This is a genomic window from Marilutibacter chinensis (assembly GCF_021725675.1).
GTDB lineage: Bacteria > Pseudomonadota > Gammaproteobacteria > Xanthomonadales > Xanthomonadaceae > Marilutibacter > Marilutibacter chinensis.
The window spans coordinates 1,082,416-1,139,581 of the sequence record NZ_JAKJPO010000001.1; the positions used below are offsets into that span (position 1 = coordinate 1,082,416).

The 57,166-nt window shown below is 67.4% G+C and carries 50 protein-coding genes, 1 pseudogene and 1 riboswitch (1 of these 52 cut by a window edge); of the genes and pseudogenes, 18 read left to right on the forward strand and 33 right to left on the reverse strand.

The window, feature by feature from the left end:
* The first annotated feature begins 76 nt into the window (after nt 1-76).
* The 6 genes from L3V18_RS04820 to L3V18_RS04845 all read left to right on the forward strand — a co-directional run bounded on the left by L3V18_RS04820 (nt 77) and on the right by L3V18_RS04845 (nt 5,248).
* Nucleotides 77-679, forward strand: a complete 603-nt coding sequence (locus tag L3V18_RS04820) for a GNAT family N-acetyltransferase (RefSeq protein ID WP_237053462.1) — start codon at nt 77-79, stop codon at nt 677-679.
* A complete protein-coding gene (gene minC / locus L3V18_RS04825; protein WP_237053464.1) occupies nt 676-1,449 on the forward strand; it encodes a septum site-determining protein MinC in 774 nt (257 codons plus the stop codon). Before L3V18_RS04820 ends, minC begins: the two co-directional genes overlap by 4 nt.
* Before the next feature lie 25 nt (nt 1,450-1,474).
* The gene (minD, locus tag L3V18_RS04830; RefSeq protein ID WP_237053466.1) at nt 1,475-2,284 is read left to right on the forward strand and encodes a septum site-determining protein MinD; all 810 of its coding nucleotides are present in this window, start codon (nt 1,475-1,477) and stop codon (nt 2,282-2,284) included.
* Nucleotides 2,285-2,286: 2 nt separating this feature from the next.
* Nucleotides 2,287-2,547, forward strand: a complete 261-nt coding sequence (gene minE / locus L3V18_RS04835) for a cell division topological specificity factor MinE (RefSeq protein WP_237053468.1) — start codon at nt 2,287-2,289, stop codon at nt 2,545-2,547.
* An 85-nt stretch (nt 2,548-2,632) separates the two neighbouring features.
* Nucleotides 2,633-3,148 carry a hypothetical protein gene (locus tag L3V18_RS04840; protein WP_237053469.1) on the forward strand — a complete coding sequence of 172 codons (516 nt, stop codon included), beginning with the start codon at nt 2,633-2,635 and terminating at the stop codon, nt 3,146-3,148.
* A gap of 81 nt (nt 3,149-3,229) precedes the next feature.
* Nucleotides 3,230-5,248: a M2 family metallopeptidase gene (locus tag L3V18_RS04845; RefSeq protein ID WP_237053471.1), complete on the forward strand. Its 2,019-nt coding sequence runs from the start codon at nt 3,230-3,232 to the stop codon at nt 5,246-5,248.
* 736 nt (nt 5,249-5,984) lie between these two features.
* On the opposite strand, the gene L3V18_RS04850 is transcribed toward L3V18_RS04845, so the two are convergent.
* Nucleotides 5,985-8,351: a Tex family protein gene (locus L3V18_RS04850; protein WP_237053472.1), complete on the reverse strand. Its 2,367-nt coding sequence runs from the start codon at nt 8,349-8,351 to the stop codon at nt 5,985-5,987.
* A gap of 250 nt (nt 8,352-8,601) precedes the next feature.
* On the opposite strand from L3V18_RS04850, the gene L3V18_RS04855 reads away from it, so the two are divergent.
* The 3 genes from L3V18_RS04855 (at nt 8,602) to gcvP (ending at nt 13,610) form a co-directional block, all read left to right on the forward strand.
* A complete protein-coding gene (locus L3V18_RS04855; protein ID WP_237053475.1) occupies nt 8,602-9,057 on the forward strand; it encodes a VOC family protein in 456 nt (151 codons plus the stop codon).
* On the forward strand, nt 9,057-10,322 hold the full coding sequence (locus L3V18_RS04860; protein WP_343226305.1) for a multidrug effflux MFS transporter: 1,266 nt from the start codon (nt 9,057-9,059) through the stop codon (nt 10,320-10,322). Before L3V18_RS04855 ends, L3V18_RS04860 begins: the two co-directional genes overlap by 1 nt.
* Nucleotides 10,323-10,503: 181 nt before the next feature.
* Nucleotides 10,504-10,659: riboswitch (glycine riboswitch) on the forward strand.
* Nucleotides 10,660-10,709: 50 nt separating this feature from the next.
* Nucleotides 10,710-13,610, forward strand: coding sequence for an aminomethyl-transferring glycine dehydrogenase (gene gcvP, locus L3V18_RS04865; protein WP_237053476.1), 2,901 nt, complete (start codon nt 10,710-10,712; stop codon nt 13,608-13,610).
* Nucleotides 13,611-13,846: 236 nt separating this feature from the next.
* Here the strand turns inward: gcvP and L3V18_RS04870 are convergent, their stop codons facing one another.
* The 3 genes from L3V18_RS04870 to L3V18_RS04880 are packed head-to-tail and all read right to left on the reverse strand — an operon-like array spanning nt 13,847 to nt 17,056.
* Nucleotides 13,847-14,830 (reverse strand): ABC transporter ATP-binding protein, encoded by a 984-nt coding sequence (locus L3V18_RS04870; RefSeq protein WP_237053477.1) that lies wholly within the window; start codon nt 14,828-14,830, stop codon nt 13,847-13,849.
* Nucleotide 14,831: 1 nt separating this feature from the next.
* Nucleotides 14,832-15,893: a FecCD family ABC transporter permease gene (locus L3V18_RS04875; RefSeq protein WP_237053478.1), complete on the reverse strand. Its 1,062-nt coding sequence runs from the start codon at nt 15,891-15,893 to the stop codon at nt 14,832-14,834.
* 8 nt (nt 15,894-15,901) lie between these two features.
* Nucleotides 15,902-17,056 carry an ABC transporter substrate-binding protein gene (locus tag L3V18_RS04880; protein WP_237053479.1) on the reverse strand — a complete coding sequence of 385 codons (1,155 nt, stop codon included), beginning with the start codon at nt 17,054-17,056 and terminating at the stop codon, nt 15,902-15,904.
* Between the two features lie 144 nt (nt 17,057-17,200).
* Here L3V18_RS04880 and L3V18_RS04885 point away from each other — a divergent pair, with 144 nt between their 5' ends.
* Entirely contained in the window at nt 17,201-19,282 is a 2,082-nt protein-coding gene (locus L3V18_RS04885) for a TonB-dependent siderophore receptor (RefSeq protein WP_237053480.1), read from the forward strand.
* Between the two features lie 80 nt (nt 19,283-19,362).
* On the opposite strand, the gene azu is transcribed toward L3V18_RS04885, so the two are convergent.
* The 10 genes from azu to L3V18_RS04935 form a co-directional block, all read right to left on the reverse strand.
* Nucleotides 19,363-19,818, reverse strand: coding sequence for an azurin (gene azu / locus L3V18_RS04890; RefSeq protein ID WP_237053481.1), 456 nt, complete (start codon nt 19,816-19,818; stop codon nt 19,363-19,365).
* A gap of 66 nt (nt 19,819-19,884) precedes the next feature.
* Nucleotides 19,885-20,469, reverse strand: a complete 585-nt coding sequence (locus L3V18_RS04895) for an SCO family protein (protein WP_237053482.1) — start codon at nt 20,467-20,469, stop codon at nt 19,885-19,887.
* Nucleotides 20,466-21,224 (reverse strand): formylglycine-generating enzyme family protein, encoded by a 759-nt coding sequence (locus L3V18_RS04900; RefSeq protein ID WP_237053483.1) that lies wholly within the window; start codon nt 21,222-21,224, stop codon nt 20,466-20,468. Before L3V18_RS04900 ends, L3V18_RS04895 begins: the two co-directional genes overlap by 4 nt.
* Before the next feature lie 24 nt (nt 21,225-21,248).
* Nucleotides 21,249-22,319: a copper-containing nitrite reductase gene (gene nirK / locus L3V18_RS04905; RefSeq protein WP_237053484.1), complete on the reverse strand. Its 1,071-nt coding sequence runs from the start codon at nt 22,317-22,319 to the stop codon at nt 21,249-21,251.
* Nucleotides 22,320-22,426: 107 nt separating this feature from the next.
* Complete coding sequence (locus L3V18_RS04910; protein WP_237053488.1) at nt 22,427-22,828, reverse strand: SirB2 family protein; 402 nt, start codon at nt 22,826-22,828, stop codon at nt 22,427-22,429.
* A gap of 18 nt (nt 22,829-22,846) precedes the next feature.
* Entirely contained in the window at nt 22,847-24,076 is a 1,230-nt protein-coding gene (locus tag L3V18_RS04915; RefSeq protein WP_237053491.1) for an NnrS family protein, read from the reverse strand.
* Between the two features lie 485 nt (nt 24,077-24,561).
* Entirely contained in the window at nt 24,562-26,835 is a 2,274-nt protein-coding gene (locus tag L3V18_RS04920; RefSeq protein WP_237053493.1) for a nitric-oxide reductase large subunit, read from the reverse strand.
* Nucleotides 26,836-26,979: 144 nt separating this feature from the next.
* Nucleotides 26,980-27,735, reverse strand: a complete 756-nt coding sequence (locus tag L3V18_RS04925; protein ID WP_237053496.1) for a helix-turn-helix domain-containing protein — start codon at nt 27,733-27,735, stop codon at nt 26,980-26,982.
* A gap of 16 nt (nt 27,736-27,751) precedes the next feature.
* On the reverse strand, nt 27,752-29,152 hold the full coding sequence (hemN, locus tag L3V18_RS04930) for an oxygen-independent coproporphyrinogen III oxidase (protein WP_237053497.1): 1,401 nt from the start codon (nt 29,150-29,152) through the stop codon (nt 27,752-27,754).
* A 155-nt stretch (nt 29,153-29,307) separates the two neighbouring features.
* Nucleotides 29,308-30,738 (reverse strand): MFS transporter, encoded by a 1,431-nt coding sequence (locus L3V18_RS04935; RefSeq protein WP_237053498.1) that lies wholly within the window; start codon nt 30,736-30,738, stop codon nt 29,308-29,310.
* A 367-nt stretch (nt 30,739-31,105) separates the two neighbouring features.
* On the opposite strand from L3V18_RS04935, the gene ku reads away from it, so the two are divergent.
* Nucleotides 31,106-32,074 (forward strand): non-homologous end joining protein Ku, encoded by a 969-nt coding sequence (ku, locus tag L3V18_RS04940; protein ID WP_237053501.1) that lies wholly within the window; start codon nt 31,106-31,108, stop codon nt 32,072-32,074.
* Between the two features lie 3 nt (nt 32,075-32,077).
* Complete coding sequence (ligD, locus tag L3V18_RS04945) at nt 32,078-34,627, forward strand: DNA ligase D (RefSeq protein ID WP_237053502.1); 2,550 nt, start codon at nt 32,078-32,080, stop codon at nt 34,625-34,627.
* 26 nt (nt 34,628-34,653) lie between these two features.
* Here the strand turns inward: ligD and L3V18_RS04950 are convergent, their stop codons facing one another.
* Nucleotides 34,654-34,926, reverse strand: coding sequence for a hypothetical protein (locus L3V18_RS04950; protein WP_237053504.1), 273 nt, complete (start codon nt 34,924-34,926; stop codon nt 34,654-34,656).
* 371 nt (nt 34,927-35,297) lie between these two features.
* Here L3V18_RS04950 and chaB point away from each other — a divergent pair, with 371 nt between their 5' ends.
* Together chaB and L3V18_RS04960 are read left to right on the forward strand one after the other, a co-directional pair.
* A complete protein-coding gene (chaB, locus tag L3V18_RS04955; RefSeq protein WP_237053505.1) occupies nt 35,298-35,525 on the forward strand; it encodes a putative cation transport regulator ChaB in 228 nt (75 codons plus the stop codon).
* A 47-nt stretch (nt 35,526-35,572) separates the two neighbouring features.
* Nucleotides 35,573-35,989, forward strand: a complete 417-nt coding sequence (locus L3V18_RS04960) for a CBS domain-containing protein (RefSeq protein WP_237053506.1) — start codon at nt 35,573-35,575, stop codon at nt 35,987-35,989.
* A gap of 110 nt (nt 35,990-36,099) precedes the next feature.
* Here L3V18_RS04960 and L3V18_RS04965 read toward each other — a convergent pair.
* Nucleotides 36,100-36,363, reverse strand: a pseudogene (locus L3V18_RS04965) (SDR family oxidoreductase); the annotation flags it as partial.
* Between the two features lie 228 nt (nt 36,364-36,591).
* Here L3V18_RS04965 and L3V18_RS19400 point away from each other — a divergent pair.
* Both L3V18_RS19400 and L3V18_RS04970 read left to right on the forward strand, forming a co-directional pair.
* Nucleotides 36,592-36,810, forward strand: a complete 219-nt coding sequence (locus L3V18_RS19400; protein WP_425493471.1) for a tetratricopeptide repeat protein — start codon at nt 36,592-36,594, stop codon at nt 36,808-36,810.
* Nucleotides 36,811-37,560: 750 nt separating this feature from the next.
* Nucleotides 37,561-38,010, forward strand: coding sequence for a fasciclin domain-containing protein (locus L3V18_RS04970; RefSeq protein WP_237053507.1), 450 nt, complete (start codon nt 37,561-37,563; stop codon nt 38,008-38,010).
* Nucleotides 38,011-38,187: 177 nt separating this feature from the next.
* Here the strand turns inward: L3V18_RS04970 and L3V18_RS04975 are convergent, their stop codons facing one another.
* The 13 genes from L3V18_RS04975 to rlmE form a co-directional block, all read right to left on the reverse strand.
* Nucleotides 38,188-39,480 (reverse strand): adenylosuccinate synthase, encoded by a 1,293-nt coding sequence (locus tag L3V18_RS04975; RefSeq protein ID WP_237053509.1) that lies wholly within the window; start codon nt 39,478-39,480, stop codon nt 38,188-38,190.
* Nucleotides 39,481-39,719: 239 nt separating this feature from the next.
* Nucleotides 39,720-39,914 (reverse strand): DUF2065 domain-containing protein, encoded by a 195-nt coding sequence (locus L3V18_RS04980; protein WP_237053511.1) that lies wholly within the window; start codon nt 39,912-39,914, stop codon nt 39,720-39,722.
* A 1-nt stretch (nt 39,915) separates the two neighbouring features.
* Nucleotides 39,916-40,779 carry a protease modulator HflC gene (gene hflC, locus L3V18_RS04985; RefSeq protein ID WP_237053512.1) on the reverse strand — a complete coding sequence of 288 codons (864 nt, stop codon included), beginning with the start codon at nt 40,777-40,779 and terminating at the stop codon, nt 39,916-39,918.
* Nucleotides 40,776-41,876 (reverse strand): FtsH protease activity modulator HflK, encoded by a 1,101-nt coding sequence (gene hflK / locus L3V18_RS04990; RefSeq protein ID WP_237053513.1) that lies wholly within the window; start codon nt 41,874-41,876, stop codon nt 40,776-40,778. The genes hflC and hflK overlap by 4 nt, the downstream gene beginning before the upstream one ends.
* A gap of 183 nt (nt 41,877-42,059) precedes the next feature.
* Complete coding sequence (hflX, locus tag L3V18_RS04995; RefSeq protein ID WP_237053514.1) at nt 42,060-43,454, reverse strand: ribosome rescue GTPase HflX; 1,395 nt, start codon at nt 43,452-43,454, stop codon at nt 42,060-42,062.
* Nucleotides 43,455-43,656: 202 nt separating this feature from the next.
* Nucleotides 43,657-43,950, reverse strand: a complete 294-nt coding sequence (hfq, locus tag L3V18_RS05000) for an RNA chaperone Hfq (RefSeq protein ID WP_237053515.1) — start codon at nt 43,948-43,950, stop codon at nt 43,657-43,659.
* Between the two features lie 221 nt (nt 43,951-44,171).
* The gene (gene miaA / locus L3V18_RS05005) at nt 44,172-45,125 is read right to left on the reverse strand and encodes a tRNA (adenosine(37)-N6)-dimethylallyltransferase MiaA (RefSeq protein ID WP_237053516.1); all 954 of its coding nucleotides are present in this window, start codon (nt 45,123-45,125) and stop codon (nt 44,172-44,174) included.
* Nucleotides 45,126-45,483: 358 nt separating this feature from the next.
* Entirely contained in the window at nt 45,484-46,986 is a 1,503-nt protein-coding gene (gene putP, locus L3V18_RS05010) for a sodium/proline symporter PutP (protein ID WP_237053517.1), read from the reverse strand.
* A gap of 80 nt (nt 46,987-47,066) precedes the next feature.
* Entirely contained in the window at nt 47,067-47,339 is a 273-nt protein-coding gene (locus tag L3V18_RS05015) for a hypothetical protein (protein WP_237053519.1), read from the reverse strand.
* A 175-nt stretch (nt 47,340-47,514) separates the two neighbouring features.
* Nucleotides 47,515-48,579 (reverse strand): trypsin-like serine peptidase, encoded by a 1,065-nt coding sequence (locus tag L3V18_RS05020; protein WP_237053522.1) that lies wholly within the window; start codon nt 48,577-48,579, stop codon nt 47,515-47,517.
* 497 nt (nt 48,580-49,076) lie between these two features.
* On the reverse strand, nt 49,077-49,979 hold the full coding sequence (gene folP / locus L3V18_RS05025) for a dihydropteroate synthase (RefSeq protein WP_237053523.1): 903 nt from the start codon (nt 49,977-49,979) through the stop codon (nt 49,077-49,079).
* Between the two features lie 300 nt (nt 49,980-50,279).
* Nucleotides 50,280-52,184 carry an ATP-dependent zinc metalloprotease FtsH gene (gene ftsH, locus L3V18_RS05030; protein WP_237053528.1) on the reverse strand — a complete coding sequence of 635 codons (1,905 nt, stop codon included), beginning with the start codon at nt 52,182-52,184 and terminating at the stop codon, nt 50,280-50,282.
* A 122-nt stretch (nt 52,185-52,306) separates the two neighbouring features.
* Nucleotides 52,307-52,969, reverse strand: coding sequence for a 23S rRNA (uridine(2552)-2'-O)-methyltransferase RlmE (gene rlmE, locus L3V18_RS05035; RefSeq protein WP_237053530.1), 663 nt, complete (start codon nt 52,967-52,969; stop codon nt 52,307-52,309).
* A gap of 85 nt (nt 52,970-53,054) precedes the next feature.
* Here rlmE and yhbY point away from each other — a divergent pair, with 85 nt between their 5' ends.
* Both yhbY and L3V18_RS05045 read left to right on the forward strand, forming a co-directional pair.
* The gene (gene yhbY / locus L3V18_RS05040) at nt 53,055-53,360 is read left to right on the forward strand and encodes a ribosome assembly RNA-binding protein YhbY (RefSeq protein ID WP_237053533.1); all 306 of its coding nucleotides are present in this window, start codon (nt 53,055-53,057) and stop codon (nt 53,358-53,360) included.
* A gap of 211 nt (nt 53,361-53,571) precedes the next feature.
* On the forward strand, nt 53,572-53,946 hold the full coding sequence (locus tag L3V18_RS05045; protein WP_237053534.1) for an Mth938-like domain-containing protein: 375 nt from the start codon (nt 53,572-53,574) through the stop codon (nt 53,944-53,946).
* 210 nt (nt 53,947-54,156) lie between these two features.
* Here L3V18_RS05045 and L3V18_RS05050 read toward each other — a convergent pair whose 3' ends face one another.
* From L3V18_RS05050 to surE, 4 genes are all read right to left on the reverse strand, one after another.
* Nucleotides 54,157-54,951 carry a peptidoglycan DD-metalloendopeptidase family protein gene (locus L3V18_RS05050; RefSeq protein WP_425493460.1) on the reverse strand — a complete coding sequence of 265 codons (795 nt, stop codon included), beginning with the start codon at nt 54,949-54,951 and terminating at the stop codon, nt 54,157-54,159.
* Nucleotides 54,952-55,033: 82 nt separating this feature from the next.
* Nucleotides 55,034-55,618, reverse strand: coding sequence for a YqaA family protein (locus tag L3V18_RS05055; RefSeq protein ID WP_237053535.1), 585 nt, complete (start codon nt 55,616-55,618; stop codon nt 55,034-55,036).
* 114 nt (nt 55,619-55,732) lie between these two features.
* On the reverse strand, nt 55,733-56,410 hold the full coding sequence (locus L3V18_RS05060; protein ID WP_237053536.1) for a protein-L-isoaspartate(D-aspartate) O-methyltransferase: 678 nt from the start codon (nt 56,408-56,410) through the stop codon (nt 55,733-55,735).
* A protein-coding gene (surE, locus tag L3V18_RS05065; RefSeq protein ID WP_237053538.1) for a 5'/3'-nucleotidase SurE crosses the window boundary here: on the reverse strand, nt 56,407-57,166 show its 3' portion. The gene runs 32 nt beyond the window's last position; only the last 760 of its 792 coding nucleotides appear in the window; the start codon falls outside the window, past its right edge; its stop codon occupies nt 56,407-56,409. The genes L3V18_RS05060 and surE overlap by 4 nt, the downstream gene beginning before the upstream one ends.

Consider the following 57,166-nt stretch of genomic DNA (forward strand, 5'->3'; position numbering starts at 1 on the left):
CCCGGACCCCGCAGCCATGCGATAATCCGCGATGCTGGCGCCGCACGCGTCGGCCCGAAACATCATGGAGTCAGGAATGTCGATCGTCGTCCGCGACGTGCGCGAGCACGAGCTGGATTCCGTCCTTGCCCTCAACAACGCCGCCGGACCCGCCATCCTGCCGCTCGATGCGGCCCGGGTGCGTCACTTCTACGATACCGCCGAGTACTTCCGCGTCGCCCTGCGCGACGACATGCTCGCCGGCTTCCTGATCGGCGTCGGCAGCGGCTCGGACCACGACAGCAGCAACTTCCGCTGGTTCCGCGAGCGCCACGCGGACTTCTTCTACATCGACCGCATCGTGGTCGCCAGCCGGCGCCGCGGCGGCGGCGTCGGCCGCGCGCTCTATGCCGACGCGCAGAGCTACGCCGAGCTGCGCTATCCGCAGATGGCCTGCGAGGTGTTCCTCGAGGGCGGCCACGACCCGGCGCTGCTGTTCCACGGCAGCTTCGGCTTCCGCGAGGTCGGCCAGCACGTGATGCCCGAGGTTGGCATCCGCACCGCGATGCTGATGAAGGCGCTGTGCAGCTACCCCTGGGTTCGCGAGACCTACGGTGACGACCTGCCCGACGAGGACTGGGTCCGCGCGCGCCGGACGGTCGCCACCACGCCGCGCCTGACCGGAACCACCGGCCGATGAGCGCGGCGGCAATGGACTATGAACAGGCAGGCGAACTGAAGATAGGTCAGGTCGGTATCGCCAACCTCCGCGTCCGCACACTCGACGTGACGCGCCTGATCGACGAGATGCGCCAGCGCGTCCAGCGCGCGCCCCGGCTGTTCGCCCGGGCGGCAGTGGTCATCGATTTCGGCGGCTTGCCGGAAGTCCCCGACGAGGCCACCGCCCGCGCCCTGCTCGACGGGCTGCGCGACGCCGGCGTGCTGCCGGTCGCCCTCGCCTACGGGACCACCGCGACCGAGCGCCTGTCCGAGGCGTTGGGACTGCCCCTGCTGGCCAAGTTCCGCGCCCAGTACGAGCGCAGCGACGCGGCCGCTCCGGCGCCGGTCGCGGCCCAGGAAGCGCCCCGTCCGGCCCCCGCGGCTGCTAGCGCCCCGGCATCCGCCGCCGGGCCCGGACCCAGCCCCGGCCTGATCCAGGCCGCGCCGGTCCGTTCCGGCCAGCAGATCTACGCCGACAACCGCGACCTGACCGTGCTGACCTCGGTCGGCGCCGGCGCGGAGGTGATCGCCGACGGTTCGGTCCATATCTACGGCCCGCTGCGCGGTCGCGCGCTCGCCGGCGCCCAGGGCAACGAAAAAGCCCGTATCTTCTGCCGAGAGTTCCACGCGGAGCTGGTGGCCGTGGCCGGGCACTATCGCGTGCTCGAAGACATCCCTTCCGACCTGCGCGGCAAAGCCGTGCAGATCTGGCTGGAAGACCAACAACTAAAAATCGCGGCACTGGACTGATGCCGCACCATCGGAGGACTTGAACTTGGCCGAAATCATCGTAGTCACGTCAGGCAAGGGCGGCGTCGGCAAGACCACCACCAGCGCGAGCCTCGCCTGCGGCCTCGCCCGCCGCGGGCACAAGGTCGCGGTCATCGATTTCGACGTCGGCCTGCGCAACCTCGACCTGATCATGGGCTGCGAGCGCCGCGTCGTGTACGACTTCGTCAACGTGGTCAACGGCGAATCCACGCTCAAACAGTCGCTGATCAAGGACAAGCGCTTCGACAACCTGTACGTGCTGGCCGCGTCGCAGACCCGCGACAAGGACGCGCTGACGATGGAAGGCGTGGAGAAGGTGCTCAAGGAACTGGCCGACGACGGCTTCGACTACATCGTCTGCGACTCGCCGGCCGGCATCGAGAAGGGCGCCTACCTGGCGATGTACTTTTCCGACCAGGCCGTGGTCGTGGTCAATCCCGAGGTCTCCTCGGTCCGCGACTCCGACCGCATTCTCGGCCTGCTGTCTTCGAAGACGAAGAAGGCCGAGAACGGCGAGCGGGTCAAGGAACACCTGCTGCTGACCCGTTACAGCCCCAAGCGCGTGGAGACCGGCGAGATGCTCAGCGTCGGGGACGTCGAGGAGATCCTGGGCCTGAAGACGATCGGCGTGATTCCCGAGTCGACCGACGTGCTCAACGCCTCGAACAAGGGCGAGCCGGTGATCCTCGACACCGAATCCGACGCGTCGCAGGCCTACGACGACGCGGTCGCCCGCCTGCTCGGCGACACCCGCCCGATGCGTTTCACCACCGTGGAGAAGAAGGGCTTCTTCAGCAAGATGTTCGGAGGCTGATGATGGGACTGTTCGACTTCCTGCTGGCCAAGAAGCAGACCGCCTCGGTCGCCAAGGACCGCCTGCGGATCATCGTCGCCCACGAGCGCGCGACCCGTGGCGGTCCCGACTACCTGCCGACCCTGCAGCGCGAACTGCTGGAAGTGATCCGCAAGTACGTCAACGTCGACGCCGAGGCGGTGAAGGTCGACCTGATCGGCGAAGGCGACAACAAGGTGCTGGACATCTCGGTCGCGCTGCCGGAAAACACCGCCCAGGCGTGAGAGCGGAAGGAAGGCGGGACATACCGGGAACTCCGTTCTTGCCCCGGCCGCCTGACTCCCGACGCTTCACCCGCTTCCCCCGTTCATGCTGACCCTCGCCGACATCGCCTTCGACGACGCCGCCCGCCTGCTCGCCGGCTACGGCCTTCGGCTGGAACGCGTGGCCGACGGCGCCGGAATCCCCGGCAGCTACTGGGGCGACTGCGAGGCCGGACTGATCGGCTGCACCGTCTACGCCCGCGGCGATACGCCGGTGCATTCGCTACTGCACGAGGCGGCGCACCTGATCGTACTGCCGCCGGAGCGCCGCGCCGCCGTCCACACCGACGCCACCGACTCGATCGAGGAGGAGGACGCCGTCTGCGTATTGCAGGCCCTGCTCGGCGATGCCCTCCCCGGCGTGGGTCGCACACGCGTGCTCGCCGACATGGACGCCTGGGGCTACACCTTCAGGCTGGGGTCCGCGCGGGACTACTTCGAGCGCGATGCCGGTGCCGCGTGGAAGTGGCTGCAGGCCCGCGGTCTCGCCGACGCCGTGTCGCGCAGGCTGGTCCCACCGTCCGCCCCCGGACGGACCACCGTCGCGACGGGCCGGCACTGATCTCACTTGCGTCGGCTACGGGGGAACTCTAGCCTTCCCAGTTCAGCGCATCGACGCGACCCTGTTCGAGGAGAGCTACCCATGAAACCCGTCCGCGCGCTACTCGCGCTCAGCGTCACCGCCGCCGTGCTCGGCCTGTCCGCCTGCTCCCGCGACGGCGGCGAGGATGCCGCCGGCACCGCGACCGCGCCGGAAGGCGAGACCGCCGACCAGTTCATCGCCCGCGTCAACGACGAAATGCGTGCGATGTATCCGGAGATCACCTCGGCCCAGTGGCTCGCCTCCACCTACATCAACAGCGACAGCCAGCTGATCGCGTCCAAGGCCAACGAGCGCATGCTCGCCCAGCTCAACAGCTGGATCGAGCAGGCCCGGAAGTTCGAGGGCCAGGAAATGTCGCCGCAGACCGCGCGCTCGATCCAGTTGCTCAAGCTCGGGACGTCGATGCCGGCACCGAAGGATCCGGCCAAGCTGGAGGAACTGGCCAAGCTGGCGACCAAGATGGAAGGCATGTACGGCGCCGGTACCTACTGCAAGGGCGAAGGCGACGACAAGCAATGCCGCCAGCTCGGCGAACTCGAGGACGTGCTGCGCCACGACCGCGACTACGACGACCAGCTCGATGCCTGGCGGGGCTGGCACACCATTTCGGTGCCGATGCGGCAAGATTACACCCGCTTCGTCGAACTGGTGAACGACGGCGCCCGCGAAATGGGATACGCGGACGCCGGCGAGATGTGGCGCTCCGGCTACGACATGACCCCGGTCGAGATCGCGGCGGAGACCGACCGGCTGTGGGGCCAGGTCAAGCCGCTGTACGAACAGCTGCATTGCTATACCCGCACGCGTCTGGAGGCCAAGTACGGTGCCGACAGGGGCGCGGTCGCAGGCGGCATGCTGCCGGCCCACCTGATGGGCAACATGTGGCAGCAGGACTGGGGCAATCTGTGGGACATCCTCGCGCCGTACCGGAGCGCCGGCAATCTCGACATCACCGGCGCACTGGAAAGCCAGTGGCAGCAGAACTTCTCCACCGAGATGGCCAGGCACCGTGGCGAGCGCAATGCGTCCGACCTGGTCGAGATGGAGCGCGCTGCCGACCTCGCCACCGCCCGCCAGATGACCGAGCGCGCCGAGGACTTCTACACCTCACTGGGCATGCCCAAGTTGCCGGCCACGTACTGGGACAAGACCCAGTTCATCAAGCCTCGCGACCGCGATGTGGTCTGCCACGCCAGCGCCTGGCCGATGGACATGGCCGACGATGTGCGCACCAAGATGTGCATCAAGCCGAACGAGGAAGACTTCACCACGATCTACCACGAGCTCGGCCACGTCTATTACTACCTGCTGTACAAGGACCAGCCGCCGATCTTCCAGGCCGGCGCCCACGACGGCTTCCATGAGGCGATCGGCGACACCATCGTTCTGGCGATGACGCCGGAGTACCTGCACTCGATCGGCCTGGTCGGCGAGCCGCAACAGAGCGAGCAGGCGCTGATCAACGCGCAGATGCGCATGGCGCTGGCCAAGGTCTCGTTCCTGCCGTTCGGCCTGATGATCGATCGCTGGCGCTGGGGTGTGTTCGACGGCACGATCAAGCCGGAGGACTACAACAAGGCCTGGTGGGACCTGAAGGCGAAATACCAGGGCGTCGCCCCGGTGACCTCGCGCGGCGAGGAGTTCTTCGACCCGGGCGCCAAGTACCACGTGCCGGGCAACACCCCGTACACCCGTTATTTCCTCTCGCACGTGCTGCAGTTCCAGTTCTACAAGGCGCTGTGCGATGCCTCCGGCCACGAGGGCCCGCTGTACGAATGCAGCTTCTACGGCGACAAGGAAGCGGGCGAGAAATTCCAGGCGATGCTCGGCAAGGGTGCAAGCCAGCCGTGGCAGCAGACCCTGAAGGAGCTGACCGGCGGCGAGACCATGGACGCCTCGGCGGTACTGGAGTACTTCGCGCCGTTGCAGGACTGGCTCAAGCAGCAGAACGAGGGCAAGACCTGCGGCTGGCAGGCGAGCGCCGCCCCGGCACCGGCCGCCCCGGCCGCCGAAGGTGGCGATACCGCAGCGGAACAGGAGCAGCCGGCCAAGGGCTGATCGCCGCCATCGCGCTGCAACAAAAGGGCCGGCGATTGCCGGCCCTTTTGCTTTGCCTTGTCACCGTTTTGCGCATGAGCAAAGGCTCCGGCGCTTTGAATCAAGGTCGAAGGCTTCCGCCACCAAGGCGGCGGGTAACTTTTCTTTGTTGGCCCAAAGAAAAGTCACCAAAAGAAAGGGCCTCCCCGACAGAGCTCAATCGTGAACGGTGGATGCTTCGGGATTTTTCGACTCGCCATCCATGGCTCGATCGAAAAACGGCGCGCGGTGCGGGCAGGCGTGGCTCCAGTGGGAGATCAAGATCGGCTTGATGCTGTTGCTGTCGATCTTCGGCGACTTAAAGCACGCCGAGCACCGCAGGTCGAAGCGGTCGTAGAGGTGCCCATGTCTGAGCGTCGCGAAGCGGCGCGAGTTTGGGCACCGTGCCGCTTCGAGCGAGGAGCGCAGGGGACCGGGGCGGCGCAGCCGACCCGGCGGGCGTCAGGAGCAGGCGGTTTTGGTTACTTTTGCCAAGACAAAAGGAACCCGCCGATAGGCGGAAGCCTTTGATCTTGATTCAAAGCTCTGGAACCTCTGACTCAGGTTCCGGCGCTGGGTGAATTCCGGACGGGCAAGACCGCCAGCATCCGCTCCGCCACATGGGTGGCGGAAGCCGTTGACTCCCACAGAAGCCAGAGAAGCCGGGCGACACCAGCCCACACAATCGATCAACGGCAACTGCCAAAAAGCAGGGCGATCAGCCCTGCCCCTTGGCCTTGGCGAAGGCCGCCGCCAACGCGTTGTTCGGCGGCGGCGCGCTGCGCCCGGCATTCCCGTCAGGGCGCCCGCCCTGACGGGCGCCGCCGCGTCCGCCCGAAGGGCCACGATCGTCACGCTGTCCGCGCGGCTCCCGCTGCGGCGCGGTCGCCGGATCGAGGCGCCGCGACAGCGCGATGCGCTTGCGCGGGATGTCGACCTCGAGCACCCGCACCTTGACCACGTCGCCGGCCTTGACCACCTCGCGCGGATCCTTGACGTAACGATCGGCCAGCTCGGAGATGTGCACCAGCCCATCCTGGTGCACGCCGATGTCGATGAAGGCCCCGAAGGCGGCGACGTTGCTGACCACCCCTTCGAGGATCATGCCCTCGCGCAGGTCCTTGATGTCTTCGACGCCATCGACGAACTTCGCCGCCTTGAACTCGGGACGCGGATCGCGGCCGGGCTTCTCAAGCTCCTTCAGGATGTCGCGCACGGTCGGCACGCCGAACCTGTCGTCGGTGAACTGCTCGGGCTTGAGCGCGCGCAATGCGGCGATGTCGCCGACCAACTGTTTCACTCCGCGACCCGAGGCGGCGAGGATGCGTTCGACCACCGGGTAGGCCTCCGGGTGCACCGCCGACGCGTCGAGCGGCTGCTCGCCGTCGTTGATGCGCAGGAAGCCCGCGCACTGCTCGAAGGTCTTCTCGCCCAGCCGCGGCACCTTCAGCAAGGCCCTGCGGCTGGCGAAAGGGCCGTTCTGGTCGCGATGGACGACGATGTTCTCGGCGACCGTCGTCGACAGACCGGACACCCGCGCCAGCAAGGCGGCGGATGCGGTGTTGAGGTCGACGCCGACCGCGTTCACGCAGTCTTCGACCCGGGCGTCGAGCGCACGCGCCAGCCGATACTGGTCGACGTCGTGCTGGTACTGGCCGACGCCGATCGCCTTGGGCTCGATCTTGACCAGCTCTGCGAGCGGGTCCTGCAGGCGCCGCGCGATCGACACCGCGCCGCGCAGGGAGACGTCGAGGCCCGGGAACTCCTTCGCCGCGAACTCGGACGCCGAATACACCGAGGCGCCGGCCTCGCTGACGACGATCTTCTGCATCTTCAGCTCCGGCGCGAGCTTGATCAGGTCGCCGGCCAGCTTGTCGGTCTCCCGGCTGGCGGTGCCATTGCCGATCGCGATCAGCTCCACGCCGTGCTTGACGCACAGTGCGCGCAGCACGTGCAGCGATGCGTCCCACTGCCGTTTGGGTTCATGCGGGTAGATCGTCGCGGTGTCGACCAGCTTGCCGGTGCGGTCGACCACCGCGACCTTGACGCCGGTGCGCAGCCCCGGATCGAGGCCGAGCACGGCCTTCGGTCCGGCCGGCGCGGCCAGCAGCAGGTCCTTCAGGTTGTCGCCGAACACCTCGATCGCCTCCGCCTCGGCCTTCTCGCGGGCCTGGCCGAACAGGTCGAGCATCAGGTGCAGATGCAGCTTGGCCTTCCAGGTCAGCCGGCAGGTATCAAGCAGCCACTTGTCGGCGGCTCGTCCCTGGGCCCTCACTCCGACGTGCGCGGCGACGCGACCCTCGGCCTGCGCATGTCCGGCTTCGGCATCGCTGCCCGGATCGAGGTCGAGGAACAGGAACTCCTCACGACGGCCGCGGAACAGCGCCAGCAACCGGTGCGAGGGAATCCTCGACAGCGGCTCGGCATGCTCGAAGTAGTCGCGATACTTGGCGCCCTCGGCCTCCTTGCCCTCGGCCACGCGCGAACGGATCGTGCCGACCTCCTGCAGCCACTGGCGCAGCTCGCCGACCAGGGCCGCATCCTCGGCCCAGCGCTCCATCAGGATCGCGCGTGCGCCGTCGAGCGCGGCCTTGGCATCGGCGACGCCCTTGTCCGCATCCACGTACTCGGCGGCCGCGGACTCCGGCTCCTGCGCCGGATCGGCGAGCAGACCGTCGGCCAACGGTTCCAGTCCGGCTTCGCGGGCGATCTGCGCCTTGGTGCGGCGCCTGGGCTTGTACGGCAGGTACAGGTCCTCCAGCCGGGCCTTGCTGTCGGCCGCCTCGATGTCCGCGCGCAGTTCGTCGCTCAGCTTGCCCTGCTCCTCGATACTGGCCAGCACCGCCGCGCGGCGATCCTCCAGTTCGCGCAGGTAGGTCAGGCGCACCTCGAGATTGCGCAACTGGGTGTCGTCCAGGCCGCCGGTGACCTCCTTGCGGTAGCGGGCGATGAACGGCACGGTCGCGCCTTCGTCGAGCAGGCCGATCGCGGCGACCGCCTGCGCGGGTTGGGCGCCGATCTCCTCGGCGATCTGGCGGGCGATGTGGGCGGCGACGGCAGGCGAGGCGGAGCGGCTTTCGGACATCGGGACGTGCAGGGCCTTTTAGGTACGGGACGCCGATTGTGGCAACCCCCGGCGCCGGGCGATACCCGTTGACAAGCCGGAACGCAGTCTGCAGGCCCGGGCTCCCGCTGGCGGAGCCGGACGGCGACGTCGTTGGCGCGGCCGGCTGCCGGCCATGTCGCCCCGCGGACCACGGCGGCTTGCCGCATCTGGCGCCTTCGTCCCCGACGGCCCGGTACCATGACCACCTCCCCCGACGCCGGAGCGCCCCATGCCTGCCGCCGAAACGCCCCCGTTCAAGCTGCTGCAACTCGACCACGTCGTCCTGCGCGTGCGTGACATCGCGCGGATGGAGGTGTTCTATTGCGAGGTGCTGGGCTGCACGGTCGAGAAGCGCCAGCCGGCGGTCTCGATGGTGCAGCTGCGCGCCGGGAGCTCGCTGATCGACCTGGTCGATGTCGAGGGCCGTATCGGCCGCGCCGGCGGAGCACCGCCGGGCGACGAGGGCCGCAACATGGATCATCTGTGCCTCGCGGTGGAACCGTTCGAACGCGAGGCGATCGTCGCCCACCTGCAGGCGCACGGCGCACGCGTCGGCGAATTCGGTTCGCGCTACGGCGCGATGGGCGAGGGCCCGTCGCAGTACCTGTTCGATCCGGAGGGCAACATGATCGAGCTGAAGGGGCCGCCGGACGTCCCCGCGATCGCGATGGCGGCCACGTCCTGATGCCCTCCCCCCCCGCAGGCGGGCAGGCACCCGCTATCCCGCTGCGCCGCCTGGCGGTACTGCTGGGCGGACTGGCGATGTTCGGCCCGTTCGCGATCGACACGATCTTCCCGGCATTCGGCGAGATGCGCACGCAGTTCGGCGTCGACCGCGTCGCGATCCAGCAGACACTGAGCGCCTACCTGGTCGCGTATGCGTTGATGAGCATCGTGCATGGCCCGCTGTCCGATGCGTTCGGCCGTCGCCGCGTGATCCTCGGGGGGCTGGCGGTGTTCACCGTCGCCTCGGTCGGCTGCGCACTGGCGCCCGACCTGCACACCTTGCTGGCCTTCCGCGTGCTGCAGGGGCTCTCGGCCGGCGTCGGCATGATCGTCGGACGGGCGGTGATCCGCGACGTGCTGCATGGCGACGACGCCCAACGGCTGATGAGCCAGGTGTCGATGATCTTCGGCATCGCGCCGGCGGTGGCGCCGGTGATCGGCGGATGGATCCTCGGCTGGAGCCACTGGCCGGCGATCTTCTGGTTCCTTGTGCTGTTCTCGCTGCTGCTGTTCGCCGGCACCTGGATGGTGCTGCCGGAGACCCATCCGGCGGAGGCGCGCCTGCAGCTGGTACCGCGCCGGCTGCTGCGCGACTACACGGCGATCTTCGTCAATCCGCGCTTCCAGCGGCTTGCGGCGGCGGGTGCGTTCAACTTCGCCGCGCTGTTCCTGTACATCGCCTCGGCCCCGGTGTTCGTGATGGACATCCTGCACCTGGACGAATCGCAGTTCGGCTGGTTCTTCATCCCGATGATCAGCGGCATGGTGCTCGGCGCGTTCGCGTCGGGACGCGCGGCCGGGCGGATCAGCGGCACCCGGCTGTCGCGGATCGGCTTCGCCTGCTGCGGGGTCGCCGTGCTGTCGAACATCGGCTACACCCTGCTGGCCGATCAGCCGTCGGTGCCCTGGGCGATCCTGCCGATGGTGCTGAACGCGTTCGGCATCGCGCTGGTGTTCCCGATCCTGACCCTGGCGATCCTCGACATGTATCCGCGCCAGCGCGGTTCGGCATCGTCGCTGCAGGCCTTCACCGGCCTGGTCCTGCATTCGCTGGTCGCCGGCGTGGTGTCGCCGCTGCTCAGCCGCGAACCGCTGTGGCTGGCGATCGGGGCGGCGGTGTTCGCATTCCTCGGCTGGGCATTCTGGCGCTGGGAGGTCAGCTTCGGCGGCACCCCGACGTGTCCGAGCGAGCCCGCCGCACTGGAACCTACCGACCGGCTCTGACCGGTCCGCGGCCGGGCTGAACCGGCCCCCGGCGACGCGCCAAACCGGTGGCCCGACCCGTTATAATCGTCGCGTCCACGTGGTGGGAGAAGCGACCGGTACTTGCGCAGCCCTCGGCTGCGTCCCGGCCGCTGCCGAAGGCGCAACGCCCGTAATCGCTCAGGCCCAGCACCACCCGTGGTTCCAAAACTCTGGAGAGACCGGCGGCCCGCCATGATTCCCGGGCCCCACCGGCGCCGAAGGGGCAAGAAGCAGGGCCTCCAGGAGGTGAATCCTCCCCCGGCCGCCTGTCGAGGCACGCTTCCAAACTCTCAGGCAAAAGGACAGAGGGGCGCTTCACGTGCGGCGACGCACGCCCGGCCATCGCCAATTCCGGACGCCCCTGCCATGACCCATACGCCTTCCCAGCGCAAGCCGTCGCTGAACGAGCTCGAGCACCACGACGCGTTCATCGCCCGTCACATCGGTCCCAACGACGCGGAAATCGCCCACATGCTCGGCGTGATCGGTTACGACTCGCTCGATGCGATGACCGACGCGATCGTTCCCGCCAACATCAAGTCGGCGCAGGCGCTGGCGCTGCCGGAATCGCTGACCGAGGTCGAGGCGCTGGCGAAGATCCGCGCCATCGCCGGCCGCAACCAGGTCTTCCGCAGCTTCATCGGCCAGGGCTATTACGGCACCCATACGCCGAACGTCATCCTGCGCAACATCCTCGAGAACCCGGCCTGGTACACCGCCTACACCCCATACCAGGCGGAGATCTCGCAGGGGCGGATGGAGGCGCTGATCAATTTCCAGACGATGTGCGCCGATCTCACCGGCATGGAGATCGCCAACGCATCTCTGCTCGACGAAGCCACCGCCGCGGCCGAGGCGATGACCCTGGCCAAACGCTCGTCGAAGTCGAAGTCGAACGTGTTCTTCGTTTCCGAGAACGTGCACCCGCAGACGCTGGAGGTGCTGCGCACCCGCGCCGAGCCGCTGGGCATCGAGCTTCATGTGGGTGCCGATGCCGCGGCCGCCGACGTCGACAGCTACGGCGTGCTGCTGCAGTATCCGGACACCTTCGGGCGGATCAACGACTACAGGGCGCTGGCCGAGGCCGTGCATGCGCGCAACGGACTGGTCTGCGTGGCCACCGACCTGCTCGCGCTGACCCTGATCGCCGCGCCCGGCGAATGGGGTGCGGACATCGTGGTCGGCAACAGCCAGCGCTTCGGCGTGCCGTTCGGCAACGGCGGCCCGCACGCCGCATTCATGGCCTGCCGCGACGCCTACAAGCGCTCGATGCCGGGCCGCCTGATCGGCGTTTCCGTCGATGCGGAGGGCAAGCCGGCCTACCGCCTGACCCTGCAGACCCGCGAGCAGCACATCCGGCGCGAGAAGGCGACCAGCAACATCTGTACCGCGCAGGTGCTGCTGGCGGTGATGGCGGGCATGTATGCGGTCTACCACGGCCCGGAGGGCCTGACCCGGATCGCCCGTCGCGTGCACCGGCTGGCGACGATCCTGGCAGGCGGCCTGCGCGCGGCCGGCGTCGCGGTCGACGATGGCTACTTCGACACCCTGCACGTCTGCGGCGTCGATGCCGCGGCGATCCACGCCAGGGCCAGCGCGGCCGGCATCAATCTGCGCCGGATCGACGGGAGCCGCGTCGGCATCAGCCTCGACGAGACCGCCACCCGCGAGGACATCGTCGCGATCGCCGGACTGTTCGGCGCGGCGCTCGACGTCGATGCGCTCGACGCATCCGTGGCCGACGCGCTGCCGGCCGGCCTGGTCCGCACCAGCGCGTTCCTCTCCCACCCCGTGTTCAACACCCATCACAGCGAGCACGAGTTGCTGCGCTACATGCGGTCGCTGGCCGACAAGGACCTGGCGATGGATCGCACGATGATCCCGCTGGGCAGCTGCACGATGAAGCTCAATGCCACCGCGGAGATGATCCCGGTGACCTGGCCGGAGTTCGCCAACATCCATCCGCTGGCCCCGGCCGAGCAGATGCAGGGTTACAGGGAACTGATCGACGGGCTGGAAAAGATGCTCGTCGAGTGCACCGGCTACGACGCGGTCAGCCTGCAACCGAACTCCGGCGCGCAGGGCGAGTTCGCCGGCCTGCTGGCGATCCGCGCCTACCACCGCGCCAACGGCCAGCCGCAGCGCGACATCTGCCTGATCCCCGAGTCCGCGCACGGCACCAATCCGGCCTCGGCCCAGATGTGCGGCATGCAGGTCGTGGTGACGAAGTGCGATGCCAACGGCAACGTCGACGTCGACGACATCCGCGCCAAGGCCGAGAAGTACAGCGACCGCCTGGCCGCGCTGATGATCACCTATCCCTCGACCCATGGCGTGTTCGAGGAGGATGTGGTCGCGATCTGTGACGCCGTCCACCGGCACGGTGGCCAGGTGTACACCGACGGCGCCAACATGAATGCCTTGGTCGGCCTGGCCAAACCGGGCAAGTGGGGCTCGGACGTCTCGCATCTGAACCTGCACAAGACCTTCTGCATTCCGCACGGCGGCGGTGGCCCGGGCGTCGGGCCCTGCGCGGTCAAGGCGCACCTCGCGCCGTACCTGCCGAACTCGTTCGGCGGCGATGCCGCAGCGGCGGGCGGCGGCGTCGGCATGGTCAGCGCGGCGACCTGGGGCAGCGCCAGCATCCTGCCGATCAGCTGGATGTACATCACGCTGATGGGCCGCGAAGGCCTGCGCCGCGCGACCCAGGTGGCCCTGCTCAACGCCAACTACATCGCCCGGCGACTGGCGCCGCATTACGAGACGCTGTACACCGGCCGCAACGGCCTCGTCGCGCACGAGTGCATCCTCGACCTGCGTCCGCTGAAGGACGCCACCGGCGTGTCTGCCGAGGACGTCGCCAAGCGCCTGATCGACTTCGGCTTCCATGCCCCGACCCTGAGCTTCCCGGTCGCTGGCACGCTGATGGTCGAGCCGACCGAGAGCGAGTCGCTGCACGAGCTGGACCGCTTCATCGACGCGATGATCGAGATCCGCGAGGAAATCCGCGCGATCGAGGATGGCCGCCTGGAACGCGATGACAACCCGCTGGTCAACGCACCGCACACGGCAACGATGGTCGCCGCCAGCGAATGGGCGCATGCCTATCCGCGCGAATTGGCCGCGTTCCCGCTGCCGGTGCTCAAGCAGCAGAAGTACTGGCCGCCGGTCGCGCGCGTCGACAACGTCCACGGCGACAAGAACGTGTTCTGCAGCTGCATCCCGGTGGACGCGTTCAAGGACGAGGAAGAAGCTACCGAAGCCTGAGCTTCCACCAGCCTGGGTCACACGGAAACCCCGCACATGCGGGGTTTTCCGTGTGCGGACCGGGACGATGGACCGCTTTCCGCCCGAAGGGCAGCCGCATCACCTCGCCCTGCGGATCCGGGATGGCCACGACGCACGTCCCGCTCAAGCAGCAGAGGCCACCGGCGCTGGTCGCCCCGAAACCCCGGCATCGCGATGGCGTCGATTGCGGGGCCGCCGGACCGGCCATTCCGCACTCAACAAGTTTCGCGGCGCATCGACAGTACGTCCAGCGCTTCGGCGATGGTCGAGGCTTCCATCGCATCGTCGATCCGCCAACGGCCCGGCGCGGCCAGGACTATCCGATGCGCCGCCCGGTCGGGATTCCCCTCCAGACCATAGCCGCAGCGGCGCAACGCGCGCGACAGCCAGAGCGTCGCCACGTCGTCGCCTTCGACATGGACGCAACGGCCGGCCGCCATGGCGCTCTCGAAGCGGCCGGAATCCAGCGAGAACGCCAGGTTCTCCTGGTCGAACGCGGAGCCGACGGCGCCGGACAACGCCACGTCTTCCGGCGCGCCGTCGACGAAGCGCCCCCCTCCCGGCAGCAGCCACAGCCGGTCGGCGGTCTGCAGCGACAGCTCCAGGTCGTGGCTGGACAGGACGATCGCAACGCCCTGCTCGGCGGCGATCCTGCGCAGGGTGTCGATGATGGTGACCCGGCTCGGCAGGTCGAGGAAGGCGGTGATCTCGTCGAGGAGCATCATGTCCGGCTGCTGCGCAAGCGCGCGCGCGATCATCACCCGCTGCCGTTCGCCGTCGCTGAGGCTGTCGACCATGCGAGCGGCCAGGTGCGCCCCGCCAACCTGATCCAGCGCAGCGACAGCAATGCGACGGTCCTCTTCCGACAGGACGCCGGCCCAGCCGGTATGGGGCTGGCGCCCCATCTCGACCAGCTCCATCACACCGAGCGCGCCGACCTGCGGACGTTCGGTCAGCACCACCGCGATCCGTCGCGCGCGCTCGACCCCGCGCAAGGCAGTCACCGGCCGGCCATGCAGCCGTACCTGGCCCGCGACCGGCGCCAGGAAGCCGCCGAGCGTGCGCAGCAAGGTCGACTTGCCCTGTCCGTTGCGGCCGAGCAGGCAGACGAACTCGCCGGCGGCCACCGCCGTGACCGGCGGCAGCGTCGCCAGCACCTTGCGGCCGTAGCCGATCTGCAGACCTTCCAGTACCAGCATGTCAGCCTCCCGTCGCGCGCAGGCTGCGCGACCTGAGCAGCAGGGCGATCACCATCGGTGCGCCGAGGATGGCGAGGATCGCGTTGAGGTGCAGGAAGTGCTGGCTCCACGGCAGGTGCACGACGAAGTCCGCGCTCAACGCCAACAGCGCCCCCAGCAGTACGGTCGCCGGAATCAGCGCGCCGATCCGTGCGGAGCCGGTCAGCCCGCGCGCCAGATGCGGCGTGATCAAGCCGACGAAGGCCACCGGCCCACAGAACGCGGTGACCGGCGCGGCCAGCAGGATCGTGGCGGTCAGCACCAGACGGCGCAGTCGCGGTACGTTCACGCCCAGGCTCTCGGCATAGGTCTCGCCCAGCAGCAGCGCGGTCAGCGGTTTCGCCAGCCACACCGCCAGCGCCAGTCCCGCCAGCAACGGCGGCAGCAGGGTTGCGAAATCCGGCCACACCACGGAAGCGAACGTGGCGTCGTTCCATGAAGAGAACAGGCGCGACTGGGTGCGATTGGTGAAGTGCAGCAGCACGCTGATCATGCCCTGCGCCAGGAAGCCCAGCATCAGGCCCAGCACCAGCAGGGTCACCGTGTGCACGCGACGCGCCATCGCCGCCATCGCCAGCGCGACGGCCAGCGTACCCAGCGCGGAGCCGGCGACGATGCCCAGGCCGGCCAGGCCGGTGATCAGCTCCAGCGCCGCGGGGCCGACCACCGCGCCGGCCACGACCACCAGCGCCGCACCGAACTGGCCGCCCGCCATCAGCCCCAGCGACCAGGCGTCGGCAAGCGGATTGCGGAACAGCGTCTGCATCAACAACCCGGCCAGCGCCAGCGCTCCACCGCCAACGACCGCGGCCAATACCCGCGGCAGGCGCAGCTCGACGACGATGCGCGACTCGGTCGTGCCGCTCTCGAACCCGGAGATCCCGCGCAGCACTTCGGCAGGAGACAGCACCACCTGACCGATCGCCAGGCTGGCCACCAGCGCTGCGAACAGCACGAGCAGAAGCGCGCCCACCGACAGCAGCGGCAGTGCGTTGCGGCGTCCGGACAGCGGCGCCATCGTCATGGCGCCACTCACTGGTATTCCCCCTGCGGCAAGGGTTTCAGGAAGCGGAACGGTTCCTCGACGAGTTCCGGATGCAGCGCCTTGACGAAGTCGGACAACACCCAGTCCGGCCGCACCAGGGCGGTCTGGTACCAGTCGTAGGCATTGGCATCGGCGGCGATACGTCCGGTATTGCCGAACAGGCGGCCGTCCCGCCAAGCCCTGAAGCTGCGTTCGATCGCCTGGTTGCGCGGGGGCACCGCATGGATGTCGCCGATCACCCAGACATCGGCCTCGTCGGCCAGCGGCAGGATCACCTCGGTCGAGACGGTCTCCGCCGAATACCGCTTCGGATCTTCCGGGCGCGCCATCAGGTTGATGCCACCCGCGTCGGTGATGTAGCTGGCTTCGGCCCCGCGCACGGTGGCGATCCAGCGGTCGGCGCCGTTCGGATAGGCCCACAGCACCCGGGGCTTCGGCCGGCCCGCGACCTGCGCCTTGAGCTCGGAGACACGCGCCTGGACCTCGCCGAAGATCCGTTCGGCGCGCTCTTCGGTGCCGGTGAGAATGCCGTACAGGCGGATCCACTCCGCACGCGCGAGGTAGTCCTGTTCCTCTTCCGCCAGCGTCGGCAGCACGGCGATGCCGAGTTGCTGCGCACGCTGCATGACCGGCGTGTGCGCCGGATCGCTCAGGCGCATCAGGAACACGTCCGGCCGTGCCGCCAGCAGCACGTCGAGGTTGGGTGGCGAGTGCCAGTTGTAGCCCACCAGTCCGATCTTCCCGGAGCGCGCCTTGCGGCGGATGCCATCGTCGTACGAGGCCAGTCCGCCCACCGCGACCAGCCGGTCCTCGACGCCGAGCTGCGCCAGGAAGGCCTCGTCGGAACCGGCATTGCTCGCGATCCGCCGCACCGGCGTGCGGATCACGGTGGCATCGCGCAGTTCGCCGTGCAATTGCGGCTCCGGACCATCGGCCGGGGCCAGCACCACCGTTGCCGAGCGTTCGTCCGACGAACCGCGCTCGTTCGCCAGCGAGGCCCTGAACCGCGCGACCACGAATCCTTCGTGGCGCTCCAGCGTGAGGTTGCGCGCATGCCGCAAGGGGATGGGCTCCCCGGCCGCGGCGTCGGCCGCCACGCCTGCCGGTCCGGGCCGCTCGCAGCCGGCGAGCAGGAGAACCATTACCAATATGACGCAGCGCAAACCGGGACGGCAGTTCATGGGCATCCGGATCCTGGAGGTGTCGAAACCCGACCGATCACGTATCGACCGGGAATGCGGAAATGTTATATCGTTTCATTTCAACTTTCGACTCCGAGCTTTTTCATGCGCGACTCCCTGGCTGCAGCCCTCACCCTCGCCCTCATCAGCCTTCCGGCAGGCGCCGGCGAAACGAACACCGTGGATGCGGCCATGGAGGACAGCGCAGCCGAGCTGGACACGGTCACGGTCTACGGCCGTCCGCTCGGCCGCATCCCCGGCGAGACCGCCACCAAGTCCGGCGCCCCCGTGCTGGAGACGCCGTTCAGCGTGAACATCGTCCCGCGCGAGCTGCTGGACCTGCGCAACGTCTCCAACATCGGCCAGGCGGTGGAAACCATCAGCGGCGTGGAACGCACGATCGGTTTCTCGGGCAACCAGCGTTTCCGCATCCGGGGTTTCCAGGCGATCAGCACGCTGCGCGACGGCTTCCGCCAGGGCGTCTCGCAGCCCGAGATCGACCTGCAGGGCGTGGAAAGCATCGAGGTGCTGAAGGGTCCCGCATCCGCCCTCTATGGCCGGTTCGAACCCGGTGGCGTGATCAACTTCGTGTCCAAGCGGCCCCAGGAAACCTTCGCCGCCACGACGTCGCTCACTGCCGGCTCGCATGACCATCGCCGCCTGGGCATCGACCTTACCGGACCGTTGAACGCCAGCGGTTCGCTGCTGGGACGGATCAATCTGGCGCACGAGGACGCCGACAGCTTCCGCGACGGCATCGACAATCGACAGACCTTCGTCTCGCCGGTACTGGAGTGGCGTCCCGACCTCGACACCAGCCTGATCGCGCGCGTGGAATACCTGCACAGGGACGCGTCGTTCGACCGCGGACTCGGCAACGATCCGCTGTTCCTGCAGGTGCCGATCAGCCGCAACTACGGCGAGGACTTCATGCGCGTCCGCAAGGAACAGTGGACCGGCAGCCTGGAGTTCAACCGCATGCTCGGCGATGACTGGCGCCTGCGTGCGGGCATGTTCTGGTCGGACGTGCGCGTGCCCGAGGAGGAATTCTTCAACTACGGCTTCCCGGCGCTGGACGGCCGCACGGTCAACCGCAACTTCGTCAGCTACCGCGAACGGCAGAAGGACACCACGCTGCAGGCGGAGCTCTACGGCAACGTGGACACCGGTCCGCTGCGGCATCGCCTGCTGATCGGCGCCGAGCGCAACGTCGACCGGCTCGCCTACCTGGATGGCCGGATCTCGTACGGCAATCCCATCGACCTCCACGATCCGGTGCAGACCGGCAGGCCGGACGACTACGTCGACACCGGCGACAGCCGCTATGAATTCGAGACCCGCGCGCTCTACCTGCAGGACGAAATCGCCTGGGGTCGATGGCGCCTGCTGCTGGGTGGGCGCCAGGAATGGACCGACACGCTGTCGTTCCATACCGGCGGAGTCGATCCGGCCGTCACCCGGCGCGATTCGCCGTTTTCGCCGCGCGCGGGCCTGACCTTCCTCGCCACCCCGGACCTCTCGTTCTACGCCAGCTGGGCGCGGTCGTTCCGCAACGAGGCCGACGTCGGCCTGCTGGAAAGCGGCATCACGCCCAAGCCCACCCGCGGCGAACAGATCGAACTGGGCGCCAAGTCGATCCTGCTCGACGGCCGCATGGAAGCCACCCTGGCGCTGTACGACCTGCGCAAGCACGACGCCGTGGTCTCCGATCCGGTGGACTGGAACCTCGTGATCCAGACAGGAGAACTGCGTACGCGCGGCGTGGAGGCGGAGGTATCCGCACGCCTGCACGATGCCTGGACGCTGGTCGCGTCCTACGCCTATACCGAGGCCAACATCCTCGAAGACACCAACTCCGCCATCGTCGGCAACCGCCTTGCCGGCGTTCCCCGCCACCAGGCCAGCCTGTGGACGTCCTGGGCCTTCGACGGTCCATTGTCCGGGCTGACCGTGGGTGGCGGCGTGTTCCACGGAAGCGATCAGGCGACGACCTCGTCGAATACCCTCTTCCTCCCCGCATACACCCGGCTCGACCTCAACGCGCGCTACGCCTTCGGCAATGGGGTCGAACTGCTGCTCAATCTCGACAATGTCACCGACGAGCGCTACTACATCACCGGCGGCTTCTCGCAGATCTATCCGCAGGCGCCGAGATCATGGCGGCTGACGCTCGCCAGGCGCTGGTAGCGGACCTTCGGCCGCCGCCGGCTTCATGGCCCTTCTCCACTGCCGGGAAGGGCCGCGATCGAACCGGCATTCCCCGGCGGCTACCGGGTGACTGTCAGCTTTCCCTTCATCAGCGTCGCGTGCCCCGGGAAGCTGCAGAAGAACGTGTAGTCGCCACCGGCGGCGAGCTTTCCGCCGGGAAAGGTGATCGTGGTCCTTTCCCCGCCGCCGACCAATGCGGTCGCTGCGATCACCCGTGGGTCGTCCTTGTTGACGTAATGCCTGGCGACTCCGGTCCTGATGCCGTCGCGGTTGACCGCGTCGACGTCGCCGGTGGCGGCGATGACGACGTTGTGGCCCATCGCGGCCGCAGGAAGCTTTCCGACATGGACGAGCTCCACGGTGATGCTCGGACAGGCGGCCGACACCGTCGCCTCCTTGAGGTCGAATCGCATCGCATCGTCGCCCTTGAGCGAGATCTTGCAGGTATCGGCCGCCTGGGCCTGGCCCGCTGCGGCCAGGCCAAGAAGCAGGATTGCTGTGGACAGGATCTTCATGATGATTCCTTGGATGAGTTGGAGGTGATCGGTTCGTAGATGAAGGCGGGGCTACGACGGCCCGGATCAACGCGTGGCCGACAGGTGTTCGCGTACGGCTACGACGAAGCCGGGATCCGGCTGGACTCCCGCGACCTGGCTGCGCGCGACAATGCGGCCGTCACCGTCCAACAGGATCAGCGCGCTGGTATGGTTGAACGAACCGTCGGGCTGGGCGCGGTAGCGGATTCCCAGCACCGCCGCGAGCATGCGCACATCGGATTGCTCGGGGCGCAGAAGATGCCAATGTCCGGGATCGAGGCGATGGACCTCCGCAACCTCCATCAGTGCCTCTGGCGTGTCTCGTTCCGGATCGATGCTGAGCATCGCGAAATCGAGCGATGCGTACTCGTGCGGGGACAGCTGCGCCTGCAATGCCTTGCCATTGGCGATGATGAGGGGGCACGTCAGGTGGCAATTGGCATAGAACATCGACACGACCGTCGGACGGCCGCGCAGCTCCCGCCAGGGCCGGACACGCCCCGCCTGGTCGGTCAGCTGCGCCTGGACCTGATAGACGGAATCGCCCGGCAGGTTGTCATCCACTGCCGCGGACAGTGCCGGGAGGGCGAACAGAATCACAGCCAGGATGAAAGGGCGGCCCCGCTTCATGATGAGCTCCGGACGCAGCGGAATCCCAGGTTGGCCAGGGTGCTTCGGGGCTCCAGTCCCGCCAGCAAGGTGACGCGCTTGAGCACGGCGTAGTCGTCGCGGCTGGCGAACGACAGACCGGCCGCGCCGCAGAACTTCAAACGGTCGCCGTCCTCCCCGCCGCGCAGGTCCGCATCTCCGAGCAGGGTCGAGAAGTCTCCAACCCACTCCCAAGCCGCGCCGTGGAGACCCGACAGGCCGTAGACGTTGGGTACTGCCTCCGTCCGCGCGTCCAGCGCATGCGGCGTGCCGTCGCCAAGCAGGCGACCTCGCCACGATGCATCGCCACGTGCGTCACGACGGACGGAGTCGGCGGCGGCTGCGTATTCCCACTCCAGCCAGTCGGGCAGGCGTGCGCCTATCGATCTGCAGTACGCGTCGGCGGCGAACCAGCTGACCTGCGACACCGGCGAGTCGCCATCGAGCGCGTTCCCCGCAGCATCGGCATGCTGCCAGCGGGCGAGGTAGCCGCCGTCGGCCAGCAGCGTCGGCGCCTGGTCGCGTCTCCAGCGGGGGTTGTCGCGCACGAACGCCTCGAACTCCGCGACGGTGACGGGCCGGCTCGACATCGAGAATCCCTCCAACCGATGGATGCGCGTATCCCCCTCGTAGCTCACCGCCGAGACGAACGTCCCGCCGGGTACGTCGATGAAGTCCGGCGTCGCTGTCGATGGCGCTGCCAGCAACGCGAACAGCATGAAGGAGCCTGCAATCATGGAATCGCGCCTCCGGATGGCCGCTCAGTGTCCGCTTCCCGCGGGCGCGGGATACTCGCCGCTGAACTGCTGGCCGGTGTAGATCGAGGGATCCTCCTCTCCTTCCACCTTGATCAGGCCAAGCGTTCCCTTGTGGAAGGTGCGGAAGATGCTGTGGTCGACGAGCACCAGAGTGCCCGGCACATCGGCCTCGAATTCGACGATGGCCGAACCACCGGCGGGCACCAGCGTGGTCTGCACGTTTTCCTGAAACTTCGTGCCACCCTCGAAATAGACCTTGTCGAAGATCTCGCCGATGACATGGAAGCTGGACACCAGGTTCGGTCCGCCGTTCCCCACGAACAGGCGCACGGTCTCGCCCGCTCTGGCCGCGAGCGCATTGTCACCGGTCAACGCGCCGTCGGCGCCGTTGAACACCACATAGGTCGGATGTTCGTCTATCGCCTTCTCGAGGCTGAAAGGCTGCAGTCCCGGTTCGCCGAATTTGCCTTCGGTGTAGAAGTCGCCCTGCATGACGTAGTACTCGCGGTCGACCTTCGGCAGGCCTTCCGTCGGCTCGACCAGGATCAGGCCGTACATGCCGTTGGCGATATGCATGCCGACCGGCGGCATGGCGCAATGGTAGACATACAGCCCAGGGTTCATCGCCTTGAAGGTGAAGCGGGTCTGGTGGCCGGGCAGCGTGAACGTCGCCTCCGCACCGCCGCCGGTCCCGGTGACGGCGTGCAGATCGATGTTGTGCGGCATGTGCGAGTCGTGCGCGTTCGTGAGCGTGAACTCGACGGTGTCGCCCTGGCGCACGCGGATAAAGCTGCCCGGCACGCTGCCGCCGAAGGTCCAGAACTCATAACTGGCACCGTCTGCGATCCGCATCTCCTTCTCGACCACCTCCAGTTCGACGATCACCTTCGCTGGCTCGTCGCGATCGATGGCGGGCGGCACGTGTGGCGGTGCCGTGAGCAGGGCCCTGACCGTCTGCATCGACGAAGCGGGTTCCGTCGCACCGGGCAGATCCGATGCGCATGCGACCGTGGCACCCACGCCCAGCACGCATGCAAGCGCATGACGCAGCAAACTCCGTGTCTCGATGATCATGGACTGCTTACCTTGTGGAAGGCCTTTGGCCATTGGATCCACAGTAGGTTCCCGGTGGTGGTTCCGCATTGATCCAGGTCAAGCGGGACCCGTGGTCACGCCTGCCGTCATGCGAACCACAGATACAGGACGCCCAGCGGATGGTGCGTGCGCGCGGTGAAGTAGACCTGTGCATACACCAGCAGCGCCGCGGCGAATGCGACCCCACGGACGTTCTGGCTTCGTCCGCGTCGCAGCGCGAACACGCCCAGGACGATGTAGCAGACGACCAGCATGACCTTGACCAGCAGCCAGCCGTTCGCGAACAGCGCGCCGGGCAGGATCGTCAGCAGCATCATCGCGGCGGTCAGCAGGACCGTATCGATGCCATAGCTGAGATAGCGTACCGGCGCCGCCATCGGCCAGCGCATTCCGGCGAGCAGGGCCGACCCGCGCATGAAGAACAGGACACCACTGCAGACGATGGCCACGATGTGCGCCAGCTTGATCTGCGGATAGAAGTCGATCATTTCGCGCCGCCTCCCTGCCTATCCCGGCTTTCCATCGACCCGTGGCGACAGATGGATCCAGCCCAGCCGTACCGCCCATGGCAGGAATGCGACCAGCCATGCGATCGCGGCTGCCGCGTGCCATGCGTAGGCGTCCGGCACGAACTCGGCGGCAACCCGCATCGTCGCCACCAGCTGCACTGCAACGAAGCCGAACCATGCAACGCCCGGCATCACCATCGGCCTGCCGGAATGTCCCTGGGTGACGCGGGTGACCATCGCGATCAGCAGGCTGCCGAAGAAGCCGATGAACAGCGCATGCGCGGGAGCACGGCCAAGTTCGAACACGCCGGTCCATGCGTAGACCAGGCTCTGAGCCGAGTACAGCGCGAAAGTGACCGGTAGCCACAGGGCCCCCACGAACAGCACCGCAAGCAGTCCCGGCATGCTCGCCCGTGGCCACCATCGCCACAGCGCATATGAGGTCGCGGCCAGCAACGGCAGGTCGGCCAACCATAGCCACGTGTAGGCATGGAGCAGTTCGAGCAGCAGGTGGGCGACCAGCAGGCCCCAGACGAGCGCAAGCCAGGGCATCGGTCGCCACGGCCGGTAGCCGGCAACCGCATTGCCGGCAAAGAACGGGAACATCCGGTGCGCGACGGTAACGTAGACCGGTACCAGCAGGCCGACGGTACCCAGCTTGATGCTCAGCATCACCAGCATCGGTGACGCGCCAAGCACATACGCGAGGAACGACAGCAACCCCACCCAACCCAGCACCAGTGCGGCGAAGCAGGAAATCGCATGCCACGTCGTTCCCCGCTCCTGCAGCAGCAGCCGTCCAAGGATCGCCAGCCCCGCGGTCCAGCCCGCCACCGCCATCAACAGGCCAACGAAGAACGCGATCTCGGATCCGCAGGCGCCGACCAGGATCGCCAGTTGCCCGCCCATCAGGCCTGCACCAACCGGTACGTACTGCCAACGTGCAAGGTCCGGCAATCCCATCCAGCGTGGAAACACCGTCAGCAGGAAGCCGAAGAAGAAGCTCGGCAACACCAGATACTGCATCACGAAGGCATGCAGCCATCCTGCCGGGACCGGCGGCTGCAGTGCGGGGAACACCTCTGGCCAACGGGCCGCCAACAGCCACGCGGCCCACCACAACATCGCGAGCAGGATGTTGCCGGCACCGATGAAGAACATCAGCCGGTGCGGCGCCTGCACCAATTGGCGGGGAGAGATGCGTGATTTCAAGACGGTTTGGAGCATGGCTCCAGTTTTGCCGTACCCCGTCAGGATTGCCTTGATCCACGTCAGGCGGTTGGCAAAAGGTCTTCCCTCCGGCTTTCAGGGGAATCGGCTTCGGACGGAGTCGCCGCCCGCCGGGGTGGGGGTTGCTCTGCCCTCCGATCGACAATCCATGTCTCAAAGTCGGGTCGTGGGCCATCCATGGCCCACTCTCCGCAACCCCCACCCCGACAGACGCCGCCTTCGCGAGTGTGAAGAGTTGGACTTCGGCAGGTTTTGCTCAAAGCGCCGACCAAGTGTCGAGAAGACGGTGGGTATGGGGTTTGCAGGACCGTAAGCGGCATGGATGCCGCGCCCGAGCCCCCAAGGACGGGTTTACGGCGTGTCCTGCAAACCCCATGGCCACCGGCTTCCCCACGATCATCTCCCCGCAATGGGAAGAGTCCCAAAAAACCGCCCGGGAAAACCTCACGCGGGCGGCTCAAGGACCAAACCATCGAGCCCGATCAGGTGTTGGCCGGAAGTGCTTGTGTTATCGGAACGCGGCGCGGCGCCACCCACAGGCGGAATACGAACCAGGCCAGGGCGAGTGCGCCTACGCTGAACACGGTATCCGACGGCACCCGCATCCATACCAGCAGGTCGACGATCGGCTGCTGCATGAACTCGGCCGAGCGGGCATACCAGTAACCGTGCTCCAGCGCCGCCTTCAGCTGCAGGATGCCCAGCGGCAGCAGGGTGAACAGCGCCATCCCCGCCAGACCGATGTTGAACGCCCAGAAACTGGTACCCAGCAGCTTCTCGTTCCATTGCACGTCCGGCTTCAGACCACGCAGGCAGAACAGCATCAGGCCGATGCCGAGCATGCCGTACACGCCGAACAGTGCGGTGTGGCCGTGGGTCGGGGTCAGGTTCAGGCCCTGCATGTAGTACAGCGACAGCGGCGGATTGATCAGGAAGCCGAACAGGCCCGCACCTACGAGGTTCCAGAACGCCACCGCGATGAAGAACATGATCGGCCAGCGATAGCGCTGCATCCACGGCGTCGCCTTGCCCATCCGGTAGCTGTGGAAGGCCTCGAAGCCGACGTAGGCCAGCGGCACCACTTCCAGCGCGGAGAAGCTGGCGCCCAGCGCGATCACCGCGGTCGGCGTGCCGGTGAAGTACAGATGGTGCAGCGTACCCAGCACGCCACCGGCCATGAAGACGATGGTCGCGAACAGCACGGCGATGGTCGCGGTACGCACCTGCAGCAGTCCCAGGCGGGTGAACAGGAACGACATCACCGCCACCGCGAAGACCTCGAAGAAGCCTTCCACCCACAGGTGGACGACCCACCAGCGCCAGTACTCGACCATCGACAGCGAGGTGTGCTCGCCCCACATCAGGCCCGCGGCGTAGAACAGGCCGATCGCGACGGTGGACAGGAACAGCAGCACCACGATCGAGCGCGACTCCCCGCCGTTGCGGATCGCCGGCCACAACGCGCGCCCCACCAGCGTCAGCCACAGGCCCAGGCCGATGAACAGGAACCATTGCCAGAAGCGTCCGATGTCGGTGTATTCCCAGCCCTGGTGACCGAACCAGAAGTTGTGCTCCAGGCCCAGCTTCTGCATCACGGCCAGCCACTGCCCCGCGAACGCGCCGATCACGATGACCAGCAGGCACACCCACAACAGGTTCACCCCCAGACGCTGGAACTTCGGTTCGTGACCTGAAATCGCCGGGCCGATGTACAGGCCCATGCCGAGCCAGGCGGTGGCGATCCACAGCACGGCCAGTTGCGTATGCCAGGTGCGGGTCAGCGAGTACGGCAGCACGTCGGACAGCATGAAGCCGTACGCCTCCTGCCCCTCGACCTGATAGTGCGCGGTGACCGCTCCCAGCAGGATCTGCACCAGGAACAACGCGATCACCACCCAGAAGTACTTGGCGGTCGCCTTCATCGACGGCGTGACCCTGATCGACGCCAGCGGATCGTGGCGGGGCAGTACCGGTGCCAGTTCGTCGCCGTGGTTGACCGCGTAGTGCCAGCCCAGCAGGCCGATGCCGGCGATCAGGAACAGCACGCTGAACACGGTCCAGATGAAGGCGTCGGTTGTCGGCTTGTTTCCGACCAGGCCGTCGGCCGGCCAGTTCGCGGTGTAGGTGATGTCCGAGCCCGGCCGCTCCGTCACCGCGGCCCAGGCCGTCCACCAGTAGAACGCGGTCAGCCTGCGACGATGCTCCGCGTCCGGCACGGTGTTCTCGCGCATCGCGTACGCCTCGCGCAGCTCCGCCGTCGCCGGATCATTGCCGAACAGGCTCTGGTAATGACCACCGACGCGCGAGATCGCGTCCACGCGGTCTCCATCCAGGCGGATGACCCGCGTCGCCTCGTCGTAGCCGTTGGGCCGCATCAACGACTGGATACGCTGGGCGTACGCGGCCTGCACGCTGGCGTCGAGTTTCCGGTAGCTGTCGACGCCGGCTTCGCGCACGGCCCACAGGTCCATCACCGCCTCGGCCTCGCGATGCAGCCAGTCGGCACTCCAGTCCGGCGCGACGTAGCCGCCATGCCCCCAGATCGAACCGAGCTGCTGGCCGCCGATCGACTGCCAGACCTGGCGGCCGGTCTCGATGTCGTCGCGCGTGAAAACGAGCTCTCCGCTTGGACCAACGACCCGTTCGGGCATGGGCGGGGACTGGCGGTGGATTTCGCTGCCGACCCATAACAGGACGGCGAACGAGGCGACGAGCAGGACCGCCAGGCCTGCCCACAACTTGCGGGTCGAGTTCATGTCAGCACTCCGTGAAGGAACGTCGGCATGTTCCGCCTGCCCTGCCCCCGCGCTCCATGACCCAGGTCAAGCGGGGACCAGATGCATCACAGGACGAGGAGGGTGATGAAGCCGGGGAGAAGGCCTCCGTCGAACGGCCTTCGCTCAGTTCCGCAGCACGGTCCGGGCCATGGATTCGAGACGCGGCATGTCGAGGATCTCGACGTCGCGCTGCTTGATCGACACCAGCCCGTTGTCCTCGAAACGACGCAGGACGCGGCTGACGGTCTCCGGTGCCTGGCGCAGGTAATTGGCGATATCGGTGCGCGACATGGTGAGCTGGAAGCGCCGCGGCGAGAACCCACGCTGCGCGAGCCGGCGGGAAAAGCTGATCAGGAACGCCGCCATCCGCTCGTCCGCGGAATGATTGCCGGCGAACAGCGAAGCCACGCCGATGTCCCGGCTCATCAGCCTGAACAGGTGCTGCTGCAGGTTCGGCAGCCGGGTGGCCAGCAGGGCGATGCGCGGAAACGAGAACCGGCACAGCATCACCGTGTCCAGGGCCACCGCATTGCAGGGATAGCGGTCGTCGTGGATGGCATTGAGACCGATGACCTCGCCGGGCAGGTGGAAACCCAGGGTCTGCTCGCGCCCTTCCGGATCGATCGTATAGGTCCTGACCGTGCCGGCGCGCACCGCGGCGATGGCCTCGAACGGGTCGCCCTCGCGGAACACGTGGTCGCCGGCGCGCAATGGGCCGACGTGCTCGACCAGCACATGCAGGTCCATCAACGCGCTCTTGTCCATGCCTTCGGAAAGACACGCCTGCGAGAAGGCGCAGGTCGAGCAGAACGTCAGCTCGTCGCCATCGTCCGCAAGGATCTTCCGATTGAGGCGGGGAAAGACAACGCCAGAATTCATGAAGGCCGGGGCCGGATCACACGGTTCGCGAGAACTGTACCGCGGCAACGTCGCCCTGCGGAAGGAGATACCGGTCGAAACACGCCGCCAGCACTCGCAGCAGCAGCCTGCCGCGCGCGGTGGCGCGTATCGTCCGCCTGGACAGCTCGACCAGCCCGTCCTGCTCCAGTTTCGCCAGCTGGTCCATCGCACCCGCAAAGTACGACCGGAACGCCACCACGTGGCGGCGTTCCACTGCCGGAATGTCGATCTCGCCGTGGCACATCAACGCCTGGATGACGTCGGCCCGCAGCAGATCGTCTTCTTCCAGTCGCATCCCTCGCCAGACCGGCAGCCTGCCCGCGTCGATGGCCTGCTCCCAACCGGGCAGATCGCGGGGATTCTGGCTGAAACTGGGACCCACGTGGCTGATCGCGCTCACCCCCAGCCCGATCAGGTCGCTGTCGGCACTGGTCGTATAGCCCATGAAGTTGCGATGCAGGTCGCCGCGCGACTGGGCCTGCGCGAGATCGTCGCCGGGCAGCGCGAAATGGTCCATGCCGATGTACACGTAGCCCGCCTCGCCCAGGCGCTCTATCGCCAGCTGCAGCAAGGCCAGCTTGGCCTGCGGCGTCGGTAGATCGTCGGCACGGATCCGCTGCTGCGGCCGGAACAACTGCGGCAGATGCGCGTAGCTGTAGATCGCCAGGCGGTCGGGACGCGCCTCCAGCATGATCTCCAGGGTCCGGTCGAAACCCTCGGGGGTCTGCAGCGGCAGCCCGTAGATCAGATCCACGTTGACCGAACGCATGCCATGCCCGCGGCACGCATCGATGATGGCCAGCGTCTGCTCCACGCCCTGGACGCGGTTGACCGCCTTCTGCACCGCCGGATCGAAGTCCTGCACGCCCAGGCTCGCGCGGTTGAAGCCGGCCTCCGCCAGCACCCGGATGTCGTCCGGATCGACGAAACGAGGATCCAGCTCGATCGAGCATTCGCGCCTGTCCTCCGGCGCGAACGAGAAATGACGACGGACCACGTCGACCACTTCGGCGATCTGGCCGGCGTCGAGGAAATTGGGCGTTCCGCCCCCCAGGTGCAGCTGGACCACGTCGCGGTCGCGATCGAACAGCTTCGACATCATCCCGATCTCGCGGTAGAGCCGGACCAGGTAGGCATCGCCGCGGGCCTTGTCGCGGGTGATCACCCGGTTGCAGCCGCAGTAGAAGCACGGGCTGGCACAGAAGGGGATGTGGGCATAGATCGACAGCGGCCGGGGAATCGGGTCGCCGTTGGTGAGGGCCGCCACCTCACGCAGTTGCGCTTCGCCGAAGTCGGGGCGGAACTGCGGCGCGGTGGGATAAGAGGTGTAACGCGGCCCCGGCCGGTCGTAGCGGCGCAGGAGCTCCGGATCGAAAAGGACGGAGGAGGTAGCCATGGCCGGCAGGGTAGCGACGCGGCGGCCCGTCCATCTTGATTTCGGTCAAGCGGACGGATCCATCCGCTGCGGAGAAGACGCAAGGTGCCCAGCCGCCGGCACGACCGGTGAACGCATTCGGCTGGAATCCGCCCCCGCCTGCCCGCGTCGCGGACTCATGTTCCCGGCCGCGGCGTCGGCTTCGGTTCGGCGACCTCCTTTCCCGGCCGTGCACGGCCCGACATCTCGGCACCCGCGTCCGGAGACAACCTCAGCATCATCGCCAACGAGCTGGCCGAGACGAGGCCCACGGTCAGGAACGCGAAGGTGAAGTTGATCGCCGCGTCCATCGGCCGCCCCGTGGCCACGCTCGCCATGCTCAATGCATAGCCGCCGATGGTGATGCCCATCGCGAGAGACACCTGCTGGGCCATCGCCGCCAGGCTGCTGGCCTGGCTCATGCGCGCATCGTCGACATCGGCGTACACGATGGCATTGAGGCTGGTGAACTGCAGCGAGCGGAAACAGCCGCTGGCCAGCAGCACGCCGACGATCAGCGGGTATGGCGTATCGGCGCGGAACAGGCCGAATCCGCACAGGAACAGCGACGCCAGCAGCGCGTTCGCCACCAGCACCGGGCGGAAGCCGAAGCGATGGATGATCCGTGCCGCCAGCGTCTTCATGAACATCGCGCCTGCGGCCGAAGTGAACGTAAGCAGTCCCGACTGCAACGGATTGAGCCCGAACCCGAGCTGCAGCATCAGCGGCAGCAGGAACGGCGTGGCACCGACGCCGATGCGGAACAACGAACCGCCGATCACACCGATGCGGAAGGTCGGGAGACGGAACAGGTCGAGCCTCAGCAGCGGATGCGGATGCCGGCGCGCATGCAGGCCGTACAGCCCCAGCAAGGCGAAACCCAGCAGCACGCAACCGACCGCAACCGGCATGCCGACCAGGTGCCGGCCCATCGTCGCAAAGCCGAAGATCGCCAGCGCCAGTCCGCAACTGGTCAATGCGAACCCGCGCCAGTCCAGCGGGCCCACCTGCGACCGCAGCAACGGAACATGCCGCCAGGCCAGCCAGATTCCGAGCAGTCCCATCGGAATGTTGATCAGGAAGATGAAGCGCCAGTGACTGTAGGTGGTGATGAAGCCGCCCAGCACCGGCCCCAGCATCGGTCCCAGCAGCGCGGGAATGGTCAGCCAGCTCAGCGCACGCACCAGCTCCGGCTTCGGCACGCTGCGCAGCAGTACCAGGCGCCCCACGGGCACCATCATCGCCCCGCCCACACCCTGCAGGAACCGCGCCGCGACCAGCGTACCGAGCGATCCCGATGCCGCACAGGCCAGGGAGCCGAGCAGGAACACCGCGATCGCCGCCATGAACGTCGGTCGCGCGCCGTACCTGTCCGCCACCCAGCCGCTGATCGGGATGAACACCGCCAGCGCGAGCATGTAGGTGGTCAATGCAAGCTTCAGCGACACCGCCTCCACGCCCAGGTCCAGCGCCATCTGCGGCAGGGAGGTCGCGATCGCGGTCGAGTCCATGTTCTCGATGAACAGCGCGGTCGCAACGATCAATGGCAGCAGGCGTTCGGGTCTCAAGACGGTCGATGATCGGCAAGCCGGTCGCCATTGTCTCGCAACGATCGGCGGACGGGGCTTCCCGGCCGCGAGCTGGCCGTTCGATCCGCATGCGCCACGCGTGCGGAACCGGTGGGCAGGCCGGCAGTCGCGACCACTTGACGCATGCATCGTGGCCGCGCCGGCGACGAGGATACGGACAGCGGAACGGCCGGCATGGAGACCCCGGCAAGGGATGCGATTCCCCGCGACGATCCGCCTGCCACATGGCAAGCGCGCGCCGGCTTCATTCACCCCCGAATCACCTGGCGCGCCTTAGGGTCGAGGACCCGGCAATGACCGGAGAATGCCGTCAGGCGCCGGTCGGCCGCCCGTGAGGATTACGACCGTGGCACGCCCCATCTGGACCGGCACGCTGTCTTTCGGCCTTCTCAACATTCCTGTCTCGCTGATGTCCGGCGAACGGCGCGTCGACCTGCACTTCCGGATGCTGGACTCGCGCAGCAACACGCCGATCCGTTATGAACGCGTCAACGCCGAGACCGGCGAGGAAGTGCCATGGAAGGACATCGTCAAGGCATTCGAGTACGACAAGGGCAGCTACGTGGTGATCGACAAGGAAGACATCGCGGCAGCCGCGCCCGAGAGCCACGAGACCGTGGAGGTCGAGACCTTCGTCGACGCCGCCGACATTCCGCCCCAGTTCTTCGAGAAGCCCTATGTGCTGGTGCCGGCCAAGAAGGCCGAGAAGGGCTATGTGCTGCTGAGGGAAACGCTCGAGGAAACCGGCAGGGTCGGTATCGCACGCGTCGTGATCCGGACCCGCGAGTACCTCAGCGCGGTGATGCCCCAGGGCGACGCACTGCTTCTGGTGCTCATGCGATACCCGCAGGAACTCGTCGATCCGGCCGACTACCGCCTTCCCGAAGGCAAGGCGGGCGACTACCGCATCAGCGGCAAGGAGCACGAGATGGCGCGGCAGCTGATCGACTCGATGTCGGGTCCGTGGAAGCCGGACGACTACCATGACGAGTTCCGCGCCCAGCTCGAGTCCATCATCCGCAGGAAGGTGAAGTCGAAGGGCACGACCACCCGGGCCGAGGAACCTGCCGGCGATCTCGACGAGAACGCCACCACCAACGTGGTCGACTTCATGGCACTGCTGAAGAAGAGCATCGAGAGCCAGAAGCGCACGCCGGCAAAAGGCGGGGCCGCCGCAAAGAAATCCGCATCGAAGAAGCCGGCCACGGGCACCCGGAAGAGCCGCACGAGGAAGTCCACCGCCAAGAAGGCCGGCAAGAAGAAGACGGCCGGCAAGTCGTCCGGGAGCGGATCGCGGCAGCGCAAGGCGGGCTGAGCGATGTCGCTGCGCGACTATGCGCGCAAGCGGCGCCTCGGCACGACCCCCGAGCCGTCTGGTGGGGATGCCGGCCCCGGCACTCGCCCCGTCTACGTCGTCCAGCTTCACCACGCCAGCACCCGTCACTACGATTTCCGCTTGGAGATCGACGGCGTCCTGAAGAGCTGGGCGGTGCCGAAGGGTCCGTCCCTGCGCGCCGGCGAGAAGCGGCTGGCAGTCGAAGTCGAAGACCATCCACTCGACTACGCGACGTTCGAGGGCGACATACCGCGGGGGCACTATGGCGCCGGTCATGTCGAAGTTTTCGATCGCGGTCACTGGGCCTGCGACGGCGATCCTCTGGCCCTGCATGCGAAGGGAAAGCTCGAGTTCACCCTGTCCGGCGGCAAGCTCTCGGGAGGCTGGTCACTGGTTCGCACGCGGATGCGTGGCCGGCAGCGCCAATGGCTCCTCATCAAGCGTGACGATGCGCACGCCGCCGACCTCGAGGCCGACGATCTCGTCGATCGCGACGGCAGGCGCAAATCGCGTGGCCGCGCCGCGGAATCGGATGCCGCCGCAACGGGCCGGATCCACAGGACATCCGGAGCAGAGCCTAAGCCCGGTGTTCGAAGAGCGCGACACACACGGAAAAAGAACGAGGCGGGCTGGCGCGATCGCGCATTGGCACTGAAGGGCGCGCTCGACGGCGCCATGCCCATCGGCTTCGATCCCGCCCTGACCATCCTGCAGGACGCCCCCCCTGCCGGCGACCGCTGGCTGCATGAGCTCAAATGGGACGGCTACCGGTTGCTGGTCGACCTCGTCGATGGTGGGGCCCGCCTGCGCTCGCGCAACGGGCTCGACTGGACCGGCACGTTTCCCGAGATCGCAGCCGCGGTGGAGTCGCTCCCGGTCGGCGATGCATGTCTGGACGGCGAACTGGTCGTTCTCGATGCCGATGGCCACTCGGATTTCTCGGAGCTGCAGCGGGTGATCGAAGGCAGTTCACGCGCGCCCCTGCGGTACCTGCTGTTCGACCTTCCGGGCCTGGCCGGCGTCGACCTGCGGAAGGTGGCCCTGACCGATCGCAAGGCCTTGCTGAAGGATCTCCTCGGCGACGGCACCGGCGCGCTGGCCTACAGCGAACACGTGATCGGCCATGGCGCCCAGGTATTCGAGCAGACGGCGCGGGCTGGAATCGAAGGGCTGGTGAGCAAGCGCGTCGGCAGTGCGTACCGAAGCGGGCGTTCCGGCGACTGGGTGAAATCCAAGCACGCGCGTTCGGACGAGTTCGTGATCGTCGGCTATACCCGGCCGAAAGGTTCACGCAGCGGTTTCGGCTCGCTGCTGCTGGCGAGCCGGCACGACGGCGGCCTCGCCTACATGGGACGCGTCGGGACCGGATTCGGCTCCGACGATCTCAAGCGCATCCTGGAACGGCTCAGGAAGATCCGCGCCCGCGATGCACCGTTCGATCTACCCGGGCATGTACGGATTCCGCGTGCGGATATCACCTGGGTCCGGCCCAGGGAGGTGGCGGAGGTCGCGTTCCGGGGCCATGGCAAGGAAGGATTGCTGCGCCAGGCGAGTTTCCTCCGGATGCGTCCGGACAAGACGCCGGAGGAAGTCGGCAACGACCGGGATACCGCGAAGAGGACCGCCACGGACCGCAAACCGGAACGTGCGACGTCCACCCACGAACCGGAGACCACCGTGAAACTGACCCACCCCGACCGCGTGATGTTCGCCGATGCCGCCCATACCAAGCAGGACGTCGCCGACTACTACCGCTCGGTGGCCGACTGGTTGCTGCCGGAACTCGTCGGCCGGCCGCTGTCATTGCTCCGCTGCCCCGACGGCAGCCAGTCCGAGTGCTTCTTCCAGAAGCACCATTCCGACGGCCTCGGCGACCACGTCCACCCGGTACCGCTGCAGCAGAAGAGCGGCGGACGGGAAGACTACCTGTATGTCGACGCGATCGAGGGCGTGATCGAACTCGTCCAGATGAACACCATCGAATTCCATCCGTGGGGCGCGACCGTCGAGGCGCCGGAGCGTCCCGATCGCATGGTGTTCGATCTCGATCCGGGAGAAGGCGTCGCGTGGAAGACCATGATCGCGGCCGCGCGCGACGTCCGCGATCGATTGGCGTGGATCGATCTTGAGAGCTTCGTACGCCTGTCGGGCGGCAAGGGGCTGCACGTCGTCGTGCCGATCGCCCCCGGACCTTCCTGGGACGAGGTGCGCCGGTTCTGCGAGGGCTTCGCGGTCGCAATGGCCACGCAGGCACCGGACCGCTATCTCGCCAGCATGGCCAAGGCCAAACGCAAGGGTCGCATCTTCATCGACTGGCTACGCAACGCCCGCGGCGCGACCAGTGTCGCCTCGTGGTCGCTGCGCGCGCGTCCGGGCGCGCCCGTCGCGATGCCCTTGCGCTGGGACGAACTGGGACGGATCCGGGCCCCCGATGCCTATGATCTGACCCGAGCCCGGCGGCGCGCGGCGAGCCTCGGCTCGGACCCGTGGCAGGGAATCTCGACCCTCCGGCAGTCCCTGCCGGATCTGTAGACCGCCGGCACGCCAGCCGCGCGCAGTCAGCGCCGCGAAGGTTCGCCGCCGGATCCGCCATCGGTATCCGGAGTCTCCAGCATTGCGTCCAGCCGCTTGCGCACGTATGCGGCCGCATCCACGGGTGAGTCTTCGATCTTCTCGGCATTGGAGAGCAGCGCCGATGCGATCGCGGCGAACGCGGCGTTGAAGGCCGAGGTCTCGGCGAACTCCACCCGCAACTGGGGCAGCTTCACTTCGATCAGGTCGCAGCGATGCACGAGCGCTTCGAAACTGTCGGCCACGGGAGGAAGGTCCATCAATGCCGCTCCCCGCCGCAAGCCGCTCCGACCGGTCCTGCCGGGCCGGCATCGCCCCGGACCCCGCATGCGCCTGACCGCCGGCACTGTCGCCTCCACTGACGTCTGGATGTGTCGGTGTCCATCTGCACGCTCCTCGGATCCTTCCGAGTCTGGACATGACCTGGACAGCGCGTCGTGAAGACGAGCAAGACATGTTCATGACGATGAATCCGCCCCCGGCGTCGATTCATCGAAGCTGCTGCGGTGTGTGTGGTGCACGCGGGATGAACGCCTGCACGCGACAACCATTCCTTCTCGCCCGTTTGCCGCCGCGTTAATGGCCGGGGGAGCAGTGTCGTGGGACGTTCCTGCAGACCGGAGGCTCAACGATGCCCTACAAATCGATCAGCGATCTCCCCGACTCGGTGCGGGACCACACGCCCAAGCACGCGCAGGAGATCTACAAGGAGGCCTACAACAGCGCCTGGAAGGAATACAAGGATCCCGACGATCGCCGGGGCGACGCCAGTCGCGAAGAAACCGCGCACCGGGTCGCGTGGTCGGCGGTCAAGGACAAGTACGAAAAAGGCAGCGACGGCGACTGGCATGCGAAGTAGAGTCCGAAGCCACGCCTGCCGAGTTCCCGGAGACTGAGGAGAAGAGCATGAAGATTGCCGAGATCATGACGGTCGACGTTCACCTGACCGATCCGTCCGAAAGCCTGCAAAGCGCCGCCGACAACATGTTGAGCAAGGACGTCGGCTGCCTGCCGGTCGGCAGCGACGGCAAGCTGGTCGGGATGCTGACGGACCGCGACATCGTGGTGCGCGGCATCGCCAGGGGGCTGGGCCCGGACGCCAAGGTCCAGGACGCGATGAGCAGCGATGTCTGCTACTGCTATGAAGACGAGGACGTCAGCCACGTTGCGTCCAACATGGCGGATCTTCAGGTCCGTCGGCTGCCGGTGGTCAACCGCAACAAGGATCTGGTGGGAATGGTGTCGCTTGCCGATTTCGCCCACAGCGGCGAACACAGGTCCGCCGGCAAGCTGACCCGCGGCGTCGCCGTGCCTCACCACTGAGCCGGGTTGCCGGACCGGATCGCCTGCCTGGCCGGATCGCGATGAATGTCTGGCCCGGCGCCATCGTGCCGGGCCAGACATCATGCATTGAGGCAGGGCATGGCGGATGGTCAACCCCGCGACCCGCCCATCACCGGCAACGCCACGCCACGGACATAGGACGACATCACAGGCGGCTCCAGATAGGCGTGGGCGGGAGCGATTTCCTCCGGCTGCGCAGGGCGTCCCATGTCGCTGCCGGCGCCGAAGCTGGCCATTTCCTTTCCCGGTGCCACCGCGTTCACCCGAATGCCCCGTGCGAGCAACTGCTGCGCCGCCAGGCTCATCGTGAACGCATGGATCGCGCCCTTGGTCGCCGAGTAGTCGAGCAGGGCCCAACCTGCGACCGCTGGCCGCCGACCCGATGATGGAGCGGATGCTGGTATGGGAACGCTACCCGCTCGCCCATGCCGCGCGCATCGCAGAACGCTCACTGTCCGCCGAGATCGCCCTGGCCGAAGGCGATCGCGACACTGCGCGAGGCGGTCGTGGTCGAGGATTCGATCCCCTAGAACGAGCCGCCCGGCTGGCATGCTCCGACCCGGTACACGCTCGGCGCAGCCCTGCTTGACGCCGACAGGGCCGGGGAAGCCGAGAAGGTCTACCGCGAGGAACTCAGGCGTAACCCGGGCAACGGCTGGTCGCTGCATGGCTTGGCCCGCAGTCTGGAAGCGCAGGGAAAGAGCCGCGAAGCACGTCAGGCCGATGCCGAGTTCGAGACAGCCTGGGCCAATGCCGATATGAGGCCGGCCGACATGAAGCTGTCTACCTCGCGGTTGTGATTCTGCCGCCGTGATTCCGCCTGCGCGGAACCATCCTGCCGACTGCCCGGCTACAGCCCTTTTGCTCCCTGTCCGACGGTGAGAATACTCGCTCGAAGCAGGGGACTTGCGCCAGGATTCCCTGACGACCTACGGCGGAGGGTACCGGACCAACCGGCTGCGCGCCTCCGCGATCTTGTCGCGATATACGCGCCATGAAACCGGACTGGAGCCACGCAACCAAAGCCATGCCGCATGCTTGCGGACCACTGGCGGGCGGGCTGGTTGGCATGGGATCGGCCAGCCTTCGTTCTCGGCACGTTCGATTGCCGAATCGCAACCGGCACGAGAGGAGCCAGGGCGGCTCTCGCGAACGATACGATGGCCCTTGATGGATTTCATATGATCGTCCTGCGATAGCGGACAAGTCACTGGAGCGCAGGATGCGCACCGGCCCTTGTGGGCACCATCACCATAACAGCATCCGCATGATCGCCCGCAACGATCGGACCGGCGGTCGCATGACGCAATGGCATGCACAACGCGGGCTGAAGCCGATGGACAGGCGCCCTTCAAATCACAGTCAGCTAACACCTGGGCGCGCACTGTGGCTTGGCACTGCGATGCAATGTCGCAACGGCCACTCAGGCGCAGCAACATCCACCCCCAACCCGCATTGAGCCTCGTACTCCCGCCATTGGCAGGAGACACGGCTTCGGCCGCTCTTGATCCAGTACATCAGCGGATCAAAACCCCAAGGTAATCATTCTCATGAACATCTCATCCCAGCCATCCCCCACCAGCACCAGCAACCTCCTCGATACCGTCGCTGCCAACGGATCTTTCAAGACCTTCGGCAAAGCCGTCGAGCAGGCCGGCCTTAAGGACACGCTCAGCGGCACGGGCCCGTACACGCTGTTCGTACCGACCGATGCCGCCTTCGACAAGCTGCCTGCAGGCAAACTGGACAACCTGATGAAGCCCGAGAACAAGGCCGAGCTCGCCTCGCTGCTCAACTACCACGTGGTCAACGGTCGCAAGAGCGTCGCCGACATCGGCAAATGGGAATCGGCACGAACGGTCAACGGCCAGGCGGCAGCCGTGAAAATGCACGGCGACAAACTCAGCATCGACGGTGCGGAAATCACCCTCGCCGACATACCGTCGAGTAACGGCCTGATCCATGGCATCGACAAGGTCAACATTCCGAACGCGAAGTAAACCTCGTCCGTGATCACCAGTTCGCGGCGGGGCATGGAGCCCCGCCGTTTTTCATGTGCGATGGCACAGGCGCAAAGCACGACCCGATGCAACCCTTGGAGCCGTTCCTGGAAACCGCCCCGACGCTTCAGCTCGCAGCATGCGGCATGGCTGGCGGAATGATCGCCGACGAGGTGATCAGGCAAACGGATCCTGCAGCACCATCGTGTGCTCGCGGTCCGGACCGGTGGAAACGATCGCCAGCGGGCAACCGGCCAGTTCCTCCAGCGCACGCAGGTAGGCGCGGGCGGCCGGCGGCAGCTTGTCCCACTCGGTGATGCCGTGGGTGTTCTCCTCCCAGCCGGGGAACTCCAGATACACCGGGGTGCACTCGTCCCAGCCTGCGGCGTCCAGCGGCGCGTACTCGGTACGCTTGCCGCGGTATTCGTAGGCGATGCAGATCTTCAGCGTGTCCATGCCGTCGAGCACGTCGAGCTTGGTGATGCACAGTCCGGTGATGCCATTGATCGCGACCGCGCGCTTGAGGGCGACGATGTCGATCCAGCCGCAGCGACGCGGGCGACCGGTGGTGGCGCCGTACTCCTGGCCGCGATCGCGGATGCCCTGCCCGATCTCGTCGTGCAGCTCGGTCGGGAACGGACCACCGCCGACGCGGGTCGCATAGGCCTTGCAGATGCCGAGCACGTAGTCGATCGCGTCCGCACCAACGCCAGCGCCGGCCAGCGCGCCGCCGACCGTCGTGTTGGACGAGGTGACGTACGGATAGGTGCCATGGTCGATGTCCAGCAGCGAGCCCTGCGCGCCCTCGAACAGCACCCGCTTGCCCTGCTTGCGGAGGTCGTGGAGGATGCCGGCGACATCAGACTTCATCGGCTGCACGTATTCGCCGAACTCCAGCGCCTCGTCCAGCGTCTTCTGGTAGTCGACCGCGTCGACGCCCAGGTACTTCGTCAGCACGAAGTTGTGGTAGTCCAGCGCGGCACGCAGCTTCTCGGCCAACTGGTCCGGATAGTGCAGGTCGGCGACGCGGATGCCGCGGCGCGCGACCTTGTCCTCGTAGGCCGGCCCGATGCCGCGGCCGGTGGTGCCGATCGCCTTGCCGCCGGCGGCCTTCTCGCGCGCCTGGTCCAGGGCGATGTGGTACGGCATGATCAGCGGTGTCGCCGGACTGATCTTCAGCCTCGAGCGCACGTCGACGCCAGTCGACTCCAGTTCGTCGATCTCCTTGCGCAACGCGGCCGGGCTGAGCACCACGCCGTTGCCGATCAGGCACAGCGCACCCTCGCGCAGGATGCCGGACGGAATCAGGTGGAGCACGGTCTTCTTGCCGCCGATGACCAGCGTGTGGCCGGCGTTGTGGCCGCCCTGGAAACGGACGACGGCGCCAATCTCCTCGGTCAGCAGATCGACGATCTTGCCCTTGCCTTCATCGCCCCACTGCGCACCCAACACCACGACTGACTGACCCATCACCACTCTCCAGTTTCAACCGCCCCGGACAGGAGCGAAATGCATTGGACCCGGCAGCTCGGGGCTGACGCCGCTCCTTAGCAGGGCCGGACACGGAAAAAGCCGGCGGGCGGCTCGTTTGGAGCAGGCCCGTCCGGCTTTTGTGCATTATCCGGGTTTCGGGGTGCCGGGGCCAGTGCCCGCCGGCCCCGGGTTCCATCCCCGGCCAACCCGTGTTCAGTCCCCTTCCGGACTCCGCTTCAGAACGCCCGCCGGGTCCACCACAACGCGATCAGACCGATGCCGACGAAGGTCGCGCCGATCCATCGCAGCTGCCGGTCCGGCAATGCGTGCAACTGCTCGGCCGCACGCTTCCAGCCACGCGGTGCGACGAACAGGAACAGCCCTTCCAGCACCGCGACCAGGCAGATCGCCGAGAGCAGCTCGCCGTACACCTCAGCGGTCGTTTTCGAGGTACTGCAGGAACGGATCGTCCTGATCCAGCACGATCAGCGCCTGGCCGTCGTCGAACGCTGCGCGATAGGCCTCCAGGCTGCGCTGGAATGCATAGAATGCCGGATCCTTGCTGGCCGCCGCGGCATATGCCCGCGCCGCTTCCGCATCGCCCTCGCCGCGCAGCCGCTGGGCATCGCGTTCGGCCTCGGCCACCAGCACGGTCTGGTCGCGATCGGCCTCGGCGCGGATCTGGCGCGCCTGCTCCTCGCCGGCGGCGCGCAGTGCGCTGGCGACCTGTCGGCGCTGGGCACTCATCCGGGCGTAGACGTTGGTGATGACCTCGCTGTCGGTGGGCAGGTCGATCTGCTTGATGCGCAGGTCGACGATGCGCACGCCAAGCGTGGCCGCACCCTCGTTGATCTTGTCCAGCTGCGCGTCGATGATCTCCGAGCGGTCCCCGGACACCACCTGCTGCAGCGTGCGCGCATTGATCTCGTTGCGCAGGGAGTCCTTCACGATCGGCACCAGCCTCGCGACCGCCACGTTCTCGTCGCCGCCGGTGGCGCGGAAGAAGGCGGTGGCGTCGTCGATCCGTCCGAGCGAGAAGAAATCGACGCTGATGTCCTTGCGCTCGGAGGTCAGATAGCGCTCCGGCGAGGCGTCAAGCACCTGCAGGCGGCGGTCGAACACCAGCGCGTTCTCGATCAGCGGCACCTTGAAGTGCAGGCCGGGACCCAGGCCGGCGCGGGAGACGCGGCCGAGGTTGAGCACGATCGCGGTCTCGCCTTCCTTCACGATGAAGACCGACCCGAGCAGGGTGAACAGCGCCGCGACGATCACGGCGATCCAGATGGGGGCCTTCATTGACGGGGCTCCTCACGGCCGCTGCGCGGCTCGCGACCGGTGCGCGCGGGGCGCGGGGTGGACGGTTCCGGCGTGCTCAGCGTCGGCGCCAGCAGTTCCGGAGCGATCGGCGCGGTCGAACCGCTGCGGGAGGCGCCCATCGGCGCGTAGATCAGCTGGCGCGAATCGCCACCGACGATCTTGCGGTTGTCGCTCAGCACCTGCTGGAGGGTCTCCAGCCACAGGCGCTTGCGGGTCACCTCGGGAGCCTGCTTGTACTCATCGACGAGCAGGGAAAAACGGTCGGCGTCGCCCTGCGCACGCGCGACGACCTCGGCCTTGTAGCCTTCGGCCGCGGTACGCACGCGTGCGGCAGTGCCTCGCGCCTCGGGCACGATCCGGGCCGCATACGCGCGGGCCTCGCTGATCAATCGCTCGCGTTCCTGCTGCGCGCTGTTGACGTCGTCGAAAGCCGGCTTGACCTGCTCCGGCGGGCGCGCATTCGGCAGGTTCAGCTCGGTCACGACCAGGCCGGTGCGATAGGCGTCGAGCGAGGCCTGCAACTGGTCGCGCGAGGACACCGCCAGTGCGTTGCGCGCTCCGAGCACGATATCGAGGGTGGAGCGGCCGACCTGTTCGCGCATGCTGCTCAGCGCGGCCTGCCGCAGTACCTCGTCGGCATCGCGGGTACCGAACAGGTAGCGCTGCGGATCGCTGACCTGGTACTGCACGTTCATCTCGACGTGGACGATGTTCTCGTCGCTGGTCAGCACCGGCACGTTGAAGCTCTCGGTACGGATGCGGGTCGCATCGACCTTGGTCACCCGCTCGAACGGCCATGGCAGCTTCAGGTGCGGGCCGGGCTGCATCACCCGCGAGAACTGGCCGAAGCGCAACACGACGCCGCGCTGGGTTTCGGCGATCAGCACGAAGCAGTTGAAGACCAGGAACAGGCCCAGCACCAGCAACAGCCAGCGACCGATGCCGGCGCCGCCGCCACCGCCGAAGATGTTGCGAAACTGGTCGAGAACGGCGTCGAGGCCGCCACCACCAGGACGTTGCCGTCGCGGCGGACGGTTGCCGCCGGAGTCGTTGTTGCCAGGGGTATTCCAGGCCATGCCTGCTCCAGTTCTGAAGTCGTTGTCGCGACGGAAACGGCCCGGTGGGAACCTGAATCCGGGGGAATGCGACGCCGGTCGATTCTAGGTGGGGTCCGGACAGGCCTCAAGCAAGTCGCCGCTGCAGGCCGCAACCGGATCCCACCGGTCACGCGTCCGAGCCTGCGCGCGGGCGTCACCGGCTCAATACAGGCCAGCGGTTTCGTCGCTGCCGGTCTCGATCAGCGGCCGCAGCCATTCGCCGTGCGGCTGCGCGAACAGCCGGCGCGCGTCGCTCACGGCCAGGTCGACATCGACCTGCCAGCCATGTTCGTCGGCGCTCTCGGCCTTCACCGCGCCGAGCTCGTGCAGTCGGGCTCTCAACCGCGCCGCCTGCGGCGGCACCCGCACCCGGCCGCTCACGTGCCGAAGCTCCAGTGCCTCGGCCAGGGCCTGCCGCAACAGCTCCAGCCCGCGCCCGTCGCGCGCCGACAGCCACACCCGCGGACGGCCCTCCGCCGGCCTGTCCAGGCGCGGCGCGAACGGCCGGAGGGTGCTTGCATCGGTTGCCGCGGCTTCGCCCGCCTCCTCGACCTCTCCGGCGAGCCGGTCGATCTTGTTGAACACCAGCACCTGCGGCAGGTCGCCGGCACCGATCTCGGCCAGCACCGCATCCACCTGGGCGATGCGATCGTGGCGTGCGGGGTCGGCGGCATCGACCACGTGCAGCAGCAAGTCGGCTTCGCGTGCCTCCGACAAGGTCGAGCGGAACGCGGCCACCAGCTCGTGCGGCAGATCGCGGACGAAGCCGACGGTGTCGGCCAGCACCACGTCGCCGGCCGAGCCGGCACCGCCCTGCCCCGCTCCGGAAGCGACGTTGATCCGGCGCACGGTCGGGTCCAGGGTCGCGAACAGCTGGTCGGCGGCGTAGGCGTCTGCACCGGTCAGCGCGTTGAACAGGGTCGACTTGCCCGCGTTGGTGTAGCCCACCAGCGCGACCCGCGGCAGTTCGCTGCGGACGCGGGCACGTCGCATCTGGGTGCGCTGAACTTCGACCTTGTCGAGCCGTTTCTGCAACATGTCGACGCGCTTCTGCAGCAGCCGGCGGTCGGTTTCCAGCTGGGTTTCGCCGGGGCCGCGCAGGCCGATCGAACCGCCGCGCTGGCGCTCCAGGTGGGTCCAGCCACGCACCAGCCGGGTCGCAAGGTGACGCAGCTGCGCCAGTTCGACCTGCAGCTTGCCCTCGTGGCTCTGCGCTCGCAGGGCGAAGATGTCGAGGATCAGCCCGGTGCGGTCGACGACCCGCCTCTGCAGGGCACGCTCCAGGTTGCGCTCCTGCACCGGACTCAGCGCGTGGTTGACCAGGATCAGGTCGGCGCCGCTGGCCTCGGCCGCGGCCTTCACCTCTTCCAGCTTGCCGCTGCCGATCAGGGTCGCGGGATTGGGCCGGTCGATGCGGGCGGTCAGCAGGGTCGCGACGCTGGCGCCGGCCGAGCGGGCCAAGTCGGCGAACTCCTCGAGCAGGTCCTCGTCCGGCGGGCCACCGGCATGCGGCTGTATCAGCAATGCATGCTCGCCCTTGCGGGATCGTTCAAACACGCGCGGTCAGACCTCGCGGAGCCACCTGGAAATTGCCGGCAGGACCGGGATTCCCCGGAGAGTGGGCGGAATGAAGTGTCATCGCCATCGAAGTCGGGGCCGGACGGGCCGATTTCAATGGCCCGGCGCACCCGCAACGCCCGCATGCCGCCGCCCGGGCCCGCAGGGAGGACCCCGGAGGGCCTCCCTGCGCCGCAGCGGCTTATTCGTTTTCGTTCTCGTCGTGGCCGTTGCCGTTGCCGTTGCCATCGCCGTGGCCGGTCTGCACATAGCCGCCCCCAGGGCCGACACGGACGTTGCGGGCCGGCACCACGGTCGAGATCGCGTGCTTGTAGACCATCTGGCTGACGGTGTTGCGCAGCAGGACGACGAACTGGTCGAAGGACTCGATCGTGCCCTGCAGCTTGATTCCGTTGACCAGATAGACCGAAACCGGCACGCGCTCGCGCCGCAGCGCATTCAGGAATGGATCCTGCAAGGATTGTCCCTTGGACATCAAAATTTCCCCATGCTGTTCTAGTTATAGGTGGGCCGCACGTCAGGCGCGGGCCATGCCGCCGGACACGCTCCCCACGCCGGCGACCGGCCGATGGTAGCGCACCGGCACCGCTGGCAACGCATCTGCGGCGAATTCCGTGAAATCCGTCCGGTCGGCAAGTGTACCGCGAGCGGAGCGTCGCGCCTGCCCGCCCATCCGCCTCCGTTCCGCTTCCATCGCTAGCGTCCGTCCAGGAACAACCCCAGCGCGTCGTCCAGCTCCCGACGTTGCGATTGCGGGTCGAACCAGCGCGCGTCCAGCTGGCCGCGCAGCCAGGTCAGCTGGCGCTTGGCCAACTGGCGGGTCGCGAAGATCGCGCGATCGCGGAAGTCGCCCTCCCCGGCCCGGCCGTCGAGGAACTCCCAGGCCTGGCGATAGCCGACCGCGCGGATCGCCGGCAGGTCCAGCGGAGCCGGATGCGCCCGCAGCTCGGGCAACGCACGCAGCGCGCGCACCTCGTCGAGGAAGCCGGCCGCCAGCATCGCATCGAAGCGCCGGACGATCCGCGCATGCAGCATCGCGCGGTCCGACGGCGCAAGCACCAGCTTCAGCACCCGGTACGGCAGCCGACGGCGCGGTTCGCGGCGCCAGTCGCTGATCGTGCGTCCCGACAAGCGCCAGACCTCCAGCGCACGCTGGATCCGTTGCGGGTCGGTCGCATGGATGCGGACGGCGGCCTCGGGGTCGATCGCGGCCAACTCGGCGTGCATGGCCGGCCAGCCGTGCACCGCGGCCTCGGCCTCGATCGCGGAACGCGTGACGGGGTCGGCCTCGGGCATCGGCGACAGGCCTTCCAGCAGAGCCTGGAAGTACAGACCGGTGCCGCCGGCGAGGACAGGCAGGCGTCCACGGGCGATGATGGCATCCAGCGCACGGTGCGCGTCGGCGGCGAACTCGGCCGCCGAGTACGGACGCCACGGATCGCACACGTCTATCAGGTGATGTGGAACCTGCGCACGTTCGTCGCGGCTCGGCTTCGCGGCACCGATGTCCAGGCCACGATAGACCAGCGCCGAATCGACACTGACGATCTCGCCTCCGAAACGCGCGGCCCAGTCGAGTGCGAGCGCGGTCTTGCCCGACGCGGTCGGACCCATCAAGGCGATCGCGAGCGGGCGCGGGTCAGCTGGCATGTCGATCGGTCAAGTCGGGGCGATCCAGAATCGCATGGGCCCTGGCTGGACGGAAGCCGATGGCGTGGCACCGGCTTGCGATCCGCCCCGTCGTCGCTTTCCACACAGCCTGTGGAAAACCGCTGGGACAACATTGTTGAGAACCGCACGAGGCCCTGCAGCCGCAAGGGTCCGCGCGAACCTGGACATTTTTTGACCAGCACGTTTCAGCTGTCCACAATGCCTGTGGACAAGCCTGCGGACAGCATCGGGAACAACGCCGGGATCCCTTTGCGCCACAAGGGTCGGCACGATCATGGCGAAAAAATGACCACCCGGAACGCTTGACAAAACCACGCGGAAAAGCAGGTCCGCGCGCTCAGTAGCCGTTCTCGCGCAGACTCAGGCGCACCTGTTCGTGAGTCGTCTGCACTTCGTGCGGCGGCGTCCTGCCGAGCAGGCTGGTCACCACGATGGCGATGGTCGCGGCGATCACACCCGGCACTATCTCGTACAGCCCGCTACCCAGCCTTTCGACAGCGATCAGCTTCCAGGCCATCACCGTCAGCGCACCAACCACCATGCCGGCAAGAGCGCCGTTGCGCGTCATCCGCTTCCACACCAGCGACAACACCACCACCGGGCCGAACGCGGAACCGAAACCGGCCCAGGCATAACTGACGAGGCCCAGCACGCGGCTGTCGGGATTCGAGGCGATCGCGATCGCCGCCAGCGCGACCAGCAGCACCATCGCGCGGCCGACCCAGACCAGCTCGCGATGTCCGGCGTCCTTGCGGATGAAGCCGCGATAGAAATCTTCGGTCAGCGCGCTCGAGCACACCAGCAACTGGCACGACAACGTGCTCATCACCGCCGCCAGGATAGCCGACAGCAACACGCCGGCCACCCAGGGATTGAACAACTGCTCGGCCAGCACGATGAACACGCGCTCGGAATTGGCGTTGACCGGCGCGGCGACGTTCGGATGAGCGCCGAACCAGGCGATGCCGAAGAAGCCGACCGACATCGCGCCGAACAGGCACAGCACCATCCAGGTCATTCCGATCCGGCGCGCCTTCGGGATCGTGGCGACACTGTCGGCGGCCATGAACCGGGCCAGGATATGCGGCTGGCCGACGTAACCCAGTCCCCACGCCATCGCCGAGACGATCGCGACGATCCCGCCCGCGCCCACCCATTGCAGGCGCGCGGGATCGACCTGCTCGATCACCGCCAGGCTCGGTGCGAGACCGCCGTTGCCCACGATCACCATGACCGGAGTGACGATCAGCGCGAAGATCATCAGTGTCGCCTGCACCGTGTCGGTCCAGCTGACCGCAAGGAAGCCGCCGATCAACGTGTACAGGATGGTGGCCGCCGCGCCGTACCAGATCGCCTGCGCGTACGGCACGCCGAACACGCTCTCGAACAGCCTTGCGCCGGCGACGATGCCGGATGCGCAGTAGACCGCGAAGAACACCAGGATCACCAGTGCCGACAGCACCCGCAGGATGCGGCTGCGGTCGGCGAAGCGGTGGGTGAAGTAGTCCGGCAGCGTCAGCGCGTTGCGGGTGCGCTCGGTATACACGCGCAGCGGACCGGCCACGTAGCGCCAGTTCGCCCACGCGCCGATGATCAGGCCGAACGCGATCCATGCCTTCGACGCGCCGCTGGCGTACAGCGTGCCGGGCAGGCCCATCAGCAGCCAGCCGCTCATGTCGGAAGCGCCGGCCGACAATGCGGTGACGTAGCTGCCGAGCGACCGGCCACCGAGGATGTAGTCGTCGAAGGTGCGCGTCGAGCGCCAGGCGATGAATCCGATCGCGACCGTCGCGATCAGATAGACGGCGAAGGTGACGATCAACGGCGTATCGGCGGTCATGGCTTCTCCCCGGGGCCGGCGCGGCCCTTCCCGCCGGCAAGCTTACCCTGCCGTGCCGATGGCGGCCGGAGCCTTCCCCGCTACCGCAATCCGCCCTTGCGGGGAATGGCCTGGAGTTCGTCGATCACCTCCCGGGTGGCACGCAGTTCGATCTGCACAGGGAACGATTCGCGGACGACGACATCCCTCACCTGGCCGCGCGCTTCGAGCTCGCGCACTCGCGCCAGCACCGGATCGGGTGTCTCGGCGCTACCGACAATCATCACTTTCTCGAGCATGACGCCCCCACCCGGTGCAGGTCCGGAGTCCTGGTGGCCATTGCCGTCCGCGCATCCCGACAGGGCGAACAGCATTACCGCCCGGATTGCCCCGGCGGATATTATTCCAGGTAAAGACGATGCCATCGGTTACCCCTCCTGCTGAATGTATTCAGGCGCAAGCGCCGGGAATGCGCCGCTTTCGCGAACGCATCCCCGGCAGACCGGAAATTCCCATTGGTCGAAACCGGTCGAAACCGGTCGAAACCGATCAAGGGTACGTGGAAATCCAGTTCTGCAACTGGTTGAACACCGTGCTGGTCAGCCGCGTCCCGCAATTCTGGGTGGACGACCCGGTGGTGTGCACGCCGCGCACGACATTGCCGCTGTCATAGATGCCGCTGCCGCTGTTTCCCCCATACGTGTCGATGGTGTAGCACAGCCGGTAGGAACCGCTGGTCCACACACCGCCGGACATCCGCCACATCGTGCCGAACGGCTTGTCGGCCGGGTAGCCGGTGATGGTGTGAGTGCCGCCCGAGTAGGTGCCATAACCGGCATGGCCGCCATGCGCCGGCGCCGAGAGCACGATCAACGCATAGTCGTAGTTGGTATTGCTGTTGTTGTGCCAGGCCGAGGTCGTCACGGCGGTGGCCCAGGAGGTGGTGCCCCACGGCTTGTAGCTGCCGTTCTGCGCCGGGGTGAAATCCAGGCTGGAGTACCAGTTGCCGGAACCGTCGGACACGCAATGGCCCGCGGTGAGCACGTGCTTGGGCGTGATCAGGGTGCCGGTGCAGCCGATGCCTATGCGGCCGATGTGCCAGTACGGCGAGGCCACCGTATTGGTGACCTGGACGCGGCCGTCAGGGCCGATCACGACGCTGGGCTTGACCCGGATATCGCCGCCGCCAAGCAGTTGCATCGGCGCCGTCGGTTCTGCGCCGGGCATGGTCATGGACCCACGACCCAGGATCTCCAGCGCACGGATCGCCTCCTCCAGCAGCAACGCGTCCTCCGGGCTCACGTTCGACTCGTAGACATCACCGTTGCGGGTCACCATGACCGCGCTCATTCCTTCGGCCTTCTGTTGCGGCGTCTGCGGGCGCGCCGTGGCCGCAGGACCCGGATCGGGCATCGCATTGGTGACGAGATTGTCGCCATGGATGAAGCTCGCCTTCTCGTTGGTCTTCTGGAACTCGCCCGCGTTCGCCGTACCCAGGATGGCGCCCGCACACAGGACTGCCAGAGCCGTCATCTTCGAGATTTTCATCGAAATTTCCCTCCGTTGATTATCAGAACTTTCCTTTTGTTCACGGACGAATATGCCGCCCTTCATGCTGCACATTCGTCCGACGGCAGTATTTCGACGGATACCGCATTTCACCGTGATTCAAATCACAGAACACCTGGAAAGGCGAAAATTCCACTCTCCCCTTCCGCATTCACCATTGCGCAGACCTTTTTCACTTAAATCCGGTGCGAAGTGACATTTATAATCGCCAGGTGAAGATTCCATTCAATATCGATTAGTCATCGAAACATAATATTTTCCGGACAGGCCGCCGCGCCCAGGCGACACGAAATTCAGCATCGCCTCCGGCCCGGGCCGGAGGCGGCGCGTGGAGAAATCCTGAATCACCCGCCCGCCTCCGGCCTTGGAACAGGCCACGCGGTTGGTTCAGCCCAGCGTCGCTGACGCACGGCGACAGCGTGGTCTCCGACGGAACGGCGCATCCACGGGTCGAGCAGGCAACGCTACCCGACCCGGCGTGAGCAGGGGACGGACCTGGCTCTGCGACGCCCGAACACGGCCGGAATGGGGGCAGAGCTTCCCTAGTCTTCGTCGGGCCAGCGGGGCGCAGGCCGCGCGGATGCGCTGGGCAGCGGCCGTGGGACCGCGGCAACCGCGTTCCAGACCTTCAGCGCATCGGCGGTAGCGGCAACGTCATGCACCCGGACGATGGCCGCGCCATGCTGTACCGCGATCAGATGTGCCGCCAGCGAGCCATGGACGCGCTCGCGCGGATCGTCGCGGCCGGTCAGTTCGCCGATGCTGCGCTTGCGCGACAATCCCGCCAGCAACGGCACGCCCAGCTCGCCGAAACGCCGCAGTTGCGCCAGCAGGGCGAGGTTGTGCTCCAGCGTCTTGCCGAAGCCGAAGCCGGGATCGACCACGATCCGCTTCTTGTCGATGCCGGCCATCTCGGCGGCGAATATCCGCTCGGCCAGGAACCGGTGCACCTCGGCGACCACATCATCGTACGACGGCGCCGCCTGCATCGAGCGCGGCTCGCCCTGCATGTGCATCAACACCACCGGCACGCGGCAGTCGGCCGCGGCCTCGAGCGCGCCATCGCGACGCAGCGCCTGGACATCGTTGATCATCCCCGCGCCGGCGGCGGCTGCGGCGCGCATCACTTCGGGCTTGGAGGTGTCGACCGAGATCGGCACTTCGACCTGCGCCGCCAGCGCCTCGATCACGGGCACGACCCGTCGCAGCTCCTCGTCGACCGGCACCGCGTCGGCACCCGGTCGGGTCGACTCGCCGCCGATGTCGACAATGTCGGCTCCTTCCTCCACCAGCCTCAACGCGTGCGCGACCGCGGCTTCGGTGCCGGCGTGCTCGCCGCCGTCGGAGAAGGAATCCGGAGTGACGTTGACGATGCCCATGATCCGCGGACGATCGAGGATCAGACGGCGGCCATTGCAGTCGAGCGAAGGGGCGGTATCGAACATTGAAGGACTGATGCTCAGCGCTGGAGGAAGGGCGACCGGTGGGACGAAGCCGCGACGGGGGATTCCGTACTTGCGGGGGAGGCCCGGCGCGGCACGGAGTTCACCGGCCCATGGTGCCGGACAGTGTGCCATCGTCGGGGCAACGCCACCGGCGGATGGCGCCCAGCCTCGCGCAGCCGTTGCGCCGGATACCGACCACCCATCCGGCGAGCAGTCCGCTTCGACCGCGCCGTCCAAACGGCAAGGGCCGGAAGGTCACCCTTCCGGCCCTTGTCCGTCGCGGACCCGTGCGTCACCCGCTCAGGTCTGCGCCGCCGGCCCGACCACCGCCCCGGGCGGGGTGCTGTCGGCGTCGTCCTTCGGCGCCCTGCCCGACTTCACCCAGTCCGCTGGCGGACCCGGCACTCGGCCCTCCATGATCTCGTCGATCTGGTGCGCGTCGATGGTCTCGTACTGCAGCAGCGCATCGGCCATCACGTGCAGCTTGTCGATGTTCTCCTTGAGGATCCGCGTGGTCTCGCCGTAGGCCTTGTCGAGGATGCCGCGCACGACCACGTCGATCTTGCGCGCGGTCTCATCGGAGACGTTCTTGTGCTGGGTCACCGAGCGGCCGAGGAACACCTCGTCCTCGTCCTCGCTGTAGGCGATCGGCCCCATCTCGTCCGACAGGCCCCACTTGGTGACCATGTTCCGGGCCATCTTGGTCGCACGCTCGATGTCGTTGGACGCGCCGGTGGTGACCTTGTCGGCGCCGAAGATCAGCTCCTCGGCGACCCGGCCGCCGTACAGCGAGCACAGCTGCGACTGGATGGCGACGCGGTTGATGCTGTACTTGTCGCCTTCCGGCAGGTACATGGTCACGCCCAGCGCGCGGCCGCGGGGGATGATCGTGACCTTGTAGACCGGATCGTGCTCGGGCACCACCCGGCCGACGATCGCGTGCCCGGCTTCGTGATAGGCGGTGAGCTTCTTCTCGTCCTCGCTCATCGCCATCGAGCGACGCTCGGCGCCCATCAGGATCTTGTCGCGCGCCTTGTCGAAGAATTCCATCCGCACCTCGCGCGCGTTCTCGCGGGCGGCGAACAGCGCGGCCTCGTTGCAGAGGTTGGCGAGGTCGGCGCCGGAGAAGCCCGGAGTGCCGCGGGCGATCGTCATCGGCTCGACATCGTCGGCCAGCGGCAGCTTGCGCATGTGCACGCGCAGGATCTGCTCGCGGCCCTTCACGTCGGGCAGCCCCACCACGACCTGGCGGTCGAAGCGGCCCGGGCGCAACAGCGCCGGATCGAGCACGTCCGGACGGTTGGTCGCGGCGATCACGATCACGCCCTCGCCGCCCTCGAAGCCGTCCATCTCGACCAGCAGCTGGTTCAACGTCTGCTCGCGCTCATCGTGACCGCCGCCCAGGCCGGCGCCGCGATGGCGGCCGACCGCGTCGATCTCGTCGATGAAGATGATGCACGGCGCGTGCTTCTTGGCCTGCTCGAACATGTCGCGCACACGGCTGGCACCGACGCCGACGAACATCTCGACGAAATCGGAGCCGGAGATGCTGAAGAACGGCACCTTGGCCTCGCCGGCGATCGCACGGGCCAGCAGGGTCTTGCCGGTGCCGGGCGGGCCGACCATCAGCACACCGCGCGGGATCTTGCCGCCGAGCTTCTGGAACTTGGAAGGATCGCGCAGGAACTCGACCAGCTCGCCGACCTCCTCCTTCGCCTCGTCGCAGCCGGCGACGTCGGCGAAGGTCACCTTGACCTCGCTCTCGCCCTGCATCTTCGCGCGCGACTTGCCGAAGCTCATCGCGCCCTTGCTGCCGCCCTGCTGCATCTGGCGCATGAAGTAGATCCAGATGCCGATGAACAGCAGCCACGGCAGGATGTTGATCAGGATGTACAACAGCGACGGGCCGCTGTCCGGCGGCGTCTGCTCGACCGCGACGTTGTGGTTGATCAGGTCGTTGACCAGATCCTTGTCGCCGGGGTTGTAGGTGGTGAACTTGGTGCCGTCCTTCCGCTCACCGGTGATCGTGGTGCGGTCGGCGTCGATCTTGATCTTCTCGACGCGATCGTTCTGCACCTGATGGACGAACTGGTCGTAGGCCAAGGTCTCGGTGCCCGCGGTGCGCGGCCCGAACGCCTGGAACACCACCATCAGCACGACGGCGACGACAACCCAGAGCAGGAGATTCTTGGCCAGATCGTTCATGTAGTTACGTTACCTGTTGCCCAACCTAGTGATGACCCACACCGGAAAAATGTGGCGCGGGCCCCTGGAATCCGGTCCGACCGGCGTGGCACCGGCACCGACCACGCATGTTTCCCGACACCTTACTTGATCGCGGCCCGCTTGCCCTGTGCCAGGGCATAGACCTCGGGCGAGCGCCGCCGCGATGCCGCCGGCTTGCGGATCGCCACCTTGTCGTAGCGGCGGCGCAGCTCGCGGACGTACTCATCGAACCCCACGCCCTGGAAGAGCTTGATCAGGAACGCGCCGCCCACCCTGAGGTGATGGTCGGCGAAGTCCATCGCCAGCTCGGCCAGGTACATCGCGCGCGGCATGTCGACCGCATCCACACCGCTCTTATTGGGGGCCATATCCGACAGCACAAGGTCCACCGGCTTGCCCGCGAGCGACGCTTCCAGCCGCGATAGGACCGCATCCTCCCTGAAATCACCATGAAGGAACTCCACCCCTGCCAGCGGCGGCATCTCGAGGATGTCCAGGGCGATCACCCGGCCCGGACGGCCCGGATCCATGCGCTCGAGCTCCTGGCGCACCCATTGCGACCATCCACCCGGTGCGGCGCCCAGGTCGACCACCACCATCCCGGGCTTGAGCAGGCGGTCGCGTTCGGCCAGCTCCTCGAGCTTGAATGCGGCCCGCGAGCGCAGACCCTCGGCCTGGGCCTTCTTCACGAACGGGTCGGAGAAATGCTCCTTCAGCCAGCGCTGGCTGGACTTGCTGCGGGATGACTTGCTGCGGGCGGCCATGGGCGCTGGGAAAGCCCTGTGATCGAATCGGGAAGCGGTCACCATGATACCCTGAGCGGCCCTCCAGCCCGTTCACGTGACCCCGATGCCGATCCAGCTGACCGCCGCCCAGACCCGTTTCCTGCGCGGCCAGGCCCATGGCCTGAAGGCGATGCTGCAGGTGGGCGGCAAGGGCATCACCGATGCGCTGGTGGCCGAAGTGGACAACGCCCTCGAGCACCACGAGCTGATCAAGGTCAAGGTCGCCGCCGAGGACCGGGAGGCCCGCGACGCGATGATCGACGAGGTCGTCGAACGGACCGGCGCGGCACTGGTCCAGCGCATCGGCCACACTGCGGTGTTGTATCGTCCGGGCAGGGACAAGCGTCAGATCGTGCTGCCGCGGGCGTGAGCGCATACGGGCGTCGGGGCCCGGTTGTTCGCATGCGTGCGACGAACCTCCCGGTCCTGCGGACTGCGTGAACGGCTCTCGACCGCACGGACCGCGAGATGTCGCGGGTACGCCCACGGGTGCGGCGTAAGCCGCGACCGGTTGTTCATGGGAACCCCCTCGCGGCTTACGCCGCTCCTGCGAAAGCCTCCAGCCCTCACCCCTGATTTCAATGCAACTGACCCTCGAACGTCCCGACCACGAGTTCTTCCTGCGCGGCGCCGATGGCGGCAGCGCGCTGGTCAATGAACGCCGGCTGGAGTCGAGCTTCGTGCTGGCGCCCGATCGCCTGATCGAGGACTGGGCGGTTGCCGACATCGGCGCCCTGGGCGCGGGCGAGCTGGCTCCGGTACTGGCGCTGAAGCCGGAAGTGGTGCTGCTGGGAACCGGCGAAACCCAGGTGTTTCCGTCGGCGGCGGCGATGGCCGCCTGCCTGTCTCAAGGAATCGGCGTCGAGGTGATGAGCAATGCCGCCGCCGCCCGTACCTTCAACGTCCTCGCCGGCGAAGGCCGCCGCGTGGTCGCCGCGTTCGTCCTCGCCCGCTGAGCTTCGGTCCGGCCCCCGAGGCCGGGGATCCGCTCCCGGACGGAGCCCGACGGCGTTAAGCGCCCCGGCAGGCACTGCAACGGATCGACCGGTTTGCCGCTGTAGCGGGCGAGCCGGCGCCGCCTGCGGCCCATTGGGCCGCGCGCCGGCGAGCGCCCGGTGCGCTTGCACCGGGCCGGGGATCCGCTCCCGGACGGAGCCCGATGGCGTTCAGCGTCTCGGCAGGTATTGAAGCGGATCGACCGGCTTGCCGTTGTAGCGGATCTCGAAGTGCAGCATGTCGCGGGCGGCGCCGCTGCGACCCATCTCGGCGATCTGCTGGCCGGACTTGACCACCGCTCCCTCGGCGACCAGCCGGTTGCGATTGTGACCGTAGGCCGACAGCCACTGGTCGTTGTGCTTGATGATGATCAGCTCACCATAGCCGACCAGCCCGGCGCCCGAGTAGACCACCACGCCGTCGCCGGCAGCGCGCACCGGCGCGCCGCTGCGTCCGGCGATGTCGACGCCCTGCCGGGTCGGGTCGCCATTGGCGAACCGGCTGACCAGTTCGCCGTCGGCCGGCCAGCGCCAGGACAACCCGCTGTCGACCGGCGCCGCGGCCGGAGCCGCCGGAGGGGCGGCGGCAGCCGTGCGGCCGCCGCTGCCGGACGAAGCCTGCTCGGGCCGGCGGGTCGACTGTCCAGATGCGGCGACCGATGCGCTGCCGGTGCCCGACGGGTACAGTCGCAGCCGCTGTCCGGGATGGATGGTGTACGGGGGCGAGATGCCGTTCCACGCCGCAAGGTCGTGCAGGGTGATGCCGTTGTCGGTGGCGATGCGGTAGAGATTGTCGCCACGGCGGACCACGACGGTCGCACCCGGTCTGGGCTTGGACACCGCAACGGGGCCGGAGCGGCCGGAGCCGCTCTCGCGGACAACGGTGCTGGAACAGGCCACCGCGCCGATCGCGAACAATGCGCACAGCACCGCCTGACGGAAAATGGAGTTTGGGGTCATGGTCATGCGTCGGATCCTTGGCCTCCGGTTGCTTGTCATCGTCTTCGCGGCAACCGGACGCTGGCCCCGGTCCCGCTTGGACACGCGCTCAGCCGCGCAGTTCCAGCCAGACCACCGCGCCGATCACCAGCACGGCCACGGCCCAGCCCAGTACCTCGATATAGCGGCGCAGGCCTTCCTCCAGCCGCTTGCCGCCGAATGCGACCAGTCCGGCAACGAGAAAGAAACGCGTGCCACGCCCGATGGCAGAGCCCAGCAGGAAAGGTATCAGCCCGATGCCGGTCGCACCCGACGCGATCGTGAACACCTTGTAGGGAATCGGCGTGAATGCCGCGACGAACACGATCCAGAAGCCGTATCGCTCGAACAGCGCCTGCACCTTGAGGAACGGCGTGTCCCAGCCGAGCTTGAGCATCCATGGCCAGATCGCTTCCAGCGCGAAGTGTCCAAGCATATAGCCGAGCACGCCGCCGACGACCGAGGCGATCGTGCAGATCGCGGCCAGGCGCATCCAGCGCTGCGGAGTCGACAGCGCCATGGGCGCCAGCATCACGTCGGGCGGCACCGGGAAGAACACCGATTCGGCGACGCTCAGCGCAGCGAGGTAGCGCGGCGCGCGATGGTGCGCCGCCCATACCAGGCAGCGGTCGTAGATCGGACCGAAGAGCTTCATGCGACCGGCCTCATGCGATCTGTTCCCCAGGGCGGGCTCCACGCAACAGGCGGCGGGCATCCTCGTGCGGACCCGCGAACCGGCGGCCGCGGAGCGCGCCACATGCGGGCGGCATCAGTCGATCATTCCGGACAGCAGCGGCACGAACACGACCGGCGCCAGCGCCTGCTGGCTGAGCGTGCCGTCGGCCTGCTTGCGCAGCATCACCAGCGACTGCGAGGCCGCGGCTCCGACCGGCGCGACCAGCGTGCCGCCTGGCGCGAGCTGGGCGCTCAGCGCATCGACCAGGGCCGGAGCGGCCGCGGTCACCATGATCGCGTCGAACGGCCCGTTTTCCGGCCAGCCGATGCGGCCGTCGTCGTGCTTGCTGCGGATGTTCATGCCGAGCGAACGGAACCGCTTGCGCGCGACCCGCAGCAGCTCGCCGATACGCTCGACCGTATGCACTTCCAGTCCGAGCGCGGCCAGCACGGCCGCCTGGTAGCCGGAGCCGGTACCGATCTCGAGCACCTTCTCCGGTGCGACCGACAGCACCGCCTCGGTCATCCGGGCCACCACCCACGGCTGCGAGATGGTCTGGCCGTGGCCGATCGGCAGCGCGGTGTCCTCGTAGGCGCGGGTCGCCAGCGCCTCGTCGACGAACAGGTGGCGCGGCACCGTGCGGATCGCGTTGAGCACGCGCTCGTCGCGGATGCCCTCCTCGCGCAGGCGTTCGACCAGGCGGTCGCGGACGCGCTGAGAGGTCATGCCGGTGCCCAGCGCCTCCGGCTGCAGGCGCATGCGCAGGCTCATGGCTGCACCTCGGCCGCCGGATGCAGCGCGACGGACAGGCCATCGACCCAACTGGCGACCTGGTCGAGCGCCTGGTAGCGGGTCAGGTCGACCAGGATCGGCGTGATCGCGATATGGCCGGTGCGCAGCGCATGGAAGTCGGTGCCCGGGCCGGCGTCCTGTTCGGGACCGGCCGCACCGATCCACCACCAGGAACGGCCGCGCGGGTCCTGCTGCGGGATGCAGTCCTCGGCACGATGGCGGTTGCCCAGGCGGGTGACCTCGAAACCGCGCACCTGCTCCCACGGCACGTCCGGGACATTCACGTTCAGGATTGTGTCGGCCGGCAGCGGATCGACGCTGAGCCGGGCGATGATCTCGACGGCGGCACGGGCGGCGGTTTCGTAGTGCCTGCCAACGTGATCGGCGGTGTTCAGCGAGACGGCGATCGCCGGCAGGCCGAGGAAGCGGCCTTCCATCGCCGCGGCGACGGTGCCGGAGTAGATCACATCGTCGCCCATGTTGGCGGTGTTGTTGATGCCGGACACGACGATGTCGGGCTCGGCTTCCAGCATCCCGGTGATCGCCACATGGACGCAGTCGGTGGGCGTGCCGTGGACGCGCCAGGTGCTGTCGTCGAGCTGGACGACCCGCACCGGCGCGTCGAGGGTCAGTGAATTGCTGGCGCCGGAGCGGTCGCGATCCGGGGCGACCATCAGGACCTCGTGGCCGGCGGCGCGCAGGCCTTCGGCAAGGAAACGGATGCCCGGGGCGTCG

Bases quoted from the DNA above. Each gene is read 5' to 3' on its own strand.
- L3V18_RS04820 (WP_237053462.1), top strand. From the start codon at position 77: ATGTCGATCGTCGTCCGCGACGTGCGCGAGCACGAGCTGGATTCCGTC.
- minC (WP_237053464.1), top strand. From the start codon at position 676: ATGAGCGCGGCGGCAATGGACTATGAACAGGCAGGCGAACTGAAGATA.
- minE (WP_237053468.1), top strand. From the start codon at position 2,287: ATGGGACTGTTCGACTTCCTGCTGGCCAAGAAGCAGACCGCCTCGGTC.
- L3V18_RS04840 (WP_237053469.1), top strand. From the start codon at position 2,633: ATGCTGACCCTCGCCGACATCGCCTTCGACGACGCCGCCCGCCTGCTC.
- L3V18_RS04845 (WP_237053471.1), top strand. From the start codon at position 3,230: ATGAAACCCGTCCGCGCGCTACTCGCGCTCAGCGTCACCGCCGCCGTG.
- L3V18_RS04850 (WP_237053472.1), bottom strand. From the start codon at position 8,351: ATGTCCGAAAGCCGCTCCGCCTCGCCTGCCGTCGCCGCCCACATCGCC.
- L3V18_RS04855 (WP_237053475.1), top strand. From the start codon at position 8,602: ATGCCTGCCGCCGAAACGCCCCCGTTCAAGCTGCTGCAACTCGACCAC.
- L3V18_RS04860 (WP_343226305.1), top strand. From the start codon at position 9,057: ATGCCCTCCCCCCCCGCAGGCGGGCAGGCACCCGCTATCCCGCTGCGC.
- gcvP (WP_237053476.1), top strand. From the start codon at position 10,710: ATGACCCATACGCCTTCCCAGCGCAAGCCGTCGCTGAACGAGCTCGAG.
- L3V18_RS04870 (WP_237053477.1), bottom strand. From the start codon at position 14,830: ATGCTGGTACTGGAAGGTCTGCAGATCGGCTACGGCCGCAAGGTGCTG.
- L3V18_RS04875 (WP_237053478.1), bottom strand. From the start codon at position 15,893: ATGACGATGGCGCCGCTGTCCGGACGCCGCAACGCACTGCCGCTGCTG.
- L3V18_RS04880 (WP_237053479.1), bottom strand. From the start codon at position 17,056: ATGGTTCTCCTGCTCGCCGGCTGCGAGCGGCCCGGACCGGCAGGCGTG.
- L3V18_RS04885 (WP_237053480.1), top strand. From the start codon at position 17,201: ATGCGCGACTCCCTGGCTGCAGCCCTCACCCTCGCCCTCATCAGCCTT.
- azu (WP_237053481.1), bottom strand. From the start codon at position 19,818: ATGAAGATCCTGTCCACAGCAATCCTGCTTCTTGGCCTGGCCGCAGCG.
- L3V18_RS04895 (WP_237053482.1), bottom strand. From the start codon at position 20,469: ATGAAGCGGGGCCGCCCTTTCATCCTGGCTGTGATTCTGTTCGCCCTC.
- L3V18_RS04900 (WP_237053483.1), bottom strand. From the start codon at position 21,224: ATGATTGCAGGCTCCTTCATGCTGTTCGCGTTGCTGGCAGCGCCATCG.
- nirK (WP_237053484.1), bottom strand. From the start codon at position 22,319: ATGATCATCGAGACACGGAGTTTGCTGCGTCATGCGCTTGCATGCGTG.
- L3V18_RS04910 (WP_237053488.1), bottom strand. From the start codon at position 22,828: ATGATCGACTTCTATCCGCAGATCAAGCTGGCGCACATCGTGGCCATC.
- L3V18_RS04915 (WP_237053491.1), bottom strand. From the start codon at position 24,076: ATGCTCCAAACCGTCTTGAAATCACGCATCTCTCCCCGCCAATTGGTG.
- L3V18_RS04920 (WP_237053493.1), bottom strand. From the start codon at position 26,835: ATGAACTCGACCCGCAAGTTGTGGGCAGGCCTGGCGGTCCTGCTCGTC.
- L3V18_RS04925 (WP_237053496.1), bottom strand. From the start codon at position 27,735: ATGAATTCTGGCGTTGTCTTTCCCCGCCTCAATCGGAAGATCCTTGCG.
- hemN (WP_237053497.1), bottom strand. From the start codon at position 29,152: ATGGCTACCTCCTCCGTCCTTTTCGATCCGGAGCTCCTGCGCCGCTAC.
- ligD (WP_237053502.1), top strand. From the start codon at position 32,078: ATGTCGCTGCGCGACTATGCGCGCAAGCGGCGCCTCGGCACGACCCCC.
- L3V18_RS04950 (WP_237053504.1), bottom strand. From the start codon at position 34,926: ATGGACCTTCCTCCCGTGGCCGACAGTTTCGAAGCGCTCGTGCATCGC.
- chaB (WP_237053505.1), top strand. From the start codon at position 35,298: ATGCCCTACAAATCGATCAGCGATCTCCCCGACTCGGTGCGGGACCAC.
- L3V18_RS04960 (WP_237053506.1), top strand. From the start codon at position 35,573: ATGAAGATTGCCGAGATCATGACGGTCGACGTTCACCTGACCGATCCG.
- L3V18_RS04970 (WP_237053507.1), top strand. From the start codon at position 37,561: ATGAACATCTCATCCCAGCCATCCCCCACCAGCACCAGCAACCTCCTC.
- L3V18_RS04975 (WP_237053509.1), bottom strand. From the start codon at position 39,480: ATGGGTCAGTCAGTCGTGGTGTTGGGTGCGCAGTGGGGCGATGAAGGC.
- hflC (WP_237053512.1), bottom strand. From the start codon at position 40,779: ATGAAGGCCCCCATCTGGATCGCCGTGATCGTCGCGGCGCTGTTCACC.
- hflK (WP_237053513.1), bottom strand. From the start codon at position 41,876: ATGGCCTGGAATACCCCTGGCAACAACGACTCCGGCGGCAACCGTCCG.
- hfq (WP_237053515.1), bottom strand. From the start codon at position 43,950: ATGTCCAAGGGACAATCCTTGCAGGATCCATTCCTGAATGCGCTGCGG.
- miaA (WP_237053516.1), bottom strand. From the start codon at position 45,125: ATGCCAGCTGACCCGCGCCCGCTCGCGATCGCCTTGATGGGTCCGACC.
- putP (WP_237053517.1), bottom strand. From the start codon at position 46,986: ATGACCGCCGATACGCCGTTGATCGTCACCTTCGCCGTCTATCTGATC.
- L3V18_RS05015 (WP_237053519.1), bottom strand. From the start codon at position 47,339: ATGCTGTTCGCCCTGTCGGGATGCGCGGACGGCAATGGCCACCAGGAC.
- L3V18_RS05020 (WP_237053522.1), bottom strand. From the start codon at position 48,579: ATGAAGGGCGGCATATTCGTCCGTGAACAAAAGGAAAGTTCTGATAAT.
- folP (WP_237053523.1), bottom strand. From the start codon at position 49,979: ATGTTCGATACCGCCCCTTCGCTCGACTGCAATGGCCGCCGTCTGATC.
- ftsH (WP_237053528.1), bottom strand. From the start codon at position 52,184: ATGAACGATCTGGCCAAGAATCTCCTGCTCTGGGTTGTCGTCGCCGTC.
- rlmE (WP_237053530.1), bottom strand. From the start codon at position 52,969: ATGGCCGCCCGCAGCAAGTCATCCCGCAGCAAGTCCAGCCAGCGCTGG.
- yhbY (WP_237053533.1), top strand. From the start codon at position 53,055: ATGCCGATCCAGCTGACCGCCGCCCAGACCCGTTTCCTGCGCGGCCAG.
- L3V18_RS05045 (WP_237053534.1), top strand. From the start codon at position 53,572: ATGCAACTGACCCTCGAACGTCCCGACCACGAGTTCTTCCTGCGCGGC.
- L3V18_RS05050 (WP_425493460.1), bottom strand. From the start codon at position 54,951: ATGACCATGACCCCAAACTCCATTTTCCGTCAGGCGGTGCTGTGCGCA.
- L3V18_RS05055 (WP_237053535.1), bottom strand. From the start codon at position 55,618: ATGAAGCTCTTCGGTCCGATCTACGACCGCTGCCTGGTATGGGCGGCG.
- L3V18_RS05060 (WP_237053536.1), bottom strand. From the start codon at position 56,410: ATGAGCCTGCGCATGCGCCTGCAGCCGGAGGCGCTGGGCACCGGCATG.